Origin of the sequence: Polynucleobacter paneuropaeus, from assembly GCF_003261235.1 — a bacterium.
GTDB lineage: Bacteria > Pseudomonadota > Gammaproteobacteria > Burkholderiales > Burkholderiaceae > Polynucleobacter > Polynucleobacter paneuropaeus.
This window is the reverse complement of the sequence record NZ_CP030085.1, coordinates 570103-626679: the sequence shown is the minus strand read 5'-3', so window position 1 is coordinate 626679 and position 56577 is coordinate 570103. Positions and strand designations below refer to the sequence as shown.

The window sequence follows — 56577 nt, the reverse complement described above, 5'->3', positions numbered from 1 at the left end:
GTTGGAGCGACCGTTGGATTGATACCACCAATCGGATTCGTGGGCATACTCTATCTACTTATTTCTTGAAAGACTGACCACTCATGATGTCTGACAAGCGCAACATCCAAGGCTGCATTAAATCCATAATTTCTTTATCGTTTGAGAGGATGGTTTTGAGGCAAGCAATTTTTCGCTCAAGGGCTTCGGGCGTCAGGGGAGCTTGCTCGCCATGTACCGGAATTTGATGAATATAACCCTGACATAGAATTTCTAATTTACCGTAGCCATCCCAATCTTTTTGACGAGCAGCTTGTAACATCTGCTGACTGATTTCAGTCACAGCTTCATATAGGGAGAGCATATCGCTATTGGGCATTAAATTTTGACTTGTAAAAGCGATTGCTTTGATCGTATGAAAACCTTGTTTATCCAATATAGATACTACAAAACTTTGAGCCCAAACAATTCCAACATAAGACCTGTAAAAGCGGTTTAACTAAATTAATTAAGTAGGCTTCTAGTAACTTTTATACTGTAAAGGCCTGAATTAAGCCAATAAATTGTTTTTAATCGCGTAATGCACTAATTCTGCGTTTGTTTTCATACCCATTTTTTTAAGCGTACGGGTACGGTACATACTGACAGTTTTAGGGGAAAGACTCAACTTTTCGGCAATGGCATTGACGGTAAGGCCGGTAGCGACCATCATCATAAACTGATGCTCACGATCAGATAGACATTGATGTGGATCAGCAGCAGTCTGGGCATCGCCAAAACGCTCTGCCAAAATTTCAGCAACGATTGGGCTGATATATTTTGCGCCAGTAGCAACTCGACGTATCGCCAAGACCAATTCCTGGGTGGGCTCGCTTTTGGTAATGTAACCCAAGGCCCCCGCAGACAAGACCCGGGCGGCATATTGCGAAGGTGGGTGCATTGATAGAACCAGAATAGGCAACTTTTGATTATTGCGGCGAATAGATTTAATAACCTCAATGCCATTTCGGTCCTGCAAATCAATATCGAGCACCAAACAGTCGAGCTCAGGGTTATCTGCTAGCTTAATAGCCTCTTTACCAGACTTCGCCTCAGCCACTACCGCTATACCAGGGTGCGTATTGAGCACCTGAATGAGCCCCTCACGGATGATCGCATGATCATCTGCAAGTGCAATACGTAGGTGCTTCATTAATGTCATAAAAGCTGTCTCAATTTAGTTTTATGACATTCTAACGAAATCTATAGAATTGCCGAAAATGACAAATATACCCGTGAATCAGCCCTTCATCGAGCTCATTTGGCGATCAAGCTCGTTCGTCCAGGCAATAGCCTGAAGCTGCAAGTCTGTTAAGGACTGTGCAGAAATTCCCAAATGGCTTCTAGAGGCCTCCATACGGCTAAAGTCAGCCGCCTCAATGGCATCAGTCAAGACCAGCAATTGACCCAAAATCCCTTCGTGGTGCAAGAGGGCATTTTGTAAATGTTCTGCAAGATGAATGTGCTTGAGGACTTCTTCCATAGTTTGGCCAGTCACCTTATGCGCCAAAGAAAGGAGTCCCACTACAAAAGCCTGGTCACTTAATCCAGGCTGAGTGATATCTTCATGCTGCGAGAGGAGCTCAATTAAGCGGGCACGGTTTACCACTCGGCGCTGCAGCTCTGAAGTAGCTGCATTACCAGCCTCCGTATAAATTAACAGCAGCATCCATTGCAAGAGTTGCTTTTGCCCTAAAGTAACTAATGCCTGACGTACAGAACTAATCTGTAAATGCCCTGCCACACCAACGGAATTTACCAAACGAAACAGGCCTAATGTGAGATCAGGATTAGCCTTAAAAAGAGGCTCTAAAGTCGCAATACCCTCATCTTTAAATAGCAGTCCTACAATCTTCATCAGACTCACCTGCAATGCTTGCGGTTTTTTACTGCGCATCACCAAAGGCTGGGAAAAATAAGGGCCGCTAAATAAGCTAAAGCCCTGCGCTTTACAAGCTGCTAAATCTTCGCCTGTCTTAACTTGCGTTGCCCAAAAAATCGGCTTTGCCAATAAGCGAACACGCTCAATTAAACGTAGAATATCTTCAGGAGAAGTTGTTTTTAAATTTACTTTAATAATGTCAATTAAAGGCAAAATAGAATCAACACCCTCTACCGCCCCCTTTGATTCTGCTGCGTCGCCCAAACTAGAATCTACTAATGCAATCCGAAAACCAGTCGTTTTTAACTCTTGCAAACGTTTAAGCATTTCTGAGTTTAAGGAAACGTCAGGCATGATTTCGAGAATGATGCGCTGAGCAGGAAGAATCTCTAAGGTATTACTCATGAGCAACTTCTCAGTCACATGAATAAAACCATCAGCAGAACCAAGTACTCCCTCTAAACCAAAATGGCTCATCGAATTGACGATCACCTGGGTGCTTGTTGCCAAATCATCAGGTCGCCCTTCATCCACACTTTCGCGGGAACGAAAGAGCATTTCATAAGCTATCACCCTACCCGAACTATCGAATACGGAATTGCGCGCAAGAAAAATTTCGGAGGTACTTAAATCCGCAGAAGACTCAGTTGTCGCAATCATATGATCCTTGTTTAAAGGGGCCCCAGTCAGCAAACGGACGGACTTTGGCTATCCTGATAAATAAGCTACCACTTTAGGGGAGTGAGGGGATTTTCAAATTGAAGAATAAAGCGACTTTTTTAGGCCTTATTCTCAAGATTCAAGGCTTAAGCTGAAACTAAGCCTAATGTTCTGCTATTAAACCTTGATATTGACCAAGGTGCCTGTACCGGAAGCAGCCATTAGCTGAATTGGCATAGGGTCTTTTTTGGCGCCAGGCGCTTTTTCAGTAGGGTTATATTGATCTGTTTGGCCAGTTTTTCTGTACTCATCCAAAGCCAAAGATGCGGACTTGATTTCATCAGAACGGCTTGTTTTAATTGAATTATCAATTTTCTCAAAGAGGGCATCAGGGCTAACGCCACCGCCAACACCACGCAACTCAATTAAGGCCTGTTGAGCAGCAACCACATCACCATTACGCAAAGCAGCAGCCAATGCGCCCAAGTAACCTTGGCGCGCCTGTGATTCGCTGGCTGATGAATAACTAGAAACAGCAGCAGATGGAGTTATTTGCATATTCATATAAGCTCCTTTAACCTGGCTATCCTTTCAAATCTTTGCAATGAAACCATGAGGTTTCGACCCGGGCCTACATAACTTACAAGCCCTCACCATCTTTTACGTCAATCAAACTAAAAACTTGAGCCCAATTTCAAGAAATTCTGAATTTTATGATTAATAAATATTAAGTGATTGATTTAATTGACTATTTTTTTATATCTAACTTTCCCAACTGGGCTGCAATATCCATGGATTCTTGGCTTGCTTGCAAAATAGCTTGGATTTTTTTCTTACTGGCGTCTGAACCAGATTCACCAAGAGAGTGCATTAATAGCTCAGCATTTAAGCGAATAGCCAACAAAGGCTGACCCAAGTCATGCAAAAGGGCCTCCATTTGAGTTCTCTGGTCCATTACGCTGTCAATTTTTCCAGCTAAATCTAGTTACAGGTCTTTTTGTTGCCCTGCACCACACAATTTGAGCCGTTGGAATAAATGGTTCGATTGCCGTTTGAAACTGAACTACCGCCAGGAGAATAGTAAGTGGTGGTACCAACTTGGGTTTGGGTAGAGCCGTTTGGGCCATTCATCACAGTGACGGGCTGGTTGCTATTGGGAGCACCCGGAACATTGCCTGCGTCATATGGAACTACGACATAGTTGTTATTGTTACCGTAGCTGTTATTCCCATTATTGCCGCCACGACCTATATCTCTGGCCCCTGCCCCACCAATTTCAGCGGCAAAGCCAGAGGAAGAAATCATGATTAGGGCCACTGGGGCTATTAAAAGTTTGAGCTTCATCATCCTTATTCCTTTAGATAAACCTAGACCTCTATCCTACTCTCGAACCTGGCTTTGGTCTCTATCCCAAAGTAAATTTAAGCTCTCCAAGTTTTTCCACAACACTCGTAACCACATCGCCTTTTTTCAGCCAAACTTGCTGATCTTTAGGCATATTCGCAATAACGCCCTGGGGAGTGCCGGTGAAAATAATATCGCCTGGCTCAAGCGCCCAGTAGGTGCTGATATAAGCAAGCAGCTTTTGGACATTATGAATAAAGTCTGAGGTATTGGAGTTCTGCCGCATTTCACCGTTTACAAAGGTCTGTATTTGTAAGTTATTTGGGTCGCCTACCAAATCAGCGGTCACAAAATGGGGGCCAATGGGTGCGTATTGATCTAGCGTTTTACCAATCATCCATTGTCCACCTGGAAGATCAAGTTGCAAATCACGTGAGGTAAAGTCATTTGCAGTGCAATAGCCAGCAACGTAATTAAGGGCTTCAGACTCAGGAATATTGCGGCCTTTTTTTCCAACCACCACTAAGAGCTCGGTCTCGTAATCCAGCTTATAAGAAACATCGGGTGGTGGAATTTCAAGAACGCAATTATGGGCTGCCAGACTGTTGTCATACTTATTAAACAAGGCAGGAACCGCTGGCTTAGCTACCCCAACCTCTTCTGCATATTGTCGGTAATTGATTCCAACACAAATAATTTTTCCAGGATTCTTAAAAAGCCTGCCATACCGAATCTTCGATTCTGGCAAGTAGGGCACCCCAGACTTTTCAGCGCCAGCCACGGCTTTATTAAATGCAGTGGCGTTACCCTCTTGTAGCAGCTGATCCAAAGTGTAAGGCGCGGCAATATTCAGCTTCTTAGCAACCGCACGAATATCGATCACCCCTTTTGGGCTGATGACACCCATCGTCTCAGAACCATCACTATTTTTAATGGAGAGGATCTTGGTGTTTTTAACCATGATGTGGGGACCGCTGTAGGCCTCTTGCTCTTTGGCAAACTTAAATCTGCGCGCAGCAGCATCAGAAGAAAATCCCAAAGTTGAGGCTGCCACAATACCGATTCCAGATAAAGAAAAGGTCTTTATAAAGTGGCGACGTGCACTCATGTTTGCTCCAGCTTGATTAGTGATTTTGATAGTTTAACGGCTAATTAAGCCACTAATTTAATAACTTAGTTAGTTACTCATCAACCGGAGCTTCTGCCTGTTCCCAAACATCTTCATCCGGAGCCAATTGAGTTTGGGCAACGAATGTTTTAATAGCCAGAAGAGAATCTTGGGCAACATCATCCAAGGTAAGCAATCCCAATTCTCCTGAGCATAGCTGCTGGCATTTTTGTAAGTCACCAATTTCAGCAGCTTCAGCAAGAGTTAGTAAACCGCCCAAAACGCCACTTCGATCGGCAATGGCATCCACAACAACACCGGGCAAATTGAATTTGGATAGGATATCTCGACTAGATTCATCGAAGAGATTGTCAATCAAGGATAAACCGCCGACTAAGAATGCCAAATCGCTAGAGCCCAAGCCCGCTCCAGCAGGTAATTTGCCAGATGCCAATTCCATAAAGAAAGCTCTGACACAAACCAATTGAAGCAAAGGAGTCGACTCTAGTGAGACCTTAGCCTTACTATCTGCATATAACAATAATTGAGTCCAACGAGTAATACGTTTGACCCCAGAAATCACCGCCGCATCTCGAATATTTTCTGGCTTGGCTCGCTTTCTGCCAGCATCCACTTCCGCAATCACCATTAAATGCTTTGCTACGACTGGGTTCAACTCAATCTCATCGACAAGTTCGTGTAATTCGGGAGATGAAAGCAGTAAAGTAAGCAGCTTTAATATTTTGCGATAGTCATCGCCGCGATGCAATGAAAGTTCTGGATCAGGCTTAATAAAATAGAAGCCTTCGTAAGCATCAAAACCCAAGTCACGGGCTTTGTGGAAATCTTCTGGAGTCTCTACATGGGTTGCAATCATTTTCATTACAGCACCATCATCGCCAGTCTTTGCGCCCTTCTTCGCAGGAGACTTGATATCTCTTGGTAAAGGAGTGGCTTTACAGAATTCGATCAGACTTGCCGCATTCTCGACTTGGTGAACATCAAGTTTGACATAACGAAACTTCGGCAAGATATCTTCAAGGCCATCAAACACTTCTGTCAAACCAGTAAGTACAAATTTGTACCCGATATTCGCTAGCTTTTCGAGCTTTTCTATAATCTCTGGCACCTTAGGCTCATCAGAAGCATCAGGATTTTTGACATCTTTCTTGCTATCCTCTAGATCCTCATCCTCAGAAGCTTCCTTTTGAATTGCCTCCAGGATCTCAGCTAAATCCAGTTGCAAAGGAAACTTCACGGCAGGAATACCGCGAAGCTCATCTCCCAATTGATGAGGGTGGATTTTGATAAAGCCAAGATGCTGGCCAAGTGACTGAGCTACACCTTTTGTCTTGAGTGCATAAAGCATCTCACTAAGCGTGACTTCTTTGACTTCATTACCATCGTCATCCCGCAAATTGGCATCCGTAATTTCATCAGGATAAGTGACTTCTGCCTTAGGATCTTCTGCTAGACGCTTAGCAATTTGAGCCAAGACCGCATTGCGTTCGTTAATTCTTTTGGCTTTGAGAGTGGTTCCAGGACGGAAGAAAAGTTCATAACCAATGATGGCTTGGTCACGATCAATAATTAGTTCGCGCCCTAGATAGGAATTTTCCGGGGCTACTTTTTCAGGCTCCCTGGGAGTCTGAACAGGAGTGGGCTGAGTTTTTTTACCAAAGAGTGCCATTTATTTTCTTACTAAAAAGAATGCCTTTCTAATGAATAATGTATTGAGTAGGCTATTTATCAGCATTTTGTGAGTTATCCCACTCTTTAATGTAGCGCTCTAAAAATTTGATTTGGCCAGTTCTGTGCTCCAAAGTATCTTTGACGACATCGCCAATAGAAACAACACCTCTCACTTTGTCTTCATCCAATACTGGTAAATGACGAATCCTTTTAGAAATCATGATTTGCATACAGTCACGCAAATCATCTTCATAACCAACTGAGATTGGATTAGCAGTCATCACATCTTTGACCAATACTTCTTTAGCGCTTAGGCCAGGAAGCAGCACTTTAATAGCGCAGTCCCCTTGAGAAATAATTCCTACCAACTTTTCTGAATCAATTACCAACACGGAGCGAACCAAATTGTAGCGCATGAGCTCCAATACCTTTACTACATAATCAGAGGACTGAACTGAAATGAGAGTATTCGATTTGTTGGCCAAGCAATTTTTTACTAATGGCATACGATGCTTATCCTTTTATATCTGGAGAGCAATATCAGCGCTGGAACACCCAACAAGTAACAATATTGGTCATTGGTAGATTCTATCTAAGCTATAGTCTTATTAACATAAAATCAAGCACAACTTGATATAAGGCTATCTTAGCCCCATCAGCATGAATTTATATCAATATTAGGGAAAATCCTAAATACGTTGGGGCGCTTCAAATGCAGTTTTTATAAGCTGCTTATATTTTATTAAGTACGGCTTTTGAACTTTAAGGTCCAGCTATTGCCGTTTTTATCCCAATATTCTCTATAGACTGGGGAGCCCTCTGCCTGACCGATCGGCTGATCAATCACCAAGGTGGATGTTGACTCTGGGGCATAAATTGCCTCAGGCGGTATAGAAGTTTTTATCTTTAGGCTTTCGGCCCTAAATGCAGCGATTTCGTTGCTGACCTGAGCTGAACGCGCATTCCAATCAGACTTCTTTAGCCATTGGACTGAAGGAACCACACTCACATGGATTTGGCGTTTTTTAGCTAACTCAATAATTTCTCGGACATCATCGTTGGCAAAAGCAAGGCATCCATCAGAGGCCTTAGGGGCTCTACTGTAAGTGTTTTTGGGCACACCATGCAACCAAATTCCTGAACCGCTAATGTCCAACTTCTTATCGAGCGCATTTGGGAAACTTAATTCCAGTGCACCAGCCCCAAAGATGGACCTTAATTGCTGCTTAGGGATCTGCATCGTGACAGAGTAGACACCTAAGGGCGACTTAAGATCACCCTCTTTTTTCTTGCCCACACCTAATTTACCGATAGTGACGAAATAATCTTTCTCCCAGACAGGGTCACCATCTTTATTGCGCAAAAGATAGGCGCGAGAAATCGATGCGTCAATCAAAATGACATCTGCATTCTTGGGCATTTTCAGAACCTGAGCTGGGCGAAGATCTGTCAAATTGGGGATAACGGAGTTTCTTAACTGAAGCTCCGATAATAAATTTTGAGGGGCTTCAACATCCCGTACCTCGCTCATAGACTTATTGGCAATTGCTCCGCCGGTAAGTGCAGTTAGCAATTCAGCACGCATAAATGTTGCCAAACGGAAATTGGGATGTTCAACTTCAGACTTATTTAATAAGTCTAGGGCTTTGTCGAGATTACCATTACGAACCAATTCTTGAGTGGCCTGACGAACAGCGGTATCGCCATTTGCTAAACAAAGCATTGGGGCCGTTAAAAAGCCAGCGATCAATAAGGATTTCAAGCGCAATTGACGTGCTCCGCTATCAAAGTGATTGTTATTTATTAAATTCACGAGCAATCAACCAAGTTCCCTTGTCATTTACCCATTCCAAACACTTCACAGAATTTGTATTGACGTTTGCAGAGTTGTACTTCTGCCTAAAGGTAACAACAATCTTGCCCTTCGATTTAACCACTTTCGTGATTCTAATTTCAACATTGATAGCACCTGGTTTAGCGACCCTTTGTTTCCTTTGCTCATACCACTCTGAATAGGATAAGCCTTTGTCAGGCGAAAAACTCGGCGAGTAATAAGCTAAATACGATTTCACGTTTTTACTGGACCATGCCTTAACCCATCCATTCATATTTGCAGTGATGGTTTCAAGCTCTTGCGGAGAAGGTGCAGCATCTTTCTCGACTGCTGCAACCTGAGCTGGTGGTACCTCTGTAACTGGGGTAGCTACAGGGCTTGTCTTGGGCGCCTGAGTACTGGGTGCTGGAGCTGCTGCCGTCACTGTGGGCGTTGGGGGTGCAGGCGCTTTGGGAGCCTGTGCAACGACTACCGGCTTATCCACCAAATCAGTACCGCCACTAGAGCCTGCTAATAAAATGGGTGGAGGCGCCAAATTTTTTTCATTTAAAGCTTTTGCATAAGCCTCAGCTGCCTGAGCTGAATAAATTTTGCGCAAACTTCTGAATGCAGGCGACGCAGTATTGAGGGATGTTTCTAAAACCTTACGCGCCTGATCTTTTTTATCCATCCCCCACAAGGCAACTGCATAATTATTGGCCAATAGAAGATTTGTGCGGTCTTTTTCGTAATAAGGCTCTAAAAGATTAGCAGCCTCTTGCCAGCGCCCTAACATTAATAAAGCGGAAGCTTTCGTGTTGGCGTAGTCAACCGGGGATAAATCCTTCTTGAGCGCATCCGCTTGCGCAAGGGCTGCTTTTGAATCGCCTTTTAAGAGAAGATTTTCTACAGGCTGTGGAGAAACATAAGCAAATGCAGGAGCAATGCTTACAAAAAACAATAAAAGGGCACCCTGAAAAAATTGCGAGAGTTTGTGCTCTAGGCACAATTTTCTAGATAAACGAATTTCAGTCAAAATGGATGGCATTAGGGGGAATGAGACAAATGAACCCGCCAATTTTAGCATTTTTGCGAAAACTATCAATGCAAACAGTCTTTTAGAGCGCCCTGACCCAGTCCGCTCCCTCACACAAACCTTTAAATTTTTGCTTCATAAAGGGGCATTTTTAGCCACTTATTGTAAGAATTTCTCTGTCTTTTCAAAAGCCAGCAAGACGAGCATCATCAGTCAACAACTACATTAAAATAGTACTTTCTAGCAAGCTCGCAAAAAAACCTAGCATCTAAGGCCCGCAATTACGTGAAATACCTTATCGCCATCCTCCTTTTATCCACACAATTGGTTTTTGCTCAAAATGCTGAGAGCGAGAAGCAAGGGGTTGTTGGGATTCGCTACACCAAAAACGCGGATGGGATGATCGTCATTAAGTATGTCGAGGACAACTCGCCAGCAGCGCAGGCAGGCATTCAAGTCAATGACATCATGATTAGCGTCGATGGATCAAGCCTTAAAGGAATGGATCCAGGCAATATTAAGAATATGCTTCGTGGCAAAGTTGGTAGCACTGCCGAGATCAAGCTAGAGAACTCTCAAACCAAGAATGAATATTCTGTTAGCGTAGTGCGCAAGATTGTCCGCTTTGGGACTAATGATGGCTCAAAAGATTCGCTTACAAAAACTACTGTAGTTGAGGCAAGCAATGCGGATAAGAGTGAGGCGGCCATCAAAGCCCCACCTCCTAAAGCTACCGTCAAGCCAACTGAAAAAATTCCAGCAAGCACAACTCCATTGGCTGCAACAGCGACTGCAACACAAAATGCCTCAACTTCAAACCCGGAGAAAGCCTCTGCAAACCCTTCCAGTGACTCCAAATACTTTGTTCAAACTGGGGCTTTTTTCACAAAAGAGATTGCCAATGATCAGGTTGCGGCCTTTAATCAAAAGGGCTATACAAGTTTTGTTGATCCTGCAAAAATTAATGGTAGCAATGTGTTCCGCGTGCGCATTGGGCCCTTGCCAACACAACAGAGTGCTGAAGCAATCTCTAAAAAACTCGCTAGCCAAGGCATTAGCGCCTCAATCATCGAGGCCTCAAAGAACTGAGCGTTTGTAATATGAAAACTACGTATCCATTTAAGACAATAGCGTGTGACGCTATAGCAAAGCAAGCAAGCTAAGCCCCTCCTTTATTTCAAATATCGAATTACATTATGCAAATCATCTGGATTTCAGGGGCAACCTCCCACTGTAGAAAATTTAATATTACCAAGACCCAGTTAACACGCTTTGCTGCTGCGCTCGGTATTCTGTTCATCATGCTTGGAAGCGCTGTTTATTTCTTGGGCTTTAGGGTCGCCATCAAATTTGATCCCGGCATGGCACGCGATATGGGTGGTGTCATTACCTCAGAAGAGCTTTATCACCGTGAGGACGAATATCGCGAAAAACTTGCCAAGCTCCAGGGCAACCTAAAGGCGATGGACCAGAAAATTGACGCCCTAAGCAAGATTAACGAACAGTATGCTGCGCTAGCAACACCACTCCCTTTAAAGGAAAAGCGCAAAGATAAGGATAACGAAGCGAGCGCAGGCAAAGGCGGCCCCTATCTACCCCTTCTCCCTTATCAAGTGAATTTTTACGAAAACGCTGGCCTTAGAGTTGATCTTAGTAAAACCCTAGAGACCACGGTGAGTCTTAATCAGAAAATACAATCCCTAAAAGAGGTTTGGCTTGAGAGGTATGAACGCTTAATTCCCCTGCCTACAAAACCACCCATAGCCGCTGGCTATGGCTTAAGTAGCAATTTCGGCGCACGTATCGATCCGATCACCAACAATCCCGCCTTTCACCCTGGCATTGATTTCAATGCAAAACCCGGCACTCAAGTTTTGGCTGCAGGTAATGGCACCGTCATTAGGGCAAAGCAGGATCCAGAACTGGGAAACGTGATTGAAATAAAACATACTGAGGGCTTCACTAGTCTGTATGCTCATTGCCAAAAGCTACTAGTAAACCAAGGTGACATCGTCGTTCGCGGTCAACTCATTGCAGAGGTCGGTAATACTGGCCGCTCTACAGGGCCACATTTACATTTCAGCATTTATAAGAACGGCACACTACTCAACCCAATGGATGTCTTGGCTTTCACTAAGCCAGCAGCAGCTAAAGAGAACTAAGAAGAAATTCCTGCGTCTTGCTTGATCTTATTGATAGTATCTTGCAGTTGCGTAGCTGAGTCGGGGCTAGAGTTTGGCTCTGCCCTTTTCGAGATCATTTGACCATTGAGTGTGGCACCTGGCTCAATGCCGATGGTGTCATACGTTACATCCCCATGAACATTGGCGGTTGTATGCAATTCCACTCTTTCATGGGCATAAGTGTTTCCATTCACCATGCCAGCAACGAGAATTCGGAATGCAAAGATATCACCATGCACCTCACCACCTTTACCGATAGCTATGGTGATTCTTTGGCCAGCACGCTCCTCGATATTGCCGAAAATCTTGCCATCTACTCGCACACTTTCAGAAACAATTAAGGAGCCATGAAATTCCGTAGCGCTCCCAATGATGGTTCCAAAAGATTCAATCAGCGGTTCAGAAAACTTGTGTTCATTATTCTTTTTACCGAACATCATCGCACCTCGTTAATTTTGCTTGATCAGAAAGGCAAGAATTGATGAAGAATTATTATCAATCAACTCGCTAGACTTCAGTGCATGAGTTTGAGAACGAGCTTGCATGCCTAATAATTTTTTATTTTGACGGTAGCGATCTAATATCAAAATACCCTTACCTAGACCAGAATAAATGGCGCCCAATTTAGAAGCAGGTGCTTCACGCTCACGCTTTTTATCTAAAATCTGTTGGGCCACAAACTCCCCAAAGCGGCAAAAGTAATTTGAGATAGTGGCATTGCTGGAGACGCAGAAAAAATCTTCATAAACAAAGTTATCAATATCATTAGCACGCAATACAGGAGGGGTGACGTAACACATTTTCAGTGAAGCAAGATTTGTAGAAATACTGGTTTCTGCAAAATTCGTTTCAACTCTACTAGGAACTGCCATGATTGCTTGTTTATTTTTCGCAATAAAAGGTGTGTTGCGCAATACATATTCCAAAATAAATATTTCGGTACTAGCTAATTCAAATTTCGAAGTTGAAGTTGGAACCAAGATGACATCGAAATCATGCATGAAATTCTCTGCCATATTTGGCGTCCAAGTAAGGTCCGAAATGCTGACATCAAAACCTGTTGAAAATTTACGCAAAGAAGATCTGGCGCTCAATAGTGTCATGCCAGCACTTTGATAAGACATCTCAGCTCGAAAAGTCTCAATACCAATATTAGGAGCCTTTTTAATCCAGGCAGAAGATGAACTTTGCTCGTCGTAATCAATCAATGAAATTTTCAAGCCCTTTTGAAGAGCTAGGTATGCAGCAAGATTGGCGGCAATCGTGCTTTTACCAACCCCACCCTTACGGTTTGTGACGAGTACTTTTATTGTTTCCATGACAATCTCTTGCTCTGCTTTGCTGAAATAGGATATTTATCCTATTACTATGCATCACAATTTGCAACAAATTTCATAAAAATTAAGGTATTGCAGATCACTCTTCAATTTAAAAACTAACATTAGGAAGGATAGCCGTTGGAAATGTCATCAATATCCTTACATTTATAGACTCAACAGGATGTTGACACAGTTAAAACAAATTAGCTTATATTGCCTCTGATAAAAGACTGTTCCTGCTGACTAATGGGGTCTACAAAATATATCTCATTAGAAATGGTGACGTTTGTACAGCACCTACAAGAGCTCTCCGGTGGCAAACCAGCAGGCTTCAAATTATGTATTGGACACCCCTGGGAATGGTTCGCCATCGTAAAGGCTATGATCAAGACACAAATTTATTTTTTTGCACCAAAGGCAATCTACTGTACAAAAGGTAAGGGCCCCCGATAGGAGGCCCTTATAGTTGGTGCGGCTGGCAGGAATTGAACCCACGACCCCTTGGTTCGTAGCCAAGTACTCTATCCAGCTGAGCTACAGCCGCAACAGCCATAATTATGCCATGGAAGAGAAGAACTACATCACCCCCACCGGTCACGAGCGCATTAAAACTGAGCTTTTGCAGCTTTTAGACGTCGAACGTCCTGAAATTGTGAAGGTTGTCCATTGGGCTGCATCCAATGGTGATCGCTCTGAGAATGGCGACTATATCTATGGCAAAAAACGTTTACGAGAGATTGATCGCCGCATTCATTTCCTCAATCAACGCCTAGAATTCGCAGTGGTGGTCGACAATGCAGCCCGTAAATCGGGTGAAGCCGATGCCGAGCAGATCTTCTTTGGCGCTACCGTTACCTATGCCGCACTCGAAGGTAAGGACGTCGGTAAAGAGACGCGCATCACTATTGTTGGAGTAGATGAAGTCGATCTTGAAAAGGGATATGTGAGTTGGGTCTCACCGATTGCGAAAGCCTTAATCAAGGCCAAGTTGGGTGACTGCGTGAAAATACAAACACCGACGGGACCTTCTGAAATTGAAATTCTGGAAGTACAGTACCTTTAAGCTTGCTACTCTATTCTGAGCGGGTGCGCGTCAATCGCATCACATCATGATTAGAGCGTAAGTTGCGCATCACTTTAGATAAGTGCAAACGATCAGAAACCTGAATCGTAAACCGAATCACTACCGAATCTTCTTTGTAACGATCGTCCATCGAGACATTCAAGATATTGGTATCCGCTGAGGTGATGCTACTTGCAACTCTGGCGAGTACACCTTTGCCTTGACGGGTATCGATTGCCAGATCAACTTCAAACTCACGATTAATCTCTTTGCCCCACTCTACCTCGACCCATTTATCCCCATCTTTAGAAAGCATGCGTAAGGCATGAGGGCAATCATTAGTGTGAATATGCAAACCTTCACCTTTACCGAGATAACCAATAATATTGTCCCCTGGGATGGGATGGCAACAGCTTTGGAAGCTAATCGAGTTACCTTCACGACCATCCACAATAATGGCCTGGCGTTGATGAGAATAGGTAGGCTCAAGCTGTGTTGCGACCCAATCCGCAGAATCTAAACGCATTTGATCGCCAGTACCCTCTTCATCCAACAGAATCTTCAAGCGAATGGCAAGCTCTTGGGGGGAGCGGCGACCCAAAGCAATGTTGACGCAGGCTTCTTCACGGGTTTTATCCCCCGTCCAATGCAGTAGCTTTTCCCAAACCTCGGTAGTCAACAAAGCAGCATCAACGCCCTGCTGCCGCAAAGCACTCATCAAGAGACGCTCGCCAAGTTGCAGAGATTCTGAATAATGCTTGGTCTTTAGAGAATGTCGGATGGCAGCACGTGCTTTACCAGTGCGCACAAAGGCTAACCAACCTGGATTGGGTTGTGAGCTCGCTGAAGTAACCACCTCAATAATATCGCCGTTCTTGAGCTCACTGCGGAGCGGTAATTGCAGACCATTGATTTTGACTGCCACACAGGTATTGCCCAGATCACTATGGATCGAGTAGGCAAAGTCAAGCGCAGTAGCGCCACGCGGTAAGGCCCGAATATGGCCTTTAGGCGTAAAGACATAAACCGCATCTGGGAACAAGTCAATCTTGACATGCTCAAGGAACTCTTGCGGGTCGCCACTACTATCCTGAATATCAATCAGCGATTGCAACCATTGGTGGGCTCGGTTTTGTACCTCACTCATATCGGGAGCACCGTCTTTATAAGCCCAGTGGGCTGCAACACCCGCTTCGGCTACAGCATGCATATCACTGGTACGAATCTGAAACTCTACCGGCACTCCAGAAGGACCAATCAGAGTGGTGTGTAAAGATTGATAGCCATTCAGCTTGGGGATTGCGATGTAATCCTTAAACTTACCAGGCATAGGCTTAAAGAGAGCGTGCAAAATTCCCAAAGCGCGGTAACACTCATCAATCGAACTGACCGTCACACGGAATGCATAGACATCGAGCACTTGTGAAAAGTTCACATGCTTGGCCCGCATTTTGGAGTAAATACTAAAAAGGGTTTTTTCACGGCCTTGTAGGTCAACTACCAGATCGGATTTTGCAAAGGCCATGCGAGCAGATTGCAGAATCTTTTCCACCATCTCCTTACGATTACCACGCGCCCGCTTGACGGCTTGCTCAATGACCCGAAAGCGCATAGGCATTGAGTAGCGGAAGCTGAGATCTTGTAATTCACGATAGATCAGATTGAGGCCGAGTCGATGTGCAATTGGCGCATAGATTTCAATCGTCTCGGCCGCCACTCGCCGGCGCTTTTCCATTGGCACGGCATCTAAGGTCCGCATGTTGTGCGTACGGTCAGCTAACTTCACTAGAATGACGCGCACATCCCTAGCCATTGCCATGAACATTTTGCGAAAACTCTCTGCCTGCGCTTCAGCATGACTTTGAAACTCGAGCTTGTCTAGCTTAGTTAAACCCTCGACAAGTTCGGCGACTTTTGTTCCAAAACGCTCTACCAGCTCCGCTTTAGTGGAACCGGTATCTTCAATCACATCATGCATTAGAGCGGCCATGATGGATGCTGCATCGAGTTTCCAAGTTGCGCACAGTTCAGCTACAGCAACAGGATGGGTAATGTAAGGTTCGCCGCTATGGCGGTATTGACCTAAGTGGGCAGCATCAGAGTACTGAAACGCTTTCTTGATTTGGCTGATCTCATCAGGCTTGAGATAGCTCAGCTTACTGAGCAAACCTTCAATCGATACAACTTGATGCTTAAGGGGAAGTGTAGGTGCAGAAGTAGGGCCGAAGAGGTGTCGACTCGATTGCGCCAACAAAGTGGCAATGATCGATTTCTTACCTGCCTGTACTTCAGATGCATTCGGGATATCAAGCAGATCTGCTTGCCCAGAAACTACGCTCGAGGATTCTGATGCGCTTGTGGCTCTACTTTTAAGACTGAGAGGGAGCTCCACACCGGAACTCCTAATTTATAGAGGTACTTTGGTCAGCATGTCACGGTCGGTAACACCAGCAGCAACTTCGCGCAAGGCAACTACGGTTGCTTTATCTCTGGACTCAACGCGTGGAGAGTGACCTTGAACCAATTGGCGAGCACGATAAGTGGCAGCCAAAACCAGTTCAAAACGGTTAGGAATAGTTTTAAGACAATCTTCTACAGTAATACGGGCCATGCTGAACTCACTTCGTTTTTAGCTTCAATACCCATAGGATAACTGATTACACCCCAAGGCGCTTTAAAAGCACGGGGTTACGCGCCATAACGGGGCCTGAGCGCAGGCGGCTTGCTGCCAGAATATGGCGCAAATCTGCTAAGGCTTGATCAAAGGCGTCATTAATCACAATGAAATTGGCCTCATGAGCATGCTGCAACTCGATATGGGCTGCGGCTAGACGTCTTTCAATCGTCGCCTCTTCATCCTGCCCTCTTTTACGTAAACGCTCTTCAAGTGCTTCAATCGAGGGTGGAAAGATGAAGATCCACTGCACCACCGGAATCAGTTTACGAATCTGCTGAGCACCTTGCCAATCGATTTCTAAAATCACATCGCTGCCCGTTTGCATTTGCTGTTCAATCCAAGTTTTCGATGTGCCATAAAAATGACCATGTACCTCAGCCCATTCCAAGAACTGTCCTTGATCACGTTCCTGTTTAAATACTTCAGGAGTAACAAAGCGGTAATCCTTGCCATCCACTTCACCTGGTCGAGGTGAGCGCGTCGTTGTTGAAAGCGAAATGATTAAGCCAGGCTCACTCTGTAACAAGGCATTAACCAAAGAAGATTTACCAGCACCCGAGGGTGCCACAATCATCAGCATGCTACCTTGGTAAGCGTTAGTTATGGTCATGGCTTATTGTATGCAAAGGTTTTGCTTACTCTAAATTTTGCACTTGCTCGCGCATTTGCTCAATCAATAGTTTGAGCTCTAATGCCGCTTGAGTACATTCTTCGGCTACTGATTTGGAGCTCAGGGTATTAGCCTCTCGATTGAGTTCTTGCATTAAAAAATCGAGGCGCTTACCAACAGGTCCCTTCCCTGCTAAAGCCAAATCCACTGCTTGAAGATGTGTTTTCAGGCGCGCAAACTCTTCGGCCACATCAATGCGTACAGCATATAAGACCACTTCCTGACGAATACGTTCCATCAGCTCGGCACCACTTTTGGCTTGTGCTTGAGCAGCCAAGGCTTCTGATAAACGTTCTGTCAGTTTTTCTTGATACTGAGCCACATAGCCTGGAATGAGGGGTTCTACTTTAGCCACAATCTCGCGCATCTTTTGCGTGATATTCAGGAGTACTTTTACTAAGGCTTGACCCTCGGCAGCTCGGCTGTCCATCAGAGCACTTAGTGCAGCTCGACCCGCTTCAACAGTGGCAGCCAACCAGCCATCTTCGTCACCACGCGGCTCCGAAAGAACGCCTGACCAACGCAGAATCTCGCTCACGCTCATTGGCTCAGCTTGGGGAAAACCTGCTTGGACCTTTTCTTGCAGGGCATAAAGAGCGTCTACAGCGTCTTGATTGAGAGCGCCCAAGGCATGCGGATTAGCTTTACTTGCAGCCGCACCATTTGAATTAATACGCCATGCTGCCCTAAACTCGACTTTGCCTCGACCCAGGCTTTGGGTCACCATCTCCCGCAGAGCTGGCTCGGCAGCCCGACACTCGTCTGGTAAACGAAATCCGAGGTCTAAAAAACGGCTATTGACCGCTCGACACTCCATTTGCAGATCAGCAAGCACACCCGCCCCCAAGGAGACTTGGCGAGAAGCGCTGCCATAACCGGTCATGCTCGATATCATATGGACATTGTAGATTGATCCACCCCTCAGGACTAAAGAATATGAACAGCCAAAACCAGACCCCCGTAATCCGCCCTAGCGGTCGTGCACCCAAGCAATTGCGTGAGGTATCAATTAGTCGCTCCTTTACTAAGCATGCAGAGGGCTCTGTCCTCATTGCCTTTGGGGACACCAAAGTCTTGTGTACTGCCAGCGTCTTAGAAAGAGTGCCGCCTCATAAGAAAGGGTCTGGTGAGGGCTGGGTTACTGCTGAATATGGCATGCTGCCCCGCTCTACCCATACGCGCAGTGATCGAGAGGCTGCTAGAGGCAAACAAACTGGGCGCACCCAAGAGATCCAGCGTTTGATCGGCCGTGCCATGCGCAGTGTTTTCAACCTTGAGATTTTGGGTGAGCGCACCATCCATTTAGATTGCGATGTGCTGCAAGCGGATGGCGGCACTCGTACCGCAGCGATCACGGGTTCTTATGTTGCAGCCCGTGATGCCATCAACCATCTTCTGAAAACAGGCGTTCTCAAGCAAGATCCGATCATCGATAGTGTGGCGGCGATTTCGGTCGGTATTTTTCAAGGTCAGCCCGTGCTTGATCTTGATTATCCCGAAGACTCCTCCTGTGATACTGATATGAATGTGGTGATGACGGGCAAAGGCGGCATGATTGAGATACAGGGAACCGCAGAGGGGGCTGCATTCTCGCGCACTGAACTAATAGAGTTATTAGACTTAGCAGAGCAAGGTATTACCGAATTAAGCAAACTGCAAACCCAAGCTTTGAAATAAGTAATACGCAATGCAAAAACTGGTTCTGGCCTCAAACAATGCTGGGAAGCTCAAAGAGTTTTCAGAGTTACTGGCGCCCTTTGAGTTTGAGGTAATTCCGCAGGGGCAATTCGAGATTCCTGCTGCAGAGGAACCTTTCGATACCTTCCTCGAGAACGCTTTAGCAAAAGCCAAACACGCCAGTCAACTCAGCGGACTACCTGCTCTAGCAGATGACTCTGGCATTTGCGTCAATGTGCTGGGTGGTAAACCTGGGGTGCGCTCTGCACGTTATGCGGGTGATCATGCCAGCGATACCGACAATAACCACAAATTACTTCAGGACCTAGCAAATGAGCTTGATCGAACTGCCTATTACATCTGTGCACTTGTCATGGTAAATAGCGCTGATGACCAAAACCCGATTACTGTGCAGGCACGTTGGGATGGAGAGGTCACTGACATACCGAGAGGTGATAAGGGTTTTGGCTACGACCCCTACTTCTATATTCCTGAGTTAGGTAAAACAGCAGCCGAACTCTCATCCGCCGAGAAAAATGCTTTTAGCCACCGCGGCCAAGCATTGCGTATCCTCATCGCTGAGTTACTTAAGCTGAACCAGCGTGTCTAGTTCAATTTTGTTGCGCCCACAGTTCACAGCGCTCCCTCCTCTCGCTTTATATATTCACTTTCCATGGTGTGAACGTAAGTGTCCCTACTGTGATTTCAACTCTCATCAAATTAAAGATGGAAAAAATGGATTTGATGAAGTGCGTTATCTCAAAGCCCTTATTGCGGATTTAGAAACGGAGTTACCCCGCATTTGGGGTAGACAAGTGCACAGCATCTTTATTGGTGGCGGAACTCCCAGCCTGCTCTCTGGCGCCGGTATGCAAGAGCTGCTCTCAGCAGTGCGCGCCCGCATCAATCTTGAGCCCGATGCCGAAATCACGATGGAAGCCAATCCAGGTTCAGTTGAGGCAGAAAAGTTTTCTGCCTTTGCCAGGGCCGGTATCAACCGTGTTTCCTTAGGCATTCAAAGTTTTCAGGATGAACAGCTCAAGGCTTTAGGGCGAATTCATAATGGGAAAGAAGCACGTGCAGCAATTGCGATTGCACTTGAGCACTTTAAATCTGTCAATATAGATTTGATGTATGGACTACCAAAACAAACCCTAGAGCAAGCACGCGACGATATCGAAACCGCTCTCTCTTTTAATACACCCCATTTATCTCTATACAACCTCACGCTTGAACCCAATACCTACTTTGCCAGTTTTCCACCCCAGTTACCCAATGAAGAAACGATTGATGCAATCTTTGAACAGAACTTGGCTTTATTGGGTAAGGCGGGATACCAACGCTATGAAGTTTCAGCGTATGCCAAAAAAGGTCAGGAGTGCAAACACAATTTGAACTACTGGCGCTTTGGTGATTACATCGGAATTGGCGCTGGCGCCCATGGGAAAATTTCTTTCCCAGACAAAGTCACGCGTCAGCTCAGAGAAAAGCATCCCGAGCAATATATGCAGGCGATGGAGACGCAAGGCCATGCCCTACTAGAGGCTCGCGATATTACCGCGCAGGATCTGCCTTTTGAATTCATGCTCAATGTTTTGCGATTAAGTGAAGGCGTACAAACCATCACCTTCAGTGAGCGTACTGGCCTGCCGCTCAGCATGATTTCCAAAGAACTCAGTGAGGCAAGCAATCAGGGCTTACTAGATCCCAATCCTACTTTGCTCAAAGCTAGCGAACAAGGCTTTCGCTATCTCAATAATCTCCAAGAGATCTTTCTGGCTTAATTACCTGACCAGACTGGTGGTTCGCCAGCAATAAAGGACTTCACGCCATTCTGAAAGTCTTTACTACCGTAACACTCTTTAATCAGATCATCGCAATTGGGAAGAGTATTTCTGATCAATCGTGCCAAGGTCAATTTACTCACTTTCTGGGTGATTGGTGCCAAGCTGCTAAGACGTTTTGCTAACTCGAGTGCTGCACCCTCTAATTGATCTGCCTCATGGGTTTGCAAAAGATAGCCGTGTTGCAATAACTCTGTAGCGCTAATCATTTCCGAAAGAAGCAACATCCTCTTGACCAGATGAATTCCCAAATGGGCATTGAGCCAAGCAATATTGCCGGGAGATAGGCAATTACCCAAGGTTCTGGCAATCGGCACACCGAAGCGGGCATCGGGCGTCGAGATTCGGAAATCACAGCAACTGGCAATCGCCAATCCACCACCAACTGCCATGCCATCGATGACGGCAATGGTTGGTATTGGCAACATGATTAAGGGCGTAAAGTAGCGCTCAATATTTTGCTCATAGACGACACCCTCTTCACCATTTTGAAAATCAGCAAACTGGCTAATATCACTTCCTGATACAAAGGACTTACCACCTGCACCTCTGAAGATGGCCACCCGAATACTGGGAGTCTTTGCAATCTCTTCACAGATGGATTGCAAAGATTGATACATCGAAATCGTCATCGCGTTACGGGCTTTGACATGATCAAAAGTGATATGCGCTATGGCATCACGCACCTCAAAATGAACTTGAGCAATATCAGTCATTTCGATTATTCAGCCTTGATGTTTAAGCTTTTAACTAAACGCTGATATTTGAGGAGTTCAGCATTCAGAAACAATGCAAAGGCAGCTGGTGTAGCAGGTCCTTCTGGTTGCAAGCCTTGTGAATCTAATGTCTTCTTAATTTGCGGATCATTGACTGCTGCCTTCACTGCTTGATCAATCTTATTTACTACCGCAGGGTCCATACCTTTAGGTCCCATGATGGAATACCAGTTCGTCACATCAAAGCCAACAATGCCGACTTCATTAAAGGTAGGGACATTAGGCAGAATCGCCAAACGTTTTGGTGTAGAAATTGCTAAGGCTTTGAGACTGCCATCTTTAATTTGCTGAAGGTTTGGCGGCAAGGTATCAAAGTTCATCGTGATCTGACCGCCGAGTAAATCAATGATGGCCTGACCACTGCCTTTATAGGGAACATGATTCATAGAAATACCGGCAATCTTGGCAAACAATGCCCCTGCTAAATGTTGGGTGCTGCCAATGCCAGAAGAGCCGTAAGTCATCTGCCCTGGGTTGGATTTCGCCAAGGCAATCAGTTGCGCAACCGAGTTCACTGGCAGAGAGGCATTCACTACCAATACATTGGGTACATAACCTAGATAGGTAATGGGTGTGAAATCCTTGGCGGCGTTGTACTGCACATTAGGCAATACAAATGGAGCGATCGCATTGGAATTGGAGTGCCCTACTAAAAGGGTATAACCATCGGGATTCGATTTAGCAACCATATCAGCGCCAATCGTTCCCGCTGCGCCCGAGCGATTTTCTACTATCACGCTAGTGCCTAGGATTTCACCGAGTTTGGGGGCAATTGCGCGCGCCACAATATCAGTCCCACCACCAGGTGCAAAGCCTACTATCAGGCGAATGGGTTTGGAGGGATAAGCTGATTCAGCACCTACTGTGCAGGATGCAAACACCAGGCCAAGCAAGGCAAAGCGGCCGAGGGTCTGAAGCAATTTTTGCAGGATGAATGTAAGGCGCATGCCGTCTCCGTAGATTTGATCTTTTTTGTGGTTATGATTACTCAAGTCATTCTATACAAATTAAGACATCTGAGACAGTAATGCAAACACCTACAAATCAGCCCCTCCCCCTTGCCGGCGTCCGAGTTCTTGATGTCAGCCAAGTGATGGCCGGTCCCTACTGTTGCATGCTCTTGGCCGACTTAGGGGCCGATGTCATCAAAATTGAGCCTCCTGGCACCGGTGATCAGACGCGGGGCTCAATGGGCTTCAAAATGAAGGGTTCAGACAGCATGGGCTTTCTGAACATGAACCGCAATAAGCGTAGCGTCACCCTCAATCTCAAAACGGAAGCTGGTAAGGAAATCTTCTTTCGTTTAGTAAAGACTGCCGATATCTTGGTAGAAAACTATCGCCCCGGTGTGATGAAGAAATTGGGCGTGGATTACCCAACCCTTAAGAAAATCAATCCCGGCTTGGTTTATGCCAGCATCTCCGGCTTTGGACAAACTGGTCCATGGGCTGACCGACCTGGCTTTGATTTAATGGCCCAAGCCATGTCTGGGGTTATGAGTGTGACCGGCTACCCCGATGGTCCACCAGTAAAAGCTGGAGTGCCCGTTGCTGATATCGGGTGCGCCCTCTTTGCTGCTTATGGAATTTTGTCTGCCTATATCGGCAAAACAAAATCCGGCGAAGGTCAATTTATTGACGCCTCCTTATTTGATTCTGCTTTGGCATTCTCAATTTGGGATACCTCACAGTACTGGGGTACTGGAGTAGAACCCTACAAACTCGGCACCGCCAATCATATGAGCGCACCCTACCAAGCCATGCAGGCATCTGATGGTTATTTTGTCATGGGCGCCACCAATCAAAAACTATGGTCACTGCTGTGTGAGAAGATTGGCAGACCAGAACTCATTGAAGACGAACGCTTCAAGACCAATCCTTTGCGCTTAGCGAATCGCTTGATCTTAGTGAAGGAACTGGAGAAAACTTTCCTCACCAAAACATCTGAAGAGTGGGTCGATCAATTGCTTGCTGAAGGTATACCTGCAGGCCCTATTAATACCTATCCACAAGCCTTTGATAGCGAGCATGGTAAACATCGACAAATGCGAATTGAGATTGATCACCCGGTTGAAGGCAGCATTCCCAATATTGGTTTTGCAGTCAAACTTTCTGAAACACCACAACAAGTCAGTAGACATCCCCCACTCTTGGGTGAGCACACCTCAGAACTACTAAAAGAATTGGGGATTGAGAAAGAAGAGCTTGCTAAGCTTACCGAAGGCGGTGCATTTAAAGCTTAAAAGCTCTTAGTAATCTGCGGAGTTGCAGGAGTAGTGTCACCATCACCCCCGAGGATTTCAGCTTCTTGTTCACCAGAGGACTGTGTACCAGGCTTCATTGGATTCTTCATACGGGAATTACGGGTTGGGCCAGTTTGTGTCCCGTCTAATTCAGGTACTGAAATCTTCGGCGACAAAGGTTGAGAATTAAACTGCTTTAATTCTTCAGGTGACAAAGCAGGCATTACCGTATTTTGAGCGTGAGCTGCGGCCACCATAAACAGTGCTGGGACTACAACTAAAGCTGCTTTGTAAATACGCATGGATATCTCATTCTGATCAAAAAGTAAACACTTTTCAGTGGGATCACACTCAGCTTTTTGATTTTAACTCAAGCGTAAATACTATCCTGTTGAAGGTGCTCATAATGATGCATCCATCCAAGGCCAGCCACAGTATTTTTTAGCGGCTTATATTCGCAGCCAATCCAACCCTTGTAACCGATCTTATCCAAGAAACCAAATAAATATTCATAGTTGATTTCACCAGTGCCTGGTTCATTACGACCTGGATTATCAGCCAATTGAATATGAGCAATACGGGAAATATATTTTTGTATCGTACTAGCAATTTCTCCCTCCATACGCTGCGCATGGTAGATGTCATATTGCAGATATAAATTATCTGAGCCAACCTCATCCATAATCTCGATGGCTTGTTGGGTTCGCGACAGATAAAACCCAGGTATATCAAAAGTGTTAATTGGCTCAATGAGTAATTTAATATTGACCTTCTTTAATTGCTCAGCAGCATATTTCAAATTACCTAGGAATGTATCGCGGAGCACCTTGGCATCTACTCCGGCTGGCGCCTTACCGGCCAAGCAATTGAGCTGACCCACATTGAGATAAGTAGCATATTCAATTGCCTTAGCAACACCTGAACGAAACTCTTCAACTCGGTCTGGATGACAAGCAATACCAAGCTCACCGGCATCCCAATCCCCTGCGGGCAGGTTATGTAAGACTAACTTTAAGGCGTTGTTATCTAAAGCAGATTTGATTTCGCTAGCTTCAAAAGCATAAGGAAATAGAAATTCGACGGCTTTGAAACCTCCAATCTTAGCGAGCGCAAAGCGCTCCAAAAATGGTTGCTCATTAAACAACATTGTGAGATTCGCTGCAAACTTAGGCATTCCTATTCCTTAATAACGAGTTAAATTCAAAGCAATGAATCGATTACTCAAGAAGGCCGGCAGCCACCAAGCCCTCTGTACCAGCAGGATGACGGCAATCAATATCTTCAAATTCATTAATGTTGTTAATTTCGGTACCCATCGCAATATTGGTGATTTTTTCTAAAATAATTTCCACCACTACTGGTACGCGATGCTCTTTGGCCATCTTTTGCGCATCAATCAATGCAGCATTGATCTTATTTGGATCCGACACTCTAATAGCTCTACAACCCAGTCCTTCAACGACTTTAACGTGATCAACTCCGTAACCTTTAAGGTTTTGATCATCAACGTTGATGTTGTCAAAAGCCAATTGTACGCAATAATCCATTTCAAAGCCGCGTTGTGCTTGGCGGATTAAGCCTAGATAACTGTTATTCACCAAGACCATGACTAATGGCAGATTAAATTGCGCACCAACTGCCAATTCCTCAATCAAAAATTGAAAGTCGTAATCACCCGCAAGTCCAACTACAGTTTTTGTTGGATCGGACGCTAATACACCCAAGGCAGCTGGAATAGTCCAGCCAAGGGGGCCTGCTTGACCGCAGTTGATCCACTGACGAGCACCATATACATGCAAGAATTGTCCCCCAGCAATTTGCGAGAGGCCAATGGTAGACACATATACGGTATCGCGAGCAAATACTGAATTCATCTCTTGATAGACGCGTTGCGGCTTGATAGGCACATTATCAAAGTTTGTTTTACGGTGCATCAAGCTCTTACGTTCCTGGCAGCGCTCAACCCACTCACTGTAATTAGTCAGCTTGCCTTTTGCTTTCCATTCTTTAGCAACCTCAACAAATAACTCTAGCGCTGCTTTTGCATCTGAAACAATGCCATAGTCGGGATTAAATACGCGACCGATTTGGGTTGGCTCGATATCAACGTGAATAAACTTACGGTCTTTGCAATACACGTCGATTGATCCCGTGTGGCGGTTAGCCCAGCGGTTACCAATACCCAAGACAAGATCACTAGCTAGCATGGTGGCATTGCCGTAACGGTGTGAGGTTTGAAGACCAACCATACCCGCCATGAGTGGATGATCATCTGGAATGGTGCCCCAACCCATTAGGGTTGGAATCACTGGGATGCCAGTCAATTCTGCAAATTCCACTAACAGTGCATCTGCATCAGCATTAATGATTCCACCACCAGCAACAATTAATGGTTTTTTGGCTGACATCAACATTGTCATGGCTTTTTCTATCTGCTTACGGCTAGCTGCTGGTTTGTATACCGGCAATGGCTCATACGTATCGATATCAAATTCAATTTCAGCTAATTGAACATCAATGGGCAAATCAATTAATACGGGTCCTGGACGGCCTGAACGCATAACATGAAATGCCTGCTGGAAAACACGTGGCACCAAGCCAGGTTCGCGAACGGTTACAGACATCTTCGTAACTGGTTTAGAAATCGTCTCGATATCAACAGCCTGGAAATCTTCTTTATAAAGACGAGCACGAGGAGCCTGTCCAGTAATGCAGAGAATAGGAATAGAGTCAGCACTTGCGGAATACAGTCCTGTCATCATGTCTGTACCTGCTGGGCCAGAGGTACCAATACAAACCCCAATATTGCCTGCCTTAGCTCTTGTATAACCTTCAGCCATATGTGAAGCGCCTTCAACATGTCGGGCTAGGATGTGTGTGATTGACTGACGTTCGCGTAACTGTGCATAGAGTGGATTAATAGCAGCCCCAGGAACACCAAACGCAGTGGTGACGCCCTCTTTTTCCATTACAAGCACTGCTGCCATTGCTGCTTTCATCTTTGCCATGACTCATCTCCTAAATTTGTTATGAACGAATCATCTTCAAATTAGGGCCGCTTGAGAACCTCATCAAATCTATATCTAGTATTCCGTGGTGGAATAGTGTAAAAAGTCTTCATTCCAATCAAAAAGATAGAACATGGATCGCGTACAAGGTATCTCGCTCTTTATTCGAGTGGTTGAAACAGGCTCATTTAGCAAGGCCGCAGAGGACTTTGGCATCACCCAGCCGACCGCAACTAAATTTGTTGCCAGCATGGAAAAACGCTTGGGCACACTTTTGCTGCACCGCAGTACAAGAGGTGTCACACCCACCGAAATCGGAAAGATTTACTACGAAAAGTGCAAGGGGATTGCAAGAGAAATTGAAGAGGCCGATGACTTAGCGTCCCTAATGCAATCAAAGGTTCGCGGCAAACTCACCGTGAGCTCCTCAGTTGCGTTTGGACGACGCGTCCTCATGCCATCCATTCTGAAATTTATGGAGCATCACCCCGATCTAGAAGTCAACCTCAATATGGATGACCGCTACATCAATCTGGTCGAGCAAGGAGTTGATTTAGCCATCCGCATGCGTCGTTTGCCAGATTCTTCACTCGGCTCCCGGTTTTTAGGCTTAAACCCCTGGGTCCTGGTAGCAAACCCAAAATACCTTAAAGAACATCCCGCACCAAAACATCCTGAGGATATTCGTCATCATCAAGCTTTAATCTATACAACGGTTCAAGGCGATCACCGATGGAGCTTTACCAAAGAAGCAGATAAAAATGAAACGATTGAAGTTAAAGGCCCATTCACCTCCAATAACTTATCATCGATTTTGGCTGCAGCTAGAGCTGGCATGGGCTTAGCAGTAGTTCCTTGGTATATGGCCCACCAATCAGTAAAAGATAAGGTGCTTAAACCCGTTATGGAGGACTGGTCACTACCCACTCAAGAAATGCATGCAGTATTTTCATCACCAAAACACCTTCCAACTAAAGTTAGTCAATGCATTGATTGGCTACAGGGCCAATTTAAGGGTGAATGGTGGAAGGGTATTGAGACAGGCAAGTCGGAATAAAAAACCACCTTGCAGGATGGCTTTGGCGGAAGAGGTGAGATTCGAACTCACGGAGGACTTTCATCCTCGCCAGTTTTCAAGACTGGTGCATTCAACCGCTCTGCCACTCTTCCTTTGCAGTGAAGTGGCAAATTATAAAGAACTTTTGCCCAATCTTGCCTAAATCCCCGTCTTTTCAGGCATTTAGGGCTTTGTCACCCTATATTGATAAAATCGATAAATGCCCTCTAAACCCTCTGCGAATCCCATTCATACTGCTGTAGATGTCATTCTAGACACGGCCTATCAAGGCATTGATGCTCAGGCCTGGGATGGTCTATTTGCTCAGGCACACAAGTCTGGATTAGAACAATTTATTACCGATCTCTTTGCGGGCAAACATGTCAATGCCAGTGAGAATCGGGCCGCCCTGCACTCTGCTCTGCGTAATTTATCGAAATCTCCTGTGCTATTAGACGGTGAAGATGTCATGCCGGCGGTCAGCGATGTCTGGCGTCGCATTGATTCACTGTGCAATCAATGGGTCGGCGTTACCGATGTAATTCATATTGGCATTGGGGGCTCAGACTTTGGTCCGCGCCTAGCAATTGAAGCCCTCTCACATGTTCCTGGACTTCAGAGCCGCGGCATGCGCATGCACTTTTTATCTAATATTGATACTGCAGAATTGGCTCGTATTTTGCAACGCGCTCAACCCAATAGCACCCGTGTCATTATTGTTTCAAAGTCCTTTACGACTTTAGAAACCACCATGAATGCTAAAGCGGTGGTGAACTGGCTCAAAGACAACGATTGCACCAGCGGACAAATTGCACACTCCTTATTTGCTGTCACTGCCAATATTGCCGCTGCTAAAACCTTTGGTATTGAAGAAGACAATATCTACCCCTTCTGGGATTGGGTAGGCGGTCGCTACTCGGTTTGGTCTGCGGTGGGGCTCCCGATTGCTTTGCAGTATGGCTTTAAGACTTTCCAAGATTTCTTGGCGGGTGCGCACGCAATGGATTTGCATTTTAGGAGTGCGCCCCTAGAGGAGAGCCTTCCTGTCATCATGGCCTTAGCACTTTTATATCAGCAACAGACCCATGACATCAAATCTTTTGCAGCGATTCCATATGCCGATGCGCTAGATGGGTTTCCAAAATGGTTACAGCAGCTTGATATGGAAAGTAATGGCAAGCGTGTTGGTCGTGATGGCAAGCCAGTAAAGTTTTCTTCACCAGTAGTATTTGGTAGCTCCGGTAGTAATGCCCAGCACTCCTACTTTCAGCTCTTTCATCAGGGTACCGAGACCATTCCGATTGACTTCATTGCGGTTCGTAAACCCATGAGTGATCGACCTGAGGCAGTCGCCCATCATCGCATCCTTCTGTCCAATTGTTTAGCGCAAGCTCAGGCTTTGGCCCACGGTAAAGATGCCAAAAATCCAAATGAGGTTTACCCCGGTAAGCGTCCAAGTAACTTACTCCTCTTGCCAGAGCTCAACGCCTTCTATCTTGGCGCTCTCCTCGCTCTTTATGAAAATCGCACTGTTGCTTTAGGTGCCCTCTGGAATATCAATAGCTTTGATCAGCCCGGTGTTGAGCTTGGCAAAGTCCTTGCCAAACCAATTGAGCAGGCATTGGCCAGTGGTTCAGATGCCATTGAGGCGGGTGACAGCATTGATGACGTCACTGCAGCCCGTATTAACTATCTCAATAGTTAATTATTTCTCTTATTCCATCTAGCAGGCTAATCATGCAACTCTCCCCATCTATCTTCAAGGCTTATGATATTCGCGGCATCATCGATGAGACTCTAGATCCATCGATTGCCAAACTGATTGGCCAAGCACTTGGTACTGAGATGCGTGAACTCGGTGAGACTGAGGTCGTGATTGGTCGTGATGGTCGCCTATCTGGCCCTAGCTTAATTGCCGCCTTAACAGAAGGTCTACTCTCGACTGGTATGAATGTGATCGACCTTGGAATGGTAGCTACTCCGATGGTCTACTTTGCTGCCAACCAGACGCTCAATGGCAAGAAACCTAAGTCTGGCGTAATGATTACTGGCAGTCACAACCCGCCCAATTACAACGGCTTCAAGATGGTGCTCGGTGGCGCTGCGATTTATGGCGAGCAGATTCAGAAACTACGCAAGCGCATTGAGAACAAGGAGTTTGTAACAGGTCAAGGCGCTCGCTCTACCTTTGACATCTTCCCGATGTACCTCAAGCATATTGTTGGTGATGTGAAACTGGCTCGTCCAATGAAGATTGCAGTTGATTGCGGCAATGGTGTTGGTGGCGCATTTGCTGGTCAATTATTCCGCGCTTTGGGCTGTGAAGTGCAAGAGCTCTTTTGCGAGGTTGATGGTCACTTTCCAAATCATCACCCAGATCCAGCCCATATCGAGAACCTACAAGATCTGATTAAAAACTTACAGACTACTGACAATGAGCTCGGCTTAGCCTTTGATGGCGATGCAGATCGTTTGGGCGTAGTGACTAAAGATGGTCAAGTGATTTTCCCTGACCGTCAAATGATGTTATTTGCCAAGGATGTTCTCTCTCGAAATCCTGGTGGGCAGATTATTTACGACGTGAAGTGCACCCGCAACCTAGCTACCTGGGTTAAGCAACATGGTGGCGAGCCATTGATGTGGAAAACGGGTCACTCCCTAGTGAAAGCCAAGCTCAAAGAAACAGGCGCCCCACTCGCTGGTGAGATGAGTGGTCATATCTTCTTCAAGGACCGTTGGTTTGGCTTTGATGACGGTCTTTATACCGGAGCTCGTCTACTAGAAATTCTGTCTAAAGAAAAAGATCCGAATCAAACTTTAAACAATCTGCCAAATGCCATTTGCACCCCTGAGTTGCAACTGGCCTGCGCCGAAGGTGAGCCATTTGAATTACTCGAGGTGATTAAAGCTAATGCTAAGTTCCCTACTTCAGAATCAATCAATACGATTGATGGTGTCAGAGTCGAATACGCTGATGGTTTTGGCTTGGCTCGGCCATCAAATACCACCCCAGTTGTCGTGATGCGTTTTGAAGCAGATACTGAGGAAGCGATTGCCCGTATTCAGGGGGAGTTTAAGGCTGTGCTCTTAGCTGCTAAGCCTGATGCCAAGCTACCCTTCTAGTGCATTAAAGGCTTATTAGACTCGGGTGTATCAGTTTCGGTGTTTGAACCCGATATTGCTACATCTAACACTTGGGGCACTTCGCCCCATGAGGCATGTTCGCGTAGTTGATTGAGTAACACACACATAGCTTGTAAGGTTGGGCCTGCCATTTTGAGATTGATATTGGCGCCACCAGGTAATACCAAATCCATGGAGAGCAGGTCTTCAAGACCTTGTTTCTCCAATGTGCACTTCACATCCATCACCAATAAAGGATCTGCACCAAGGGGGTATTTACCGCCTGGCTGGTATTGATCGTTTGGGGTATTTTGACTTTCTCCTGTAGTACCGCCCTTGCTAACCTGAACAGCCTCTTTTTCAAAATCGGCAATGGCTTTAGCAGCCTCTGGTGAATGGGTTTGCTCGAGGTTCCTCACGATCAGATGAGAAGTCGCTGCCAGAATAAAGAGCGTTACCCGACGCGTGAGCCAGAAGCGGAACTCGGCATCTTCTAAGGTATTAAAGCGAAAAAGCAGCCGATCATCTGGCGCTAGGTAGGTGGCATTAAATTGCTTAATGCTCATAGCGTGATGTCCTTGAAACCAGGACGATTCTGTGGAACCATCTGCTGATTAGGGGCTGGTGGCATCTTCTTTCTGGCAGCCTCATCAATCGCCTTCTGAATCGCCGGTAAGGCGCCTTGCAAACTAAACCGCGCTACCGAAAAAGCACCGCCCTGCAGCGCTACTGCAAAGCCAATGCTATCGCCAGTCTTCAAGGCATTTAAGGGTTGTGAGAATGTAGCGCAGAGGGTGATAGCTACAAGCCCTACTCTTTTTAATTGCAGGGCATTAGGTAAGGAGTTATTCATATAAAAGTCGGTGTGGATATGTTCTAAGCTACTGAAATTAATGCTAATTTTAGCATTTAACCTACTTGCGAGATTGATGTTAGCCCTTAAGCTAATATCCTTCTTAGGATGAATTTATTACATTCGCCTTAATGAATTTATTACTTTTGCACGCTTATGTCTGACATTGGACACGTCTACCTCATTGACGATGATGAGTCGATGCGCACTTCCCTGGGAAGAATGCTAGATGAAGTTGGCTATCAGGTTCAAGAGTACGCCAGCGCATCCGACTTCTTAGAAAAATCTTTACCGATTTCTCCTGCAGTCATTCTGCTTGATATGCAAATGCCCGACATCACAGGTCTTGATCTACAAAAGCAATTAGTCAGCTTGGGACGTAAAACGCCGATCGTTTTTATTAGTGGTCAGAGTCATCCCCATCAAATTGTGCAAGCCCTGAAGAACGGCGCGGTAGATTTCTTGTTCAAGCCTTTTAATTTAGAGGAATTGCTCCAAGCCATTAACGAAGCATTGAAGTTTGATAAGCAGCAATTCAAGAGCATTGCAAAAGAGATTGAAACCAAGAAGAACTATGACTTACTCACCCCAAGAGAGAAAGAAGTCTCCGCTCTACTAGTCAAGGGCTTTTTAAATAAAGAAATTGCGGAACAACTAGGAATTTCTAAGGCGACTATCAAGGTTCACAAAGCCAGAGTGATTGAAAAAATGCAGGTTACTTCAATGCAAGACTTGGTGAAAAAATACCTAGAGGCTGATTTAGATCAGAACTGAACTACTGACTTTTTCCTGAGAAAGACTGGAATAAAAGTTTCATTTGGATCACTCAATTCTGATGGTGACTGAGAGCTAATAGCAGTCAATTCGAGATCAAGTACTTTGGCATAAACCTCTGCGTTACTCAAGGTATTTTCTGGCGCCTGCTTGAAGCCCAAGAGCTCTCCGTTTTCAATGCGAACCAACTCCTGAATTTTTAACCCACAAGTACTCGCAAGTGAGGGCAAAGAAAGACCGCGCGCCTCTCTAGCATGGCGCAAGCGCTTACCGATTTGCCTAAAGGATTGAATTTCAGCTAGGTTCATATGGATCCAGTAATGGAGACCCATAATCGGCGTCCTCATAAAACTAGTCAATTCCCCTTGGAGCTAATAGTTAGGCCGGGGGGGGAATTCCACAGTAAACCGCGCTCCACCGCCCGGGACATCCTCATAAAGAATCTTGCCCCCATAGCGGGTGATGATATGTTTACATAGCCACAGGCCTAAGCCCATACCCGTCTGCTTAGTAGTGCTTAGAAGTTCGAATAAGTGAGGTCGGTATTCATGGTCTACCCCGTCACCGTTATCAGCCACACTCAACTGGGTCACATCACCCACTTGACGAGCCTCAATCGAGATTCTGCGCGCTAAGCGCCCCGAGTTGGCTAGGGCCTGAATCGCATTATTAATGAGATTAAGTAGGACTTGCTCTACTTCAGCGGAGTTAGCTTCAATAACCAATCTTTCATCGACTCGCAGCTGAATCTGAATGTTCTTTGCTTTAAGTTCTGGCTTCACAATATCGAGTACTCGAGAGATCAGCTCGCCGACCTGGAGTCTTTGAGGGCGCACCTCCACTTTGGTGAAGATAGACCTTAGGGATTTAACGATAGTTGCTGCTCTCTGATTATCTTGCTCCAAAGAATCTAGAATTTCTTTACCTAACTCGGGATTGAGCGCGCCTTTTTCCAGCTTCATCTTCAGATACTGAATATTGAGATTCGATGCACCGAGTGGTTGGTTGAGTTCGTGGGCAATAGAGGCTGATAGGGCCCCAGTAGCTGCAGTCTTATTAGCCTTCATCAAACCATATATCAAGCGCTCTTTTTCTTTTAAGAGTTCAGTAATTTTTTGGTTTTCTCTATTAGTTTGAGTATTTTCAATGGTAATTTTTCTCATTGAATAGTCAATAATTGCTATATAAGAAAGAGTTGTTAATGAAAATAAAATCCACCGTACCGCTGCAGTCAAAGATGGCTCATCATATAGGTGAATAAAAGATGGCGGATCAATATAAAAAAGGATGATCAATCTCGTCGTGACGAATATGAATTCTCCACACAAGGTGAATATTAAAAATATTGGCAAATCAGTGCGAGATTTATTAAGGTGCTTCAATTCAATTAATTGCCAAATAATCGCTAGGTCAGTCAATACCATAACGAAGCCTACCCTTTGCACAAATGTCCCTCGTTGCATAAGATATTGAAATATCAGTCCAATAATCAGCAGTGCAAGCAAGGCTCCCCATTTAAATTTTCGCGAGATGGGTCGACTTAGAGAGCGGCAATAGGATGCTAAGTAGATATAGCCGCCAAGAAGAAAAGTATTTGCTAATGTAAGGAGCCCTATGTGAATAACTGGGGCAATAGCAAAGAAAGTAAAGCTAGATGCCTCTAAAATAAGAGCTAAGTACCAAAATCCCTCAGGTTGAATAATTTTCTTTACTGAGATTAAATATTTTGAACCAAAAACCAGGCCCCACATGATTAGGGAAAGCGCGGCAAAAAATAGTTCGTTGGCGTATTTCATTATTTCGAATATTACTACTTTCAGAAAAATGCCTAAGACGTCGTTTTAAACGATATTTTAATCGCAGGCCATTGATAAGCGTCTCCTATCAATCAGGATAGCAGTGCTTTCATAGCCTATAGCTGCGCTGTTGAAGTTTTTCATTTTTACTACTTCCCTTCCTCCATTCAATGCGTATATATGGCAGGCAGGTTAAGATTACCTATGCCCAATGTGATTGACACCCCAATTTCCTTTGATTACCCCCAGCAGGATGCTTCTGGTGCCACCTGTATTGCTCAGGCTTGGGCTAAAACGCCTCCCCATCTAGATGGCGCGCCCAAAGCAGCTGTGATTGAGAGAATTAAGCAACTATTGGTGGAAAAAGATGCTGCACTGGTCGCTCACTATTACGTTGATGGCGATATTCAAGATCTGGCGATGGCCACTGGTGGCTATGTAGCGGATTCGCTTGAGATGGCTCGCTTTGGCAAGAACCATTCTGCCAAGAATTTGATCGTAGCTGGCGTGCGTTTTATGGGTGAGACTGCGAAGATTCTCAGTCCAGAGAAACGTATCTTCATGCCTGACTTAGATGCCACCTGCTCTCTCGATTTAGGTTGCCCTGCTGATGAGTTTGCTGCCTTTAGAGCAAAACATCCCGATCGTGTAGTGGTTGTTTATGCCAATACCAGCGCTGCGGTTAAAACCCAAGCCGATTGGATGGTCACCAGTTCCTGCGCTTTAGCGATCGTGCATCAACTCAAACTTGAAGGTAAAAAAATACTGTGGGCGCCCGATCGCCACTTGGGTAGATATATACAGGAACAAACTGGGGCTGACATGTTGCTTTGGAATGGTGCCTGTATTGTCCACGATGAATTCCGGGCTGAGGAGCTGGCGACCTTAAAAGCCAAACATCCGAATGCCATGGTTCTCGTTCATCCTGAATCACCCCAGGCTGTTGTTGATTTAGCGGATGTCGTGGGTTCAACTTCAGCCATGATTAAAGCCGTCGTCGAAGGTAGCGCTGCTGAATACATTGTGGCCACTGATAACGGCATCTTGCATCGCATGCGTCAACTGGCGCCCCATAAGAAACTGATTGAAGCACCCACTGCCGGCAACAGCGCAACCTGCAAAAGCTGTGCTCACTGCCCTTGGATGGCCATGAATGGTCTTCAGGGAATTCTGGATTGCTTAGAGAAACATTCTGGTGAGATTCTGGTTCCAGAGCCCACCCGCTCTGAGGCCCTAGCTTGTATTGAGCGCATGCTCGCCTTTACGCAAAATCATCCTGATTTACTTGCTAAAGCCCAGCATGGTTTTGTCAAAAATATTGGCGCAGCCTAATTCGGTATGTTTGATCACAACGAAACCTTAGAGCAAGCGCGTCAACGCAATATTACCGATGCACTGACGGAAGATATTGGCGTTTGTGACTGGACCGCTAAACTGGTTCCCCAAAAAAAGGTGCATGCCCAACTGCTCGTTCGACAGCAAGCGGTGCTCTGTGGAGTCGATTGGTTTGAGGGTGCGCTAAAAAGATTAGATCCTTCAGCTAAGATTACCTGGCATTACCTCGAAGGCGATGAAATGGCGCCCGATACCTTGGTATGCGATATTGAAGCAGACTCTCAAGCCTTACTTTCTGCTGAGCGCCCCTGTATTAATTTCTTACAAACTTTATCGGCTACCGCTACTCTCACCCGTGAGTACGTAAATGCGATTGCCGGTGTGAGCCCCAATCCCAATGGTTGTGCTGTGCTGGATACTCGCAAGACTATTCCAGGCTTACGTCAGGCCCAGAAGTATGCTGTCCGAGTAGGTGGCGGCCAAAATCAACGGCTTGCCTTGTGGCACGGTATTTTGATTAAAGAGAATCATATCGCCGCCGCAGGTAGTATCACTGCAGCCCTTCAGGCTGCTGTCGCTCTGAATGCGGGTGTGGATATTCAGATTGAGGTGGAGAACTTAGCTGAGCTCGATGAAGCCTTAGCTGCTGGAGCTAAAAGCATTCTGCTAGATAACTTCAATCCCATTCAGATGAAATTGGCCGTCTCAATTAATCATGGCCGCGCATTACTGGAAGCCTCAGGTGGCATTGATCTAGAACAGATTCGGGAGATTGCTGCCACTGGTGTAGACCGCATCTCTTTAGGAAAGCTAACGAAAGATATAGCTGCAGTCGATTTCTCGATGCGGATTCTTTAAGTTTTTTCAGTAAGCTCCCATCTAAATTACATCCATTCCTACAGATTTAATGTATCCTATTGGCTACATTAATGCATGCTTGAAATAAGGAAAACAGAAGAATTTAAAGCCTGGCTAGACTCTCTTCATGATTTGATGGGAAGAGCAAAAATTCAAGCCAGAATTAAACGTTTAGCCGAAGGAAACCCAGGAAATACAAAATCCGTTGGCAGTAAAGTCTTTGAGATGAAGATTGATTTTGGGCCTGGCTACAGGATTTATTACACAAAACATGAGAATGTGATGTATCTATTACTTATCGGGGGCAATAAAAGAACTCAGGTTAAAGATATTCAGATTGCAAAATATTTAGCCAAAAACATATAGGCAATGAGATGAAAAAGACAATTATCAGTCCTTATGATGTAGTGGAGCACTTACGTACCCCAAAGGAAATGGCGCTTTATCTACAAGCATGTATTGAAGAATCCAATGGGGATGCGGCGTTTATAGCAAGAGCGCTTGGTGATATAGCGCGCGCAAAAGGAATGGCTCAGGTAGCTAAGGAATCCGGGCTCTCAAGGGAAAGCCTTTACAAAGCCTTGTCTGGCGATCGAATACCGGGGTTTGATACTGTATTAAAGGTGCTGGCAGCTCTTGGTCTGAGTCTGCATACAAAACCCACTAGTAAAGCTCGCGCTTAACTTGACTTAATCTACTCAGAGTCTTGTGCTTGAGGGGTCAAAATTGTTGGATATGAAACCGCCCAAGTACCTGGGTAATCACGGCTATATCTAGTCACTCAAATCTGATTTACGCTCTGCACTCAAGCTCTGATAGATCATTTCTTTTTCAATCGCATCTCGGATAAATTGAATATTGTTTCTGAGGGTGTAACAGTCAGCGGTAGCAATCTTGCTAGCCTTTGACATCAATGCTCTCACTTCAATCTCATTGAGCTTCTCTAAATACTCCTGACGCTTCTGAGGGTCAAATTGACTGAGTGTTTGATGCTCGAAAGCATCTAACTCTTTATACATACCACCAATTTGTTTGCGCGCCAAATTCAGTCGATAGTTTGGAATCGCCCGAATAATAGGATAAGCAAAGGCAGCAAATGGTAATAAAAGCAGAAACATTCTCTCCAAGAATTCTGCTAACCAAAAAGGCAGATAGCGCATGAGCGTGGGCGGACCTTTGTCGAAGAAATAGCGCGCCTCTTTACTGAGGGGTAATTCACTATTCAAGTACGCGGGAAAATCGCCCGCCTTTGAGAAATATGTGCGGGCACCATTAATCTCAGTTGCAGCTTCCAAGAGTAAAAGTTGGATAGCCGGATGTAAATTTTCATCAATGAGCAAATTTGTGGTTGTTGAAATCAAATCAATCTCATGGTCTGGTGAATTGGTCTCGATATTAAAACCACCCATAGGGATGGAGAGCTTCTCAAAGTACGGCAACAGATGAACATAAGCATCAGCACGCTTGAAGGACACCAGATGAATATTGGGATGATGAATCAAACGCTGCACAATCGCTGAATCATAACCATCAACCACTAGTAAAGCTTCGAGATCACCTCGGTACAGTTTTTGCTCCCCCTCAAGATTTGAGCTAACAAGATAGTTAGGACTTAAGCGAGGCAAGCCATTGAGCTGCAGGACATTGAATGCCTCGGTGTCTGGCCCAAGACCAATCCGTGCATTTTCTAATTTCTTCTTATCTACTAAACGGTTATCGCTAAAAGTATCATTACGGTAAAAGAACCAGACAGGCTCATAATCAATGCTACCGAGGGTCAGCAATCCCTTTTTCTGGTTTTCAGAAATCATCCCGCATTGTACAAACGCTACCTGAATAGGGTCATTTTTATCAAGCAGGCGATTGAGATTCTCTTTTGAACCGCTGGTTGGGAATAACTGAAGATCAATGCCTTTTCTTTTGAAGTACTCACGGTACTTTTCCCCGAGAATTCGATATGAACCCTCTCCCGTAGCCATGTAGACAGTGGTAGGTGGAGCAGGCTTGGCAAAGTAAATTAAAGTGATGAGGGCAATCAGCAACAGTAGCAGAAAGGGCCAAATTTCCTTGGCATGCTCATACCAACTTTTGAGCTCGTCAACTACTGTTTGATAAGCCGCTGATAGATGCTCCGCGATGTCTTCCTGAATACTAGCCATACCGATCTCCGCTTGATGAGGCCAAGCTTATCACCAAAGACTAGGTCTCAGGGGTATTCTCGATACCTTCAGCTTGTGGAGTCAAAATAGTCGGATATGAAACCGCCCAAGTACCTGGGTAATCACGGCTGTAATGCAGACCCCTACTCTCTCTTCTCATCAGAGCGGATCTGACAATCAATTCTGCGCACTCGAGCAGATTGCGTAGTTCGATTAAGTCTCTCGATACTTTGAAGTTAGCGTAATACTCTTGTACTTCGTAGCGTAACAACTTAATACGGTGTAGCGCTCTCTCTAGGCGACGGTTGGTTCTCACGATTCCAACATAGTTCCACATCAGAGAACGCAGCTCATCCCAGTTATGGGCAATGACGACTTGCTCATCAGCATCATCAACCTGACTCTCATCCCACAAGGGTAAATTAGGAAGATTAACGTTCTTCATTTCTGAGATATCTTGTGCAGCAGCTTTACCAATCACCACACACTCTAGTAGTGAGTTGCTGGCCAGACGATTAGCGCCGTGCAGGCCGGTATAGGTTGCCTCACCCACAGAATAAAGTCCTGGCAAATCGGTGCGCCCTTTAAGATCAGTTACCACACCACCACAGGTGTAATGTGCTGCCGGCACTACCGGAATCGGTTCTTTGGTGATGTCTAGGCCCAGTGTTAAGCAACGGGCATAAATCATGGGAAAGTGTTCTTTAATGAAATCTGCGCCCAGATGGGTTGCATCGAGATGTACATAGTCAAGGCCATGCTTTTTCATTTCAAAGTCGATGGCGCGAGCGACGATATCACGCGGGGCTAATTCATTACGCTCATCGTGCTCAGGCATGAAGCGCTCGCCACTTGGTAGCTTCAATAGGCCGCCCTCTCCCCGCATCGCTTCGGTAATCAAAAAGGTGCGATCGCTCGGGTGATACAAACACGTTGGATGAAACTGAATAAATTCCATATTACCTACTCGGCAACCCGCGCGCCAAGCCATGGCAATACCATCACCAGTAGCAGTATCTGGGTTACTGGTGTAACGGTAGACCTTACCTACTCCACCAGTTGCTAGGACTACTGATTTAGCAGCAATCGTTTCTACACGATTATTCTTAATATCAAGCGCATAGACTCCATAGCAACGATTGGGTTTATTGCGAACTGTCTTTGGGTCTAGCTGGCGATTAGTAATGAGATCTAGGGCTATCCAATGCTCTAGTAATTGAATATTGGTATGTGCTCGCGCTTTATCAAGCAAGACTTCATGAATTGCTTTGCCTGTGGCATCTGCCGCATGGGCAATACGACGATGGCTATGACCACCTTCGCGGGTTAAATGCAAACCCATAGGACCAGTTTCATCAGCGGTGAAGGGAACGCCCTGCTCCACTAACCACTCAATTGCCTTAGCGCTTTCCTCTGCGATGTAGCGTGCGGTGGATTCCACTACCAAGCCGGCGCCTGCATCTAAAGTATCAGCTACGTGTGAATCAATACTGTCGTGTTCTTTATCCACTACACCCACGATACCGCCCTGCGCCCATGCCGTTGCCGCTTCACCTAAGCCGCGCTTTGCCATCACGATCACGGGCTGAGACTCAGCCATATGTAAGGCCACAGTTAAGCCTGCAAGACCTGCTCCGATAATCAGAACGGGTAACTCAGCTTGAGTAGATGGATTTTTTGAAGAGGGTTGAGTACTGGCCATAAGGGCTTAATTCTATAGGTCTATCAGAAAGTCCGTTGAACTACCTTTTGAGGTCTCTATAAAAGTTTTCATGAGGACCTATGGCCTCAAGATATATTAGTCTGAGTCCATTATTAACCGAGTAACCCAGTAGAAATAGCTGAGATTTACTTTTAAATTTATAGACTCGCAGATCAGCCAATTCACCTTTTTTCTTTTCGCCTAATGATGGTTGATTTGCAATCTGATCTATTGCTTTATCAACATCTTTTGCGACATTATCATTTAGCTTCTTATACTGCCTGGCGAAGCGGCGCATCTGGATCACCGAGTGAGCCATTAAACCTTCCTAGATCTTGGAATAAATGGTGTTCCGTACTCCCTAGGCTCTGCAAGTGATGCTAAGGCCTCAGTAATAAATCCGACCGGGAGGTCAGGATTATCTATCGCCGCACGACCAACCTTGGCCCAAAACTCTATTTGACCTGCAATTGTTCGATGCTCAGACTTAGCCTCTGATTTCGCTAACTCATACAAGTCGTCTTCTATTCTTACTGGCATTCCCATAAGACCTCCTATCGATAAGCTTATTTTACTACAAAAGTAGTAATATAGAAATAAGGGTCTTTAAACGAAAAAGCCGCCCGTAGGCGGCTCTTTCAATGTGGTGGCCAATTAAGACGTTGCCACTACTGTCTGACGCTCAGGATCGTTGGTACCGTAACCTAGAACTACAGCAGCCTTACCGCCTTTGACTACCTTGACTGCGCAGTACTTGAATTCCGGAATCTTGCCAAATGGATCTAGGGCAGGATTGGTCATCATATTCGCAGCTGCTTCATAGTAAGCAAACGGAATGAAGACCACACCACGAGGTGTGCCATCATCTCTACGCACGTGAATACCGACTTCACCACGACGAGACTGAACAGTGATCACATCACCAGCAGAAACGCCAAGCTGAGTCATATCTTCACCATTCATGGAGACGGTAGCCATTGGCTCGATCGCATCCAAAATAGTGGCACGCCGGGTCATGCTTCCGGTATGCCAATGCTCTAACTGACGGCCCGTAATCAATACAAATGGATAGTCAGCATCAGGACGCTCGTTCGCAGGAATAATATCTGCTGGTACAAGTTTGACTTTGCCATCCAAAGTTGCGAAGTGGTCATTAAATACGATTGGACGACCTGGATCTTCTGGAGTTAAGCATGGATAAGTCACACTGGACTCACGCTCCAAACGATCCCAAGTAATGCCGCTAATCGCTGCATGCATTGCTTGACGCATTTCTTCATAGACTTCAGCGACACCCGCGTCAGGACCTTGATAGTTCCAGTTCAAGCCCATACCTTTAGCGATTTGCTGAATGATCCACAAATCCGGCTTTGCATCACCGGGAGGATTAATCGCTTTTTTACCCATCTGCACCATACGGTCGGTATTGCTAACCGTACCAACCTTCTCAGGCCAGGCACTGGCTGGCAGAACTACGTCCGCAAGCAAAGCTGTCTCGGTCATAAAAATGTCTTGAACAACTAAATGCTCAAGAGTTGCCAATGCATGACGCGCGTGATTCAAATCTGGATCACTCATCGCTGGGTTCTCACCCTCGACATACATGCCGCGAATCTTATCGGGATCACTATCTGGAGCCAAAATCTTGCCCATGATTTCTACTACGGTGTAACCGGGCTTCTTATCTAATGGGGTATCCCAGAATTTCTCGAACCAAGCATGCGCTGCTTCGTTATCGACACGTTGATAGTTCGGGAACATCATCGGAATGAGTCCAGCATCACTCGCACCCTGCACGTTATTTTGTCCGCGCAGTGGGTGCAAGCCAGAGCCTGGCTTACCAATCTGACCAGTAATACTGACCAAAGCGATTAAGCAACGCGCATTATCGGTTCCGTGGACGTGTTGGCTAATGCCCATGCCCCAAAGAACCATCGCTGACTTCGTCGTTGCAAACTCACGAGCCACTTCGCGCAAAGTTTCTGGTGGAATGCCGCAAATCGGTGCCATTGCTTCTGGACTGTAGCCCTTAATATTTTCTTTGAGAGCTTCGTAGTTGTTAGCACGATCATTCAAGAACTTTTGATCGACTAAGCCCTCTTCAATGATCGTATAAATCATGGCATTAAGCATGGCTACGTCAGTGCCGGGCTTAAACTGCAATTTACGCCAAGCATGCTTACTGATATCGGTCATACGGGGGTCCGCATGCACAATCTTTGTACCGCGTTTAGCTGCATTCTTAAACCAGGTTGCTGCAACCGGATGGTTTGCAGTTGGATTTGAGCCAATCAACAAAATCATGCTTGAGTGCTCAACATCATTCACCTGGTTACTAACGGCGCCCGAACCAACGCCTTCAAGCAATGCCGCAACAGAAGATGCGTGGCATAGGCGTGTGCAGTGGTCGACGTTATTACTACCAAAGCCAGTACGCACTAATTTTTGGAAAAGATAGGCCTCTTCGTTACTGCCCTTAGCAGAACCAAAGCCAGCCAGCACCTTATTACCGTATTGATCTTTGAGTTTCTTCAGACCACCGGAAGCAAACGCTAAGGCCTCCTCCCAAGTCGCCTCACGGAAAATCTCAGACCAGTTCTGGGGATCTTGGGTCGCGGTTTCATCTTTAGGAACACCCGCTTTACGAATCAGGGGTTTGGTTAAACGTTGTGGACTATGAATGTAGTCCATACCAAAACGACCCTTGACGCATAAACGCTCGTGATTGGCTGGGCCATCACGACCTTCAACGCTAACGATCTTGTCATCTTTAACGTTATATGTAATTTGACAACCGACACCGCAGAATGGGCATACCGAATCCACCTTCGCATCGACGGTTTGTGAGCCGATCAAACCCTTAGGCATCAAAGCACCAGTTGGGCAAGCTTGGACACATTCGCCGCAAGCCACACACGTACTGTCGCCCATTGGATCATTCAGATCAAATACGATCTCACTGTGATGACCGCGATTAGCGTAACCAATCACATCATTGACCTGCTCTTCACGGCAAGCGCGCACGCAACGATTACATTGAATACAGGCATCGAGATTGACCGCCATCGCTGGATGTGAGTAATCAGCGCCCACTTGTTCGCGACGGATGGCTTTGAGCTCAGGACGCACGGTAACGTCCATCCGAGTAGCCCAAGTGCTAAGTTCACCGTGTTGCTGCTTTTTCTCCTCTGCGGGAGTGTCTCCTACCCATTTAAATCCTTCGTCTGGCATATCGGAGAGCAACATCTCCAAGACCAGTTTTTGACTCTTCACTGCGCGTTCGCTATTGGCTTTCACTTCCATCCCAGCAGTCGCACTTCGGCAGCAACTAGGGGCCAAGGTGCGCTCACCATTGATTTCAACTACGCAAGCACGACAGTTTCCGTCTGCGCGATAGCCATCTTTGAAACACAGATGGGGAATATCAATACCATGGCGCTTAGCTGCCTTGAGAATGGTCTCGCCTTCGTAAGAAACGATGGTCTTACCGTCAAGCTTGAACTCGACTGTTTGGAGTTGTAGTTCTTTTGGATTAGTAGGTGCGTTCATATTCTGTGTCTTCCCGTTTTCTCTTTAAGTAACTTCCTTATGCGACTTCATTCGGGAAATATTTATTAGTGCAACGAATCGGATTGGGAGCGGCTTGACCTAAACCACAGATCGAAGCATCGACCATCACCGTAGCGAGATCTTCTAAAGTACTTTGATCCCAAGATTTGGCTTCCATGAGTTGGGCTGCTTTACCAGTTCCAACGCGGCAAGGCGTACATTGACCACAGCTCTCGTGTTCAAAGAAGCGCATCACGTTCAGCGCCACATCGCGTGCTCGATCTTTTTCACTAAAGACCACCACTGCGGCTGAACCAATGAAACAACCATAGGGCTGTAAGGTATCAAAGTCGAGCGGAATGTCATTCATAGTGGCTGGCAAGATACCGCCCGATGCTCCGCCGGGCAAGTAACCATAGAACTTGTGACCGTCTTGCATACCGCCACAGTAATCATCAATCAGTTGCTGAATCGTGATACCGGCAGGTGCCAATTTCACACCAGGGTAGTTCACACGACCGCTGACGCTAAAGCTACGCAATCCTTTGCGGCCGTTTAAACCAAAGGCACTAAACCAATCTGGGCCACGCTGCACAATATCGCGCACCCAATAGAGGGTTTCCATATTGTGTTCAAGGGTAGGACGACCAAACAAACCAACTTGTGCGATGTAAGGAGGACGCATGCGGGGCTCGCCACGCTTACCCTCGATACTCTCAATCATGGCGGATTCTTCTCCGCAGATATAAGCACCAGCGCCACGACGCAATTCGATTAAAGGCAATTTGCAAGGTGGGTTTGCTTTGAGCTTGACCAGTTCTGCTTCGAGCAGTTCGCGGCAACCGTGATATTCGTCACGCAAGTAGATATAGCAAGCATCAATCCCAACCACTTGAGCCGCTACTAATAAACCTTCAAGGAAGCGGTGAGGATCGCGCTCAAGATAAGTGCGGTCCTTGAATGTGCCTGGCTCACCTTCGTCAATATTGACAGCCATGAGTCTTGGAGCTGGTTGATCTTTAACAATGCGCCATTTGCGTCCAGCTGGGAAGCCGGCGCCACCCAGACCGCGCAAACCTGAATTCTCCATCGCTTTGATGACACTCTCAACACTGTGCTTACCTTCAGCGACTTCTTTGGCTAATGCATAACCCCCTTTAGCCTTGTAAGCCTCAAATCCGACATAGTTTGGCGAGAGCAATTGATTTGCGCCCTGAGGTGAAACACTCTTCTCTGCCAGAGCCGCTGGATCAAACTGCCCATCATCGCGAGGCATGGGCTGAGTCACCATATTGTTTTTAACTGCGGCATTAATTTTGTCCAGAGTCGCAAATAAGACTGGATGTTGATGTACTACTGCAATGGGAGCTTGCTCACAGCGGCCCACGCAAGGCGCTGGAATGACTTTGACCTTTGGATTACCCAAAATGCTTGGGAGTTTTTCGAGTAGGGATTTAGCACCAGCCAATTCGCAAGAGACACCATCGCATACTCGGACGGTGATATCTGCTACGGGATCATTGCCGCGCACAACTTCAAAGTGGTGATAAAAAGTAGCCACTTCATAAACTTCGGCCATTGGAATATTGATTTCCTTTGCCAAGGCCACCATGTGACGATCATGCAGGGCACGATATTCATCATTCAGTTTGTGTAAATATTCAATCAAGAGATCACGACGATGTGGTCCATTACCAATCAACATTCGCACTTCTTGCAAAGAAGTTTCATCAGCCTGACGGCCCTTTAATTTACTTTTGCGACGAATGGTCTCTCTTAGATCATCAGCGGTTGCAATAGCAACTGCTTTAACTGCATCAGAGGGCTTTGGATGATTCATATTGTGCGGTCTTTAGGTATCTGTTTTGTCGTGCCATTTTTATTAGATATATTTGGCACTGGGTTTAAACAGACTAAATTATTGCCGATATATGACAGGCTTGCCTGCCCTAGCATTTTTTTAATTTTTGGAGATCTGACTTAGGTCAAGAAGTCGGATCTAGAATTCAGGGTTAACCCTTATAAGAGAGAGGGTCTTGGTTGGTCGCCAGGCGGATTGGAATAGTCCATATTCCGCTCATTCACTCGAGACTTAAAGCAGCGCTCATAGCCCGGGGTTCCTACTTGCCAGCCAATCGAGGTGCAGTCATCTTGAGCGGCAGATTCAACGGTACCGCAAGCACTTAAGCAAAGGCACACAGTAAGTGTGGTCAATAGTAGTGGAAGGAAATTCTTCATAAGTGAAGTCTACTCGATTCTCAAGGCCCATTCAGAATTAGGAAAGCTAGCGTAATGCCTACTTGCCTACGCGACAAAAGCTCAGGAACATAAGCTATCTTGAAAGCATATCGAATGATTAAAAATGGAGACTGAAATGTTTAAAGGTAACTTACGGAACACCCTGGCCCTTTTTGCCCTCACCTGGTTGATCAACGCTGGGGCCTTAGCCCAATCGAAGGTAGACAAAGATGGCTTTATCAATCTGATCGACGGCCAAAGCCTAAATGGTTGGAGCATTATTGGTAACGGAAGCTGGGTAGTTGGAAATGGCATCGTTGAGGGTAATAAAGCAATGGGGTACTTAATCACTGATCAATCCTACAAAAACTTCATCATTAGGGCTGAGTTTTGGGCAAATGAAGATGCGAATAGCGGCATCTTTTTACGCTGCCAAGATCGCACCAAGGTCACTTCGGATAACGCTTACGAAGTCAATATTTTTGATAAGCGTCCTGATCAAAACTACGCGACCGGTGCTATTGTGGATGTTGCCAAAGTGAGCCCTGTACCTAAGGCAGCTGGCAAATGGAATACTTTTGAGATCACCGCAAATGGCTCTCACTTCAAGGTTGTGATGAACGGCGAGGTCACCGTAGCCGATGGGCAAGACGCTAAATTTAGCCAAGGCCCGATTGCCCTGCAATCTGCCGGCGGTGTAGTGAAATTCAGAAAACTACAGATCAAACCTCTGTAATTAATCTTCCTTCATATTCGCGCGCTTGACAATCGGCTCGAGTCGGGCTTTCTCATCAGCTAAAAATTTGGCGAAGGAAACTCGACTTCCGGGTGTCGGCTCAATACCCTGAGGAATGAGACGACTCTGAACTGCAGCCGTCTTCAATGCTGCGTTAATCGCTTGATTCATTTTATCTAAGATAAGGTCAGGCGTGCCTTTGGGAGCAAAGACACCGGCCCAGTGCCCAATAAAGATTTCTGGATAGCCTTGCTCTTTGGCTGTTGCGACATTAGGCAATGCTGTTATGCGTTTATTCCAAGTAGAAGCAATCGGTTTTAATTTACCACCCTGAATTTGCGGAATCACCACCACACTGGCTTCAGAGGTTGCATCGACTTGATTGGAGATCACAGCCACCATGCCTTCGGAGCCGCTCTTGTAAGGAATGATTTCATACTTACCGCCTCCTTTGATGGCGAGCATCTCAGCGACAAAGTGCGGCGTACTGCCGGTGCCTGCGGTAGAAAAATTCAGGCCTTTAGGCTCTTTGGCTTGGGCCAATAAATCTTTAATATTATTTATCTTTGAATCGCTTGAGACCACGATGATCGAGGGACTAATCGTCAGCAATCCCACAGGCACCAAGTCGCCCTCTTTGTATGGCATCGAAGACTTGATCATCGGATTGGTGATGATGCCGCCAGCGCTCACAAAAAAGGTATAGCCATCTGGTGCGCTTTTGGCCACGATATCGGCACCCAGGGTAGATCCTGCTCCCGGCTTATTCTCAACGATCACCGTTTGATTCAGTTGTTTGGATACCCCTTCAGCAACGACTCGGGCTACAAGATCATTTGCACCACCCGGGCCAAAGCCAACGATAAATTTCACAGGATGATTGGGCCACGCCTCTTCTGCATGCGCAGGAATAAAAACGAGGCTAGCCGAAATGATCAAAAGCGCCTTACTCAACAGTTTCATAGCAACTCCTTTGCATAACTCACTTGTGCAGACTGTGGCAGAGTGACTCCATTCTTGACTGCCAATATTTCAGCCATCACGCTCACCGCTACTTCTGGGGGTGTCTTGCTGCCAATGTAGATTCCAACTGGGCCTTTGAGTTTAGCAATCGACTCCTCGGTATATCCAAAATGCTCAATCATTCTTTGGCGTCGTGCTTCACTATTTCTGCGGGATCCAATTGCGCCCACATAAAAGGCCTTGGTCTGAAGTGCATCTAATAAGGCAAGGTCATCTAGCTTGGGGTCATGGGTCAGCGCCACCACGCAACTACGACTATCCAACCTCATCTCTTGCACTAGATCATCAGGCATTTGTGAGCTTAGGGTAACGCCGGTAACTTTCCAGTTCCCACGATACTCTTCGCGAGGATCGCAAACAGTCACGCTAAAGCCATTAAATAAGGCCATGGTTGCCAGATATTCTGACAACTGTCCTGCACCGATAATGAGCATGCGGTATTCGGGTCCAAAGGTATTGCTCAGCACTGTCTCATTAATTGATAGCGCTTCAGGCTGAGCAATCACCTTTAAAGTGACTGCGCCGGTTTTGAGGTCGGTATGACGCGTAACTAACCTGCCGCTAGTGAGCTCACTAATGAGTTGGGTCAAAGGCTCTATAGCAACATTGAACTCCAGCAGGATCTCTAAAGTGCCGCCACAAGGCAGGCCAAAGCGATGAGCCTCATCTGCTGTCACACCATACTTTAGAAACTGAGGTGCACTCTGTTTCTCGAGCGGAAAATCCTTGAGTCCACCGAAGTTCCGAATTAAATCATCTTCAATGCAGCCACCCGAGACACTACCGACCACACTACCGTCCTCACACAAAGCCATAATGGATCCAACCGGTCTGGGAGATGAGCCCCAGGTTCTTACTACTGTTGCTAGTAGCGCTTTTTTACCGGCGCTTCTCCAATCCAGTAGCGCTCTCAATACGATGAGGTCTAGGTTTTCCATAGAAGGAAATAATAATCCGATTCCTAGGCTTTATCGGAATTTGGCAGGCTAAAGGTCCAGCCCTTCTGTGCTGAGAGTAACTCTAGATCTTTAGGTGTATCAATATCCACCACATAGTGATCGTTTTGGGTTTGCCATTGGTTCACTAACTCAGGATGTTGATCCATGAAATTACGACATACCATTTCTTTTCCTGATGCCAGAATGGTTTTCATGACTGAGCCACTCAAAATAATGGGATTGCCTCTTTGTCCATTAAACATTGGTAAAATAATTTCACCGGCAGCTCTTTTCTTGAAAGCCGCTATCAGTGCTTTGATGTCTTGAGACTCAATCAAAGGCTGATCAGATAGCGTCATGATCACTGCATCAAGATCACCACCCAGAGTTTCAATCCCGAGTCGTACCGAGCTTGCTTGACCCTCTTGGGCATGCTCGTTCCGCACCACTCGAAGCGAAGAAGTTACGTCTAATATTTTGAGCTCTTGCGCTACCTCGCTATGGTAGTAGCCTGTCACTAGGACTATCTCATCAACACCAGCCTCTGTTAAGGCAAGCAATTGTCTTTGTAAAAGTGAATAGCCATCAAGCTTAATAAGACACTTCGGAATATTGCCCATGCGACTACCCTCGCCTGCGGCTAGCAATACTGCGCCGACTTGAATCTGTGTATAAGACTTACTTTGGGTCATGAGATCAGCGTAGATAGTAAAACAGCCCAAATTGGGCTGTTGTTTGATGCTTACTTAGGTTGCTTCACAATACGTAAGTAGGGCTTAGGTGCTTTCCAGCCCTCAGGGAACATGGTCTTCGCATCCTCATCTGAAACAGAGCCAGCGATGATCACATCCTCACCATGATTCCAATTCACGGGTGTAGCCACTTTATGTTTTGCGGTCAACTGAATCGAATCGAGTGCGCGCAGAATCTCATTAAAGTTACGGCCGGTGGTCATTGGATAAGTCATGGTCAGCTTAATTTTTTTATCTGGGCCAACGATGAATACCGATCGTACAGTAGCATTTGTTGCAGCAGTTCTGCCATCAGAAGCTACTTCACCAGCAGGCAACATGTTGTAGAGCTTAGCAACAGCTAAATCAGTATCACCAATCATGGGGTACTTGACTGGGTGACCTTGCGTCTCTTCAATATCTTTTGCCCAGCCACTATGATTCTCAACTGGATCAATCGACAAACCAATCAGCTTGGTATTGCGTTTCGTGAACTCTTCTTCAATCTTAGCCATGTAACCCAACTCGGTAGTGCACACGGGCGTGAAATCTTTTGGATGAGAAAACAGAATCGCATAAGAATCGCCGATCCAGTTATGGAAGTCGATCTCGCCATGGGTAGTCTTGGCTTTAAAGTTTGGGGCAATATCATTAATTCTGAGGGACATACGATCTCCAGGTAACAAATACTAAAAATTAACTTTACTATAAATTGAGAGGTGTTTCATACCCCTTTGCATATACTCTTAGATCAATAACTCATACCAGTCTTATTAAGGCCTATGGTTGATTACCAGGCAGGCTATAGCCGTATTGGATCAGAATCTGTCTTGCTTTAGTAGATTGCATAAATTGATAAAGATCGCTGGCCTCTGGTGGCGCGCCCTTAATCAAGACCATTCTTTGTTTAATTGGGGCATACCAAGTTTCCTCAAGCTCTAGATAACTTGTATCTTTTAAAAGCTCAGGCGACTTGGCAAGTGATAAGGAGGTAAATCCCAGATCAGCCGCACCGGTTGAGACAAACATCGTTGCCATGCCAACATTATCTGCATAGACCAATTTGTCTTTAGCCAGCTCCCACAATCCGATGGCTTTGAGATGCTCCACTGCTGCCCTACCATAAGGAGCAAGCTCAGGTTTAGCAATAGCAATCTTGTTGGCCTTGCTAATTACTCGTGCTAATTCTGCTTTGTCCTGTTTTGCGTCTGGATTGAATTTGATGCCACTTGAGTTCTTCGTTAGCATTGCTAATCTTCCAACCGCATAGACCTTGCCTGCATCAACTGTCTTGCCGTTCTTAAATAACTCAAGTGGATAATTTTCATCTGCAGAGATCAATAGATTGAATGGAGCGCCATTCATAATTTGGGATGCAAAGTTACCGGATGAACCATAAACAATTCGCAATTCGGGTTTGCCGCTGGCAATGAATGCGCTATTTATTGCAGTGAAAGCGTCTTTCATATTGGCCGCAACAGCTACCGAAGTAGTTTGTGCAGCAATAGGGTGATTGAGCAGAAGCCAGAAAGACAAAACCCCAAAGCACTTACCGATGGAAAAAGATTTCATGGAAGCTTAGGGGGTCTGATTAATTGAATGTGGCGGAAGGGGCGGGATGTTCCGATTATAGGAAAATAGCCTTTAAAGTCAATAAATATATATGTCTTAAATAGAGGCATGGGTTGAAAATATGGGTTGAATTATGCTAAAGTGTTTTTAATAGGAGCCTAAAATGCCTAAAAAGACCCCTCTTCCTCCATACCTAGTTAAACGACACAACACCTACTTTGCGGTTCTTTATGTACCCAAAGATATTCAGTACGTAATAGGTAAAAAGAAGTTCATCAAAACAACTGGTGAGCAGAATATCAAGTTGGCACAGACAATAGCAAATGTCTTTGTTATGGGATGGAAAGCAGAGATTGCGTCAGCACGTTCAAAATCAGATGAACCACTCATCAACTCCGCGAAAGAGATTAAGAAACTACTTAAATCTTCACCCAAATATCTCGTTGATGAAGTGATTGACGAAGAAGTTGCAAGATTACATAGGGAACGCAAACCCATAGATGCTCAAGTGTTTGAACGTATTGCTAAGGGTAAAAATAGGCATTTAGAAGAGGTGGCAAAAGAATGGAAGATTCATGAAGAAAAGAGAGGTCTAGCGCAAAAGTTTATCGACCAAATGTCAAATGATGTTGACTTAATTGTTAAGCAATTCCCTACTTCCAACTTTATGACTGCTGAGCATATTGAGTGGTGGATTAAAGACATTGCAAGGATTGGCAAACTATCAGCATCATCAGTTACCAGAATCATTAGTTCTGGGAAAAACTTTTACAAGTATCTTCAATTTATTAAAGAAGTGCCAATCTCAGAGCCCAATCCGTTTATTGTGCCTACCGAATTTAAAATCAGTAGCAAACCAAACTCAAAATCACTAAACAAAGTTCAATCTTGGTTGCCATTTGAACCAAAAGAGATTGTTGGGTTATACAAACTTGCACTAGATGAGAGTAAAACTTTGGCAGATTTAATGCTGATTGCAATGCATACAGGTGCTCGTATAGAGGAAATCTGCTCTCTACTTTGCAAAGATATAGATACCCAAAATCAAAGCGTCACTATCGTGAATGCAAAAACTGAAGCAGGCGAAAGGACTATTCCTATTCATCCGTTTATTAAGGAAAGAGTTGAACAACTAATTGAAGCATCGAAAGATGATTATTTACTAACAGGTCTAACAAAGAACAAATATGGCGATAGGTCTAATGCAATTGGTAAGCGATTTGGGAGATTAAAAGAAAAGCAAGGATACTCGTCACGTCATGTCTTTCATTCAATAAGGAAGACTTTCACCACTATGCTAGAAAACGCTGGCGTTGGTGAAAATATTGCAGCAGATATCGTAGGTCATGAAAAACCTAGAATTACCTACGGGTTATATAGTGGCGGCGCTTCTTTAGAGGTAATGAGAGAGGCAATAAAGAGTGTTGTGTACGCCCTATAGACATTAATCGTCAAATTCACTTTCATCATCTTTAGAATCAGAAATATCTATCGAGTGAATCTTACCTTTTGAATCTATTAGCAGAATGTCTGTGTAGTTATGGAGACCACTACTTTCAAATTCAAAATTTTGACCATCATATATGGGTAGATATGCATAGTAATAACCATTAGCACCATTTTTATAAACATATTTTTCAATATCAAGCGTTAATTTCTTGGGATCAAATTCCTCAAATATGTCGATGGTTGCATACGACCGCTTATAAAAATGAGTTACCACTAAAGTAGGCAATTTTAATCTTGATATTAAACGCTCATCTTGATTTTTTTTCTTAAATTCCCTTTCGAGGTGCTTTTGAATATTAACCTCTTCATTATTTAATTCAAATAAAACATCCGTTTCACAAAAACCTGAATTACCGCTGGATGCTATGTCGTTATATTTTTCTGCAGGAATTCCATTCTTAACATAATTCATATACTCCAATTCGGATAAATTTTCATAGGCAATTTCACTCTCGGTGGCCTGCAAAGAAAGGTGATTGAAGGGGACCGTCTTAATTTCAGATTCACCAACTACCTTAATTGTTATATCAAAGAACTTCCACCCGATTTTTTTCAAATTCTCTTCTAATTGCCAGCCATTTGATAACTTCTTAATAATTTTTTTATCATCAATAGATACACCGCTCGAAAAATATCTTTTTTCAACACTACGACTATAAGTTACATCTTTAAAATCTGACAATAGAATATATTGCTCGGTCCCGCCCGATGAAAAATCTAAGGGATTAACGGAAATTATATTGAATTCAGATTTGATATTTTCTATATAAAAAATATTTGCTCGTTTCTTATAATAAGTTCTCTCTATGAGTTTATTTTTTCCATTAGATTTAACGGCATACCTAACATTCATCTTAATCTCCTACTTCTTCATAACCATAATCACATAATCTTCCTGTTTCTTTATAAATTTATCAATCTCTTTTTGACACATTTGTCGAGAATTTTTCTCGTGTGCGTTCACGTTGAGGACAAGCAATTCATTGGGTCTAGATTGTTCAATTTGACGTTTCAAGGCAGTTATATCTGGTGTCATTCAGTCAACTCACTCAGAACTTTGGTGACACCCTTCTCTTCTATGTCATCGAGTAAAGACTTGATAGCAATACGTCCTAATGTTGTTTTGGGAATTCTTGTGGACTTGGCAGTCTGATTCAGTCTATTGGTCAATTCATGTGAAAGACGTAATGGAAACTGGATATGTGGGGTTGTGGAAATATTAAAACTTGGCATTAAAGATCCTTTTATTGTGGAATTAATCTAAGACCAATCATTCACACAAGCTCCCGTTGGTATAAGCGACAAGTACGTAATGACTAGATTCTTACAAGGTATTTATATCAATTGAAATTAGGTGATTGATAGTGGCAAATCAACCTAATATGTCTTAATAAATGTCGCTACGCTCCATATTCACTACGTTCATGATTTATATTTTTTTATTAGCAATCTACTGGATGACTCCACAAAGTAGTATTGAGACCAGATAATCTGAGGAAGGATTTTTAGATACACTTTGCCTGTCACGGCAAAGTGACATCTGAGTATAGGATCCCCAGACACCTTCATGTAGACAACTGAAATAGTAACTAGCACCTGATTTCAGCAAGAGGGTTGACCTGTTGCTTTTACGTCTGCTTTGCGAATCAACGGGAACTAGCTAGAACCACATGAACGATTTCTAACCAATCTGGTGTTGCTTTTTTCTCAGAGCACCAATCCCAACGAATTTCTTTATTTAAAGCACCTATCGTTTCCGGCGCTCCTCATCATATATTTTGCCTTGGCGTTGCTTAATCTACCGCACTTCCTACGAGATTTAATTAAGGGCTTGGGGCTTGTCTCACATGCTACTTTTATTGCTTCATATATGTATATATGTAACTTGTTGCCAAAAAATACAAAAAATATGAAAAATATTTCACTTTTTCATATTGTGAAAAGCGATGAATAAAACGCCGGCCTCCTAAAAAATTTTCAGTTTTCTAGTTACTGATATTGCAGTTTGGGCCAGAGAAAACTTTATTAGAAAAAGAGTGTTCAAAAAGTCGAAAAAAATGCCCCTGATTTAATAGCAACAGGAGCATGATTTTTGATGATTTACAGAGTGTTCGGTAAGTTGATGCTTTTGAATGTATTAGTCAATCAAAATCCAAAATTTACTTCCAACGAAGATTCAGCTTCCGATTAGAAGAAGCGCAGTCACGTAAATATAGATTAATCAAACTTTGATACGGTATACCTACACGTTCAGATGCTGATTTGAAATAAGCAATAGCGTCTTCATCAAGGCGAATCGTTATTGACCTCTTAGATTGAGATACATATGGATTTTTAGTTTCTTTGAAAAATTCTAAATTTTCATTCATACATCACCTGTTAATAAAAAGTTACCTAAAAATTGAAAGTAAGGCAGCTGATGCTGAATTCATTTGACTTACTAAGTAATAGTCGATGCTCTGCTGGTTATTAAGACTTTGTAACTTTGCTTGTAAGGCAGTAGCATCAATATTTTGAATAGAATCAATCGTGCCTTGAAGACCAATAGCGAGGCTACTGGCAGAGTCTTTCACGGCAACTAATCCAACTGAATAAGCGCTTAATGCAGATTGTTTGTTCGAAACCGAGTTTAAAGCGGCAACTAAAGCTTGAATTGCCGCCTTCCCATTAGTTACATTAAGAATATTTAAGGTATCGATTCCCAAACTAGTTGCATCTGCGGGCTGACCTTGAATAGTTGTACCACCTTCCCCAGATATGCTAGTTTGAACCTGGATACTTGATGATGCATTGGATTGTATTGGTGGATATTCTTTGACCACAAAAGCGGGACTAAAGGATCCGGGTGAGCCATTTTGCACACCTAAACTAGCCGGATCTGATGGCACAAGTGAGCCATCAGATCCGATTGAGTACATATAAATTTTGCTGTCCAAAGAGCTCATTGCATAGGCGTTAGTTCCAGACGGGTTAATAATTAGATTGGGATTACTTCCAGCACCAGTAGTTACAGTAGGCAAACCTGAAGCAGTGAGGGATCCATTATTACCAATTGAATATATTTCAATCGTGCCCACTCCTCCAATATACTTGCTGATGTATGCAAGGGTTCCAGCTGGATTAATAGTAATTTTTAACATTCCATTGATAATGTTGCTATCAACTTGAGTTAGCACTCCATTGCTGCCTATGGAAAAGGTTAATAAATTATTTCCGCCAGAGTTATCTTTTACATATGCATAAGTACCTGCTGGATTGATTGTTATTGTTGCGGGAAGGGTGCTTGTTGCTATTGTTGGCGTCGATAGAGGAACTAACACCCCATCATTCCCAATTGAATACATTGAAATTGAACGGGCCATATAATTTGGTGAATATGCATATTTACCATCTGGAGTGATGGCCAATGGATACTGCGGGTAATTTGTGGCAATAGTAGGCGTACTTAAGAGCGAAAGTACACCATCATTCCCAATTGAATACATTCCAATGGTGCCATCCCTCACATTATTAACATAAGCGTATGTTCCAGCAGGGTTTATTGTCACCACATAGGGATAAAGTCCTGCGGTGACTGAAGGAGGACTCAATGGAGTAAGGGTGCCATCGATT

Annotated in this window: 60 protein-coding genes and 2 tRNA genes (2 of these 62 cut by a window edge); 17 read left to right on the top strand and 45 right to left on the bottom strand. The window is 44.9% G+C overall.

What is annotated here, in order from left to right; translation table 11 throughout:
• From fliK to Pas1_RS03325, 12 genes are all read right to left on the bottom strand, one after another.
• On the bottom strand, positions 1–47 hold the 5' portion of the coding sequence (gene fliK, locus Pas1_RS03380; RefSeq protein ID WP_112294493.1) for a flagellar hook-length control protein FliK. The gene continues 859 nt to the left of window position 1, outside the view; the window shows 47 of its 906 coding nt (coding positions 1–47); it begins with the start codon at positions 45–47; its stop codon lies off the left edge, out of view.
• A gap of 11 nt (positions 48–58) precedes the next feature.
• A complete protein-coding gene (locus Pas1_RS03375; protein ID WP_133092081.1) occupies positions 59–358 on the bottom strand; it encodes a flagellar protein FliT in 300 nt (99 codons plus the stop codon).
• Between the two features lie 171 nt (positions 359–529).
• Positions 530–1180: a response regulator gene (locus Pas1_RS03370; protein WP_112294491.1), complete on the bottom strand. Its 651-nt coding sequence runs from the start codon at positions 1178–1180 to the stop codon at positions 530–532.
• Between the two features lie 78 nt (positions 1181–1258).
• Positions 1259–2560, bottom strand: a complete 1302-nt coding sequence (locus Pas1_RS03365; protein WP_112294490.1) for an EAL and HDOD domain-containing protein — start codon at positions 2558–2560, stop codon at positions 1259–1261.
• Between the two features lie 177 nt (positions 2561–2737).
• The gene (locus tag Pas1_RS03360) at positions 2738–3124 is read right to left on the bottom strand and encodes a hypothetical protein (protein WP_112294489.1); all 387 of its coding nucleotides are present in this window, start codon (positions 3122–3124) and stop codon (positions 2738–2740) included.
• A gap of 184 nt (positions 3125–3308) precedes the next feature.
• Entirely contained in the window at positions 3309–3515 is a 207-nt protein-coding gene (locus tag Pas1_RS03355) for a hypothetical protein (protein WP_112294488.1), read from the bottom strand.
• Positions 3516–3541: 26 nt separating this feature from the next.
• Entirely contained in the window at positions 3542–3907 is a 366-nt protein-coding gene (locus Pas1_RS03350; protein ID WP_112294487.1) for a hypothetical protein, read from the bottom strand.
• 58 nt (positions 3908–3965) lie between these two features.
• Positions 3966–5012 (bottom strand): fumarylacetoacetate hydrolase family protein, encoded by a 1047-nt coding sequence (locus Pas1_RS03345; protein WP_192874762.1) that lies wholly within the window; start codon positions 5010–5012, stop codon positions 3966–3968.
• 73 nt (positions 5013–5085) lie between these two features.
• Positions 5086–6702 carry an EAL and HDOD domain-containing protein gene (locus Pas1_RS03340; protein ID WP_112294486.1) on the bottom strand — a complete coding sequence of 539 codons (1617 nt, stop codon included), beginning with the start codon at positions 6700–6702 and terminating at the stop codon, positions 5086–5088.
• Between the two features lie 52 nt (positions 6703–6754).
• Positions 6755–7210 (bottom strand): CBS domain-containing protein, encoded by a 456-nt coding sequence (locus Pas1_RS03335; RefSeq protein ID WP_112294485.1) that lies wholly within the window; start codon positions 7208–7210, stop codon positions 6755–6757.
• Positions 7211–7446: 236 nt separating this feature from the next.
• Positions 7447–8517 (bottom strand): L,D-transpeptidase family protein, encoded by a 1071-nt coding sequence (locus tag Pas1_RS03330; RefSeq protein ID WP_112294484.1) that lies wholly within the window; start codon positions 8515–8517, stop codon positions 7447–7449.
• A complete protein-coding gene (locus Pas1_RS03325) occupies positions 8501–9604 on the bottom strand; it encodes a L,D-transpeptidase Cds6 family protein (protein WP_112294483.1) in 1104 nt (367 codons plus the stop codon). Before Pas1_RS03325 ends, Pas1_RS03330 begins: the two co-directional genes overlap by 17 nt.
• A 234-nt stretch (positions 9605–9838) precedes the next feature.
• Here Pas1_RS03325 and Pas1_RS03320 point away from each other — a divergent pair, with 234 nt between their 5' ends.
• Both Pas1_RS03320 and Pas1_RS03315 read left to right on the top strand, forming a co-directional pair.
• The gene (locus Pas1_RS03320; protein ID WP_112294482.1) at positions 9839–10642 is read left to right on the top strand and encodes an SPOR domain-containing protein; all 804 of its coding nucleotides are present in this window, start codon (positions 9839–9841) and stop codon (positions 10640–10642) included.
• Between the two features lie 107 nt (positions 10643–10749).
• Positions 10750–11715 (top strand): M23 family metallopeptidase, encoded by a 966-nt coding sequence (locus Pas1_RS03315; protein ID WP_112294481.1) that lies wholly within the window; start codon positions 10750–10752, stop codon positions 11713–11715.
• Here the strand turns inward: Pas1_RS03315 and Pas1_RS03310 are convergent.
• From Pas1_RS03310 to Pas1_RS03295, 3 genes are all read right to left on the bottom strand, one after another.
• Positions 11712–12176: a bactofilin family protein gene (locus tag Pas1_RS03310; RefSeq protein WP_096672442.1), complete on the bottom strand. Its 465-nt coding sequence runs from the start codon at positions 12174–12176 to the stop codon at positions 11712–11714. The two genes, Pas1_RS03315 and Pas1_RS03310, sit on opposite strands and share 4 nt — an antisense overlap.
• Positions 12177–12185: 9 nt before the next feature.
• Positions 12186–13055, bottom strand: a complete 870-nt coding sequence (locus tag Pas1_RS03305; RefSeq protein ID WP_112294480.1) for a nucleotide-binding protein — start codon at positions 13053–13055, stop codon at positions 12186–12188.
• Between the two features lie 467 nt (positions 13056–13522).
• Positions 13523–13599 (bottom strand) — tRNA-Arg (locus Pas1_RS03295).
• Between the two features lie 18 nt (positions 13600–13617).
• Here Pas1_RS03295 and greB point away from each other — a divergent pair.
• Positions 13618–14118 carry a transcription elongation factor GreB gene (greB, locus tag Pas1_RS03290; RefSeq protein ID WP_112294479.1) on the top strand — a complete coding sequence of 167 codons (501 nt, stop codon included), beginning with the start codon at positions 13618–13620 and terminating at the stop codon, positions 14116–14118.
• A gap of 10 nt (positions 14119–14128) precedes the next feature.
• Here greB and Pas1_RS03285 read toward each other — a convergent pair whose 3' ends face one another.
• The 4 genes from Pas1_RS03285 to Pas1_RS03270 form a co-directional block, all read right to left on the bottom strand.
• Positions 14129–16432 (bottom strand): RelA/SpoT family protein, encoded by a 2304-nt coding sequence (locus Pas1_RS03285; RefSeq protein ID WP_225971662.1) that lies wholly within the window; start codon positions 16430–16432, stop codon positions 14129–14131.
• A gap of 93 nt (positions 16433–16525) precedes the next feature.
• Positions 16526–16729, bottom strand: coding sequence for a DNA-directed RNA polymerase subunit omega (rpoZ, locus tag Pas1_RS03280; RefSeq protein WP_011902918.1), 204 nt, complete (start codon positions 16727–16729; stop codon positions 16526–16528).
• A 46-nt stretch (positions 16730–16775) separates the two neighbouring features.
• On the bottom strand, positions 16776–17405 hold the full coding sequence (gmk, locus tag Pas1_RS03275) for a guanylate kinase (protein WP_112294477.1): 630 nt from the start codon (positions 17403–17405) through the stop codon (positions 16776–16778).
• 25 nt (positions 17406–17430) lie between these two features.
• Positions 17431–18360, bottom strand: a complete 930-nt coding sequence (locus Pas1_RS03270) for a YicC/YloC family endoribonuclease (protein WP_112204386.1) — start codon at positions 18358–18360, stop codon at positions 17431–17433.
• A 68-nt stretch (positions 18361–18428) separates the two neighbouring features.
• Between Pas1_RS03270 and rph the strand changes: the two genes are divergently transcribed.
• The 3 genes from rph to hemW are packed head-to-tail and all read left to right on the top strand — an operon-like array spanning position 18429 to position 20926.
• On the top strand, positions 18429–19142 hold the full coding sequence (rph, locus tag Pas1_RS03265; protein WP_112205844.1) for a ribonuclease PH: 714 nt from the start codon (positions 18429–18431) through the stop codon (positions 19140–19142).
• 10 nt (positions 19143–19152) lie between these two features.
• Entirely contained in the window at positions 19153–19752 is a 600-nt protein-coding gene (gene rdgB, locus Pas1_RS03260) for an RdgB/HAM1 family non-canonical purine NTP pyrophosphatase (RefSeq protein WP_112204388.1), read from the top strand.
• A complete protein-coding gene (hemW, locus tag Pas1_RS03255; RefSeq protein WP_112294476.1) occupies positions 19745–20926 on the top strand; it encodes a radical SAM family heme chaperone HemW in 1182 nt (393 codons plus the stop codon). Before rdgB ends, hemW begins: the two co-directional genes overlap by 8 nt.
• Here hemW and Pas1_RS03250 read toward each other — a convergent pair.
• Both Pas1_RS03250 and Pas1_RS03245 read right to left on the bottom strand, forming a co-directional pair.
• Positions 20923–21702, bottom strand: a complete 780-nt coding sequence (locus tag Pas1_RS03250) for an enoyl-CoA hydratase/isomerase family protein (RefSeq protein WP_112209347.1) — start codon at positions 21700–21702, stop codon at positions 20923–20925. The two genes, hemW and Pas1_RS03250, sit on opposite strands and share 4 nt — an antisense overlap.
• 5 nt (positions 21703–21707) lie before the next feature.
• Positions 21708–22709 (bottom strand): Bug family tripartite tricarboxylate transporter substrate binding protein, encoded by a 1002-nt coding sequence (locus Pas1_RS03245; protein WP_112209348.1) that lies wholly within the window; start codon positions 22707–22709, stop codon positions 21708–21710.
• Positions 22710–22789: 80 nt separating this feature from the next.
• Between Pas1_RS03245 and Pas1_RS03240 the strand changes: the two genes are divergently transcribed.
• Complete coding sequence (locus Pas1_RS03240; RefSeq protein ID WP_112204397.1) at positions 22790–24004, top strand: CaiB/BaiF CoA transferase family protein; 1215 nt, start codon at positions 22790–22792, stop codon at positions 24002–24004.
• Here Pas1_RS03240 and Pas1_RS03235 read toward each other — a convergent pair.
• The 3 genes from Pas1_RS03235 to gcl all read right to left on the bottom strand — a co-directional run bounded on the left by Pas1_RS03235 (position 24001) and on the right by gcl (position 27012).
• Positions 24001–24306, bottom strand: coding sequence for a hypothetical protein (locus Pas1_RS03235; RefSeq protein WP_112238395.1), 306 nt, complete (start codon positions 24304–24306; stop codon positions 24001–24003). The genes Pas1_RS03240 and Pas1_RS03235 overlap by 4 nt on opposite strands.
• Before the next feature lie 68 nt (positions 24307–24374).
• Positions 24375–25178 carry a hydroxypyruvate isomerase gene (gene hyi, locus Pas1_RS03230; protein WP_112294474.1) on the bottom strand — a complete coding sequence of 268 codons (804 nt, stop codon included), beginning with the start codon at positions 25176–25178 and terminating at the stop codon, positions 24375–24377.
• Between the two features lie 43 nt (positions 25179–25221).
• Positions 25222–27012 carry a glyoxylate carboligase gene (gcl, locus tag Pas1_RS03225; RefSeq protein ID WP_112238399.1) on the bottom strand — a complete coding sequence of 597 codons (1791 nt, stop codon included), beginning with the start codon at positions 27010–27012 and terminating at the stop codon, positions 25222–25224.
• 133 nt (positions 27013–27145) lie between these two features.
• Between gcl and Pas1_RS03220 the strand changes: the two genes are divergently transcribed.
• Positions 27146–28069: a LysR family transcriptional regulator gene (locus Pas1_RS03220; protein WP_112294473.1), complete on the top strand. Its 924-nt coding sequence runs from the start codon at positions 27146–27148 to the stop codon at positions 28067–28069.
• Between the two features lie 23 nt (positions 28070–28092).
• On the opposite strand, the gene Pas1_RS03215 is transcribed toward Pas1_RS03220, so the two are convergent.
• Positions 28093–28182 (bottom strand) — tRNA-Ser (locus Pas1_RS03215).
• Positions 28183–28289: 107 nt separating this feature from the next.
• Between Pas1_RS03215 and pgi the strand changes: the two genes are divergently transcribed.
• Positions 28290–29774 carry a glucose-6-phosphate isomerase gene (pgi, locus tag Pas1_RS03210; RefSeq protein ID WP_112294472.1) on the top strand — a complete coding sequence of 495 codons (1485 nt, stop codon included), beginning with the start codon at positions 28290–28292 and terminating at the stop codon, positions 29772–29774.
• A gap of 32 nt (positions 29775–29806) precedes the next feature.
• Complete coding sequence (locus Pas1_RS03205) at positions 29807–31192, top strand: phosphomannomutase/phosphoglucomutase (RefSeq protein ID WP_112204469.1); 1386 nt, start codon at positions 29807–29809, stop codon at positions 31190–31192.
• On the opposite strand, the gene Pas1_RS03200 is transcribed toward Pas1_RS03205, so the two are convergent.
• Both Pas1_RS03200 and Pas1_RS03195 read right to left on the bottom strand, forming a co-directional pair.
• On the bottom strand, positions 31189–31758 hold the full coding sequence (locus Pas1_RS03200; RefSeq protein ID WP_112294471.1) for a hypothetical protein: 570 nt from the start codon (positions 31756–31758) through the stop codon (positions 31189–31191). The two genes, Pas1_RS03205 and Pas1_RS03200, sit on opposite strands and share 4 nt — an antisense overlap.
• Positions 31755–32045: a hypothetical protein gene (locus tag Pas1_RS03195; protein ID WP_112294470.1), complete on the bottom strand. Its 291-nt coding sequence runs from the start codon at positions 32043–32045 to the stop codon at positions 31755–31757. The genes Pas1_RS03200 and Pas1_RS03195 overlap by 4 nt, the downstream gene beginning before the upstream one ends.
• 156 nt (positions 32046–32201) lie before the next feature.
• Between Pas1_RS03195 and Pas1_RS03190 the strand changes: the two genes are divergently transcribed.
• Positions 32202–32819, top strand: coding sequence for a response regulator transcription factor (locus tag Pas1_RS03190; RefSeq protein ID WP_112209453.1), 618 nt, complete (start codon positions 32202–32204; stop codon positions 32817–32819).
• On the opposite strand, the gene Pas1_RS03185 is transcribed toward Pas1_RS03190, so the two are convergent.
• Together Pas1_RS03185 and Pas1_RS09615 are read right to left on the bottom strand one after the other, a co-directional pair.
• Positions 32810–33127 (bottom strand): helix-turn-helix domain-containing protein, encoded by a 318-nt coding sequence (locus tag Pas1_RS03185; RefSeq protein ID WP_158525188.1) that lies wholly within the window; start codon positions 33125–33127, stop codon positions 32810–32812. The two genes, Pas1_RS03190 and Pas1_RS03185, sit on opposite strands and share 10 nt — an antisense overlap.
• A gap of 63 nt (positions 33128–33190) precedes the next feature.
• Positions 33191–33982, bottom strand: a complete 792-nt coding sequence (locus tag Pas1_RS09615) for a sensor histidine kinase (RefSeq protein WP_158525980.1) — start codon at positions 33980–33982, stop codon at positions 33191–33193.
• Between the two features lie 837 nt (positions 33983–34819).
• On the opposite strand from Pas1_RS09615, the gene nadA reads away from it, so the two are divergent.
• The 4 genes from nadA to Pas1_RS03160 all read left to right on the top strand — a co-directional run bounded on the left by nadA (position 34820) and on the right by Pas1_RS03160 (position 37491).
• The gene (gene nadA, locus Pas1_RS03175) at positions 34820–35947 is read left to right on the top strand and encodes a quinolinate synthase NadA (RefSeq protein ID WP_112294468.1); all 1128 of its coding nucleotides are present in this window, start codon (positions 34820–34822) and stop codon (positions 35945–35947) included.
• Between the two features lie 6 nt (positions 35948–35953).
• Positions 35954–36808, top strand: a complete 855-nt coding sequence (gene nadC / locus Pas1_RS03170) for a carboxylating nicotinate-nucleotide diphosphorylase (protein ID WP_112294467.1) — start codon at positions 35954–35956, stop codon at positions 36806–36808.
• Positions 36809–36883: 75 nt separating this feature from the next.
• Positions 36884–37174 carry a type II toxin-antitoxin system RelE/ParE family toxin gene (locus Pas1_RS03165; RefSeq protein WP_112294466.1) on the top strand — a complete coding sequence of 97 codons (291 nt, stop codon included), beginning with the start codon at positions 36884–36886 and terminating at the stop codon, positions 37172–37174.
• A gap of 8 nt (positions 37175–37182) precedes the next feature.
• Positions 37183–37491, top strand: a complete 309-nt coding sequence (locus Pas1_RS03160) for an addiction module antidote protein (protein ID WP_112204491.1) — start codon at positions 37183–37185, stop codon at positions 37489–37491.
• Positions 37492–37581: 90 nt separating this feature from the next.
• Here Pas1_RS03160 and Pas1_RS03155 read toward each other — a convergent pair whose 3' ends face one another.
• The 7 genes from Pas1_RS03155 to Pas1_RS09550 all read right to left on the bottom strand — a co-directional run bounded on the left by Pas1_RS03155 (position 37582) and on the right by Pas1_RS09550 (position 46456).
• On the bottom strand, positions 37582–38967 hold the full coding sequence (locus Pas1_RS03155) for a TAXI family TRAP transporter solute-binding subunit (RefSeq protein ID WP_112294465.1): 1386 nt from the start codon (positions 38965–38967) through the stop codon (positions 37582–37584).
• A 40-nt stretch (positions 38968–39007) separates the two neighbouring features.
• Positions 39008–40669, bottom strand: coding sequence for an L-aspartate oxidase (gene nadB, locus Pas1_RS03150; protein WP_112204494.1), 1662 nt, complete (start codon positions 40667–40669; stop codon positions 39008–39010).
• 40 nt (positions 40670–40709) lie between these two features.
• Positions 40710–40967 carry a type II toxin-antitoxin system RelE/ParE family toxin gene (locus tag Pas1_RS03145; RefSeq protein ID WP_225971642.1) on the bottom strand — a complete coding sequence of 86 codons (258 nt, stop codon included), beginning with the start codon at positions 40965–40967 and terminating at the stop codon, positions 40710–40712.
• 20 nt (positions 40968–40987) lie between these two features.
• Complete coding sequence (locus Pas1_RS03140; RefSeq protein WP_112204498.1) at positions 40988–41215, bottom strand: ParD-like family protein; 228 nt, start codon at positions 41213–41215, stop codon at positions 40988–40990.
• Between the two features lie 108 nt (positions 41216–41323).
• Positions 41324–44218: a formate dehydrogenase subunit alpha gene (fdhF, locus tag Pas1_RS03135; protein WP_112294464.1), complete on the bottom strand. Its 2895-nt coding sequence runs from the start codon at positions 44216–44218 to the stop codon at positions 41324–41326.
• Positions 44219–44255: 37 nt separating this feature from the next.
• A complete protein-coding gene (locus tag Pas1_RS03130; RefSeq protein WP_112237600.1) occupies positions 44256–46058 on the bottom strand; it encodes an NAD(P)H-dependent oxidoreductase subunit E in 1803 nt (600 codons plus the stop codon).
• A 179-nt stretch (positions 46059–46237) separates the two neighbouring features.
• Positions 46238–46456, bottom strand: a complete 219-nt coding sequence (locus tag Pas1_RS09550; RefSeq protein WP_133256458.1) for a hypothetical protein — start codon at positions 46454–46456, stop codon at positions 46238–46240.
• A gap of 136 nt (positions 46457–46592) precedes the next feature.
• Here Pas1_RS09550 and Pas1_RS03125 point away from each other — a divergent pair, with 136 nt between their 5' ends.
• Positions 46593–47192 (top strand): 3-keto-disaccharide hydrolase, encoded by a 600-nt coding sequence (locus Pas1_RS03125; RefSeq protein ID WP_112204504.1) that lies wholly within the window; start codon positions 46593–46595, stop codon positions 47190–47192.
• Here the strand turns inward: Pas1_RS03125 and Pas1_RS03120 are convergent, their stop codons facing one another.
• From Pas1_RS03120 to modA, 5 genes are all read right to left on the bottom strand, one after another.
• Entirely contained in the window at positions 47193–48155 is a 963-nt protein-coding gene (locus Pas1_RS03120; RefSeq protein WP_112294463.1) for a Bug family tripartite tricarboxylate transporter substrate binding protein, read from the bottom strand. It lies immediately after the preceding gene.
• Entirely contained in the window at positions 48152–49153 is a 1002-nt protein-coding gene (locus Pas1_RS03115; RefSeq protein ID WP_112294462.1) for an XdhC family protein, read from the bottom strand. Before Pas1_RS03115 ends, Pas1_RS03120 begins: the two co-directional genes overlap by 4 nt.
• 23 nt (positions 49154–49176) lie before the next feature.
• On the bottom strand, positions 49177–49845 hold the full coding sequence (locus tag Pas1_RS03110; RefSeq protein WP_112294461.1) for a nucleotidyltransferase family protein: 669 nt from the start codon (positions 49843–49845) through the stop codon (positions 49177–49179).
• Positions 49846–49895: 50 nt separating this feature from the next.
• Entirely contained in the window at positions 49896–50552 is a 657-nt protein-coding gene (locus tag Pas1_RS03105; RefSeq protein WP_112209461.1) for a peroxiredoxin, read from the bottom strand.
• A gap of 112 nt (positions 50553–50664) precedes the next feature.
• Positions 50665–51456, bottom strand: a complete 792-nt coding sequence (gene modA / locus Pas1_RS03100; RefSeq protein ID WP_112294460.1) for a molybdate ABC transporter substrate-binding protein — start codon at positions 51454–51456, stop codon at positions 50665–50667.
• A gap of 163 nt (positions 51457–51619) precedes the next feature.
• Here modA and Pas1_RS03095 point away from each other — a divergent pair, with 163 nt between their 5' ends.
• Positions 51620–52897: a tyrosine-type recombinase/integrase gene (locus Pas1_RS03095; protein WP_112294459.1), complete on the top strand. Its 1278-nt coding sequence runs from the start codon at positions 51620–51622 to the stop codon at positions 52895–52897.
• Between the two features lie 3 nt (positions 52898–52900).
• Here Pas1_RS03095 and Pas1_RS03090 read toward each other — a convergent pair whose 3' ends face one another.
• The 4 genes from Pas1_RS03090 to Pas1_RS03075 all read right to left on the bottom strand — a co-directional run.
• A complete protein-coding gene (locus Pas1_RS03090) occupies positions 52901–53818 on the bottom strand; it encodes a hypothetical protein (RefSeq protein ID WP_112294458.1) in 918 nt (305 codons plus the stop codon).
• Between the two features lie 179 nt (positions 53819–53997).
• A complete protein-coding gene (locus Pas1_RS03085) occupies positions 53998–54198 on the bottom strand; it encodes a hypothetical protein (RefSeq protein WP_112294457.1) in 201 nt (66 codons plus the stop codon).
• A 926-nt stretch (positions 54199–55124) separates the two neighbouring features.
• Positions 55125–55334 (bottom strand): BrnA antitoxin family protein, encoded by a 210-nt coding sequence (locus Pas1_RS03080; protein ID WP_112294456.1) that lies wholly within the window; start codon positions 55332–55334, stop codon positions 55125–55127.
• A 21-nt stretch (positions 55335–55355) separates the two neighbouring features.
• Positions 55356–56577, bottom strand: partial view of a flagellin N-terminal helical domain-containing protein gene (locus Pas1_RS03075; RefSeq protein WP_112294455.1) — the 3' portion only. Its footprint extends 623 nt past the window's final position; the window shows 1222 of its 1845 coding nt (coding positions 624–1845); the start codon falls outside the window, past its right edge; the stop codon is at positions 55356–55358.

What these genes read in the sequence shown, in the direction of transcription:
- Pas1_RS03375 (WP_133092081.1), bottom strand. Translation starts at nt 358, where the DNA reads ATGCCCAATAGCGATATGCTCTCCCTATATGAAGCTGTGACTGAAATC.
- Pas1_RS03370 (WP_112294491.1), bottom strand. Translation starts at nt 1,180, where the DNA reads ATGACATTAATGAAGCACCTACGTATTGCACTTGCAGATGATCATGCG.
- Pas1_RS03365 (WP_112294490.1), bottom strand. Translation starts at nt 2,560, where the DNA reads ATGATTGCGACAACTGAGTCTTCTGCGGATTTAAGTACCTCCGAAATT.
- Pas1_RS03360 (WP_112294489.1), bottom strand. Translation starts at nt 3,124, where the DNA reads ATGAATATGCAAATAACTCCATCTGCTGCTGTTTCTAGTTATTCATCA.
- Pas1_RS03355 (WP_112294488.1), bottom strand. Translation starts at nt 3,515, where the DNA reads ATGGACCAGAGAACTCAAATGGAGGCCCTTTTGCATGACTTGGGTCAG.
- Pas1_RS03350 (WP_112294487.1), bottom strand. Translation starts at nt 3,907, where the DNA reads ATGATGAAGCTCAAACTTTTAATAGCCCCAGTGGCCCTAATCATGATT.
- Pas1_RS03345 (WP_192874762.1), bottom strand. Translation starts at nt 5,012, where the DNA reads ATGAGTGCACGTCGCCACTTTATAAAGACCTTTTCTTTATCTGGAATC.
- Pas1_RS03340 (WP_112294486.1), bottom strand. Translation starts at nt 6,702, where the DNA reads ATGGCACTCTTTGGTAAAAAAACTCAGCCCACTCCTGTTCAGACTCCC.
- Pas1_RS03335 (WP_112294485.1), bottom strand. Translation starts at nt 7,210, where the DNA reads ATGCCATTAGTAAAAAATTGCTTGGCCAACAAATCGAATACTCTCATT.
- Pas1_RS03325 (WP_112294483.1), bottom strand. Translation starts at nt 9,604, where the DNA reads ATGCTAAAATTGGCGGGTTCATTTGTCTCATTCCCCCTAATGCCATCC.
- Pas1_RS03315 (WP_112294481.1), top strand. Translation starts at nt 10,750, where the DNA reads ATGCAAATCATCTGGATTTCAGGGGCAACCTCCCACTGTAGAAAATTT.
- Pas1_RS03310 (WP_096672442.1), bottom strand. Translation starts at nt 12,176, where the DNA reads ATGATGTTCGGTAAAAAGAATAATGAACACAAGTTTTCTGAACCGCTG.
- Pas1_RS03305 (WP_112294480.1), bottom strand. Translation starts at nt 13,055, where the DNA reads ATGGAAACAATAAAAGTACTCGTCACAAACCGTAAGGGTGGGGTTGGT.
- greB (WP_112294479.1), top strand. Translation starts at nt 13,618, where the DNA reads ATGGAAGAGAAGAACTACATCACCCCCACCGGTCACGAGCGCATTAAA.
- rpoZ (WP_011902918.1), bottom strand. Translation starts at nt 16,729, where the DNA reads ATGGCCCGTATTACTGTAGAAGATTGTCTTAAAACTATTCCTAACCGT.
- gmk (WP_112294477.1), bottom strand. Translation starts at nt 17,405, where the DNA reads ATGACCATAACTAACGCTTACCAAGGTAGCATGCTGATGATTGTGGCA.
- Pas1_RS03270 (WP_112204386.1), bottom strand. Translation starts at nt 18,360, where the DNA reads ATGATATCGAGCATGACCGGTTATGGCAGCGCTTCTCGCCAAGTCTCC.
- rdgB (WP_112204388.1), top strand. Translation starts at nt 19,153, where the DNA reads ATGCAAAAACTGGTTCTGGCCTCAAACAATGCTGGGAAGCTCAAAGAG.
- Pas1_RS03250 (WP_112209347.1), bottom strand. Translation starts at nt 21,702, where the DNA reads ATGACTGATATTGCTCAAGTTCATTTTGAGGTGCGTGATGCCATAGCG.
- Pas1_RS03245 (WP_112209348.1), bottom strand. Translation starts at nt 22,709, where the DNA reads ATGCGCCTTACATTCATCCTGCAAAAATTGCTTCAGACCCTCGGCCGC.
- Pas1_RS03240 (WP_112204397.1), top strand. Translation starts at nt 22,790, where the DNA reads ATGCAAACACCTACAAATCAGCCCCTCCCCCTTGCCGGCGTCCGAGTT.
- Pas1_RS03235 (WP_112238395.1), bottom strand. Translation starts at nt 24,306, where the DNA reads ATGCGTATTTACAAAGCAGCTTTAGTTGTAGTCCCAGCACTGTTTATG.
- hyi (WP_112294474.1), bottom strand. Translation starts at nt 25,178, where the DNA reads ATGCCTAAGTTTGCAGCGAATCTCACAATGTTGTTTAATGAGCAACCA.
- gcl (WP_112238399.1), bottom strand. Translation starts at nt 27,012, where the DNA reads ATGGCAAAGATGAAAGCAGCAATGGCAGCAGTGCTTGTAATGGAAAAA.
- Pas1_RS03220 (WP_112294473.1), top strand. Translation starts at nt 27,146, where the DNA reads ATGGATCGCGTACAAGGTATCTCGCTCTTTATTCGAGTGGTTGAAACA.
- pgi (WP_112294472.1), top strand. Translation starts at nt 28,290, where the DNA reads ATGCCCTCTAAACCCTCTGCGAATCCCATTCATACTGCTGTAGATGTC.
- Pas1_RS03205 (WP_112204469.1), top strand. Translation starts at nt 29,807, where the DNA reads ATGCAACTCTCCCCATCTATCTTCAAGGCTTATGATATTCGCGGCATC.
- Pas1_RS03200 (WP_112294471.1), bottom strand. Translation starts at nt 31,758, where the DNA reads ATGAGCATTAAGCAATTTAATGCCACCTACCTAGCGCCAGATGATCGG.
- Pas1_RS03195 (WP_112294470.1), bottom strand. Translation starts at nt 32,045, where the DNA reads ATGAATAACTCCTTACCTAATGCCCTGCAATTAAAAAGAGTAGGGCTT.
- Pas1_RS03190 (WP_112209453.1), top strand. Translation starts at nt 32,202, where the DNA reads ATGTCTGACATTGGACACGTCTACCTCATTGACGATGATGAGTCGATG.
- Pas1_RS03185 (WP_158525188.1), bottom strand. Translation starts at nt 33,127, where the DNA reads ATGAACCTAGCTGAAATTCAATCCTTTAGGCAAATCGGTAAGCGCTTG.
- Pas1_RS09615 (WP_158525980.1), bottom strand. Translation starts at nt 33,982, where the DNA reads ATGAGAAAAATTACCATTGAAAATACTCAAACTAATAGAGAAAACCAA.
- nadA (WP_112294468.1), top strand. Translation starts at nt 34,820, where the DNA reads ATGCCCAATGTGATTGACACCCCAATTTCCTTTGATTACCCCCAGCAG.
- nadC (WP_112294467.1), top strand. Translation starts at nt 35,954, where the DNA reads ATGTTTGATCACAACGAAACCTTAGAGCAAGCGCGTCAACGCAATATT.
- Pas1_RS03165 (WP_112294466.1), top strand. Translation starts at nt 36,884, where the DNA reads ATGCTTGAAATAAGGAAAACAGAAGAATTTAAAGCCTGGCTAGACTCT.
- Pas1_RS03160 (WP_112204491.1), top strand. Translation starts at nt 37,183, where the DNA reads ATGAAAAAGACAATTATCAGTCCTTATGATGTAGTGGAGCACTTACGT.
- Pas1_RS03155 (WP_112294465.1), bottom strand. Translation starts at nt 38,967, where the DNA reads ATGGCTAGTATTCAGGAAGACATCGCGGAGCATCTATCAGCGGCTTAT.
- nadB (WP_112204494.1), bottom strand. Translation starts at nt 40,669, where the DNA reads ATGGCCAGTACTCAACCCTCTTCAAAAAATCCATCTACTCAAGCTGAG.
- Pas1_RS03145 (WP_225971642.1), bottom strand. Translation starts at nt 40,967, where the DNA reads ATGCGCCGCTTCGCCAGGCAGTATAAGAAGCTAAATGATAATGTCGCA.
- Pas1_RS03140 (WP_112204498.1), bottom strand. Translation starts at nt 41,215, where the DNA reads ATGGGAATGCCAGTAAGAATAGAAGACGACTTGTATGAGTTAGCGAAA.
- fdhF (WP_112294464.1), bottom strand. Translation starts at nt 44,218, where the DNA reads ATGAACGCACCTACTAATCCAAAAGAACTACAACTCCAAACAGTCGAG.
- Pas1_RS03130 (WP_112237600.1), bottom strand. Translation starts at nt 46,058, where the DNA reads ATGAATCATCCAAAGCCCTCTGATGCAGTTAAAGCAGTTGCTATTGCA.
- Pas1_RS09550 (WP_133256458.1), bottom strand. Translation starts at nt 46,456, where the DNA reads ATGAAGAATTTCCTTCCACTACTATTGACCACACTTACTGTGTGCCTT.
- Pas1_RS03125 (WP_112204504.1), top strand. Translation starts at nt 46,593, where the DNA reads ATGTTTAAAGGTAACTTACGGAACACCCTGGCCCTTTTTGCCCTCACC.
- Pas1_RS03120 (WP_112294463.1), bottom strand. Translation starts at nt 48,155, where the DNA reads ATGAAACTGTTGAGTAAGGCGCTTTTGATCATTTCGGCTAGCCTCGTT.
- Pas1_RS03115 (WP_112294462.1), bottom strand. Translation starts at nt 49,153, where the DNA reads ATGGAAAACCTAGACCTCATCGTATTGAGAGCGCTACTGGATTGGAGA.
- Pas1_RS03110 (WP_112294461.1), bottom strand. Translation starts at nt 49,845, where the DNA reads ATGACCCAAAGTAAGTCTTATACACAGATTCAAGTCGGCGCAGTATTG.
- Pas1_RS03105 (WP_112209461.1), bottom strand. Translation starts at nt 50,552, where the DNA reads ATGTCCCTCAGAATTAATGATATTGCCCCAAACTTTAAAGCCAAGACT.
- modA (WP_112294460.1), bottom strand. Translation starts at nt 51,456, where the DNA reads ATGAAATCTTTTTCCATCGGTAAGTGCTTTGGGGTTTTGTCTTTCTGG.
- Pas1_RS03095 (WP_112294459.1), top strand. Translation starts at nt 51,620, where the DNA reads ATGCCTAAAAAGACCCCTCTTCCTCCATACCTAGTTAAACGACACAAC.
- Pas1_RS03090 (WP_112294458.1), bottom strand. Translation starts at nt 53,818, where the DNA reads ATGAATGTTAGGTATGCCGTTAAATCTAATGGAAAAAATAAACTCATA.
- Pas1_RS03085 (WP_112294457.1), bottom strand. Translation starts at nt 54,198, where the DNA reads ATGCCAAGTTTTAATATTTCCACAACCCCACATATCCAGTTTCCATTA.
- Pas1_RS03080 (WP_112294456.1), bottom strand. Translation starts at nt 55,334, where the DNA reads ATGAATGAAAATTTAGAATTTTTCAAAGAAACTAAAAATCCATATGTA.